This window comes from Nocardia sp. NPDC004151, assembly GCF_042874235.1.
Classification (GTDB): domain Bacteria; phylum Actinomycetota; class Actinomycetes; order Mycobacteriales; family Mycobacteriaceae; genus Nocardia.
Genome location: NZ_JBIAMR010000013.1, coordinates 1 through 57,671 on the forward strand (window position 1 = coordinate 1; position 57,671 = coordinate 57,671).

The 57,671-nt window shown below is 68.0% G+C and carries 43 protein-coding genes and 1 tRNA gene (1 of these 44 running past the window's edge); 19 read left to right on the forward strand and 25 right to left on the reverse strand.

From position 1 onward, the window contains the following. Positions 1 to 209: 209 nt before the first annotated feature. A complete protein-coding gene (locus tag ACFYTS_RS25990) occupies positions 210 to 608 on the reverse strand; it encodes a hypothetical protein (RefSeq protein ID WP_387307800.1) in 399 nt (132 codons plus the stop codon). A gap of 219 nt (positions 609 to 827) precedes the next feature. On the opposite strand from ACFYTS_RS25990, the gene ACFYTS_RS25995 reads away from it, so the two are divergent. From ACFYTS_RS25995 to ACFYTS_RS26005, 3 genes are read left to right on the forward strand one after another with little or no spacing between them, the layout of a single operon-like run. Then, a complete protein-coding gene (locus ACFYTS_RS25995; RefSeq protein ID WP_387307802.1) occupies positions 828 to 1,163 on the forward strand; it encodes a hypothetical protein in 336 nt (111 codons plus the stop codon). Next, the gene (locus ACFYTS_RS26000; RefSeq protein ID WP_387307804.1) at positions 1,141 to 1,659 is read left to right on the forward strand and encodes a DUF6879 family protein; all 519 of its coding nucleotides are present in this window, start codon (positions 1,141 to 1,143) and stop codon (positions 1,657 to 1,659) included. Before ACFYTS_RS25995 ends, ACFYTS_RS26000 begins: the two co-directional genes overlap by 23 nt. Continuing rightward, positions 1,656 to 2,492: a helix-turn-helix domain-containing protein gene (locus tag ACFYTS_RS26005; protein ID WP_387307806.1), complete on the forward strand. Its 837-nt coding sequence runs from the start codon at positions 1,656 to 1,658 to the stop codon at positions 2,490 to 2,492. The genes ACFYTS_RS26000 and ACFYTS_RS26005 overlap by 4 nt, the downstream gene beginning before the upstream one ends. A 17-nt stretch (positions 2,493 to 2,509) precedes the next feature. On the opposite strand, the gene ACFYTS_RS26010 is transcribed toward ACFYTS_RS26005, so the two are convergent. The 5 genes from ACFYTS_RS26010 to ACFYTS_RS26030 all read right to left on the reverse strand — a co-directional run bounded on the left by ACFYTS_RS26010 (position 2,510) and on the right by ACFYTS_RS26030 (position 7,899). After that, on the reverse strand, positions 2,510 to 3,139 hold the full coding sequence (locus ACFYTS_RS26010; protein WP_387307808.1) for a hypothetical protein: 630 nt from the start codon (positions 3,137 to 3,139) through the stop codon (positions 2,510 to 2,512). Positions 3,140 to 3,595: 456 nt separating this feature from the next. Next, on the reverse strand, positions 3,596 to 4,369 hold the full coding sequence (locus ACFYTS_RS26015; protein WP_387307810.1) for a hypothetical protein: 774 nt from the start codon (positions 4,367 to 4,369) through the stop codon (positions 3,596 to 3,598). Positions 4,370 to 4,592: 223 nt separating this feature from the next. Next, positions 4,593 to 4,853: a hypothetical protein gene (locus ACFYTS_RS26020; RefSeq protein ID WP_387307812.1), complete on the reverse strand. Its 261-nt coding sequence runs from the start codon at positions 4,851 to 4,853 to the stop codon at positions 4,593 to 4,595. After that, the gene (locus ACFYTS_RS26025) at positions 4,853 to 6,361 is read right to left on the reverse strand and encodes a recombinase family protein (protein ID WP_387307814.1); all 1,509 of its coding nucleotides are present in this window, start codon (positions 6,359 to 6,361) and stop codon (positions 4,853 to 4,855) included. Before ACFYTS_RS26025 ends, ACFYTS_RS26020 begins: the two co-directional genes overlap by 1 nt. 254 nt (positions 6,362 to 6,615) lie before the next feature. Then, positions 6,616 to 7,899 carry a hypothetical protein gene (locus tag ACFYTS_RS26030; protein ID WP_387307816.1) on the reverse strand — a complete coding sequence of 428 codons (1,284 nt, stop codon included), beginning with the start codon at positions 7,897 to 7,899 and terminating at the stop codon, positions 6,616 to 6,618. Between the two features lie 337 nt (positions 7,900 to 8,236). Between ACFYTS_RS26030 and ACFYTS_RS26035 the strand changes: the two genes are divergently transcribed. Beyond that, the gene (locus ACFYTS_RS26035; RefSeq protein ID WP_357284577.1) at positions 8,237 to 8,875 is read left to right on the forward strand and encodes a TetR/AcrR family transcriptional regulator; all 639 of its coding nucleotides are present in this window, start codon (positions 8,237 to 8,239) and stop codon (positions 8,873 to 8,875) included. Between the two features lie 19 nt (positions 8,876 to 8,894). On the opposite strand, the gene ACFYTS_RS26040 is transcribed toward ACFYTS_RS26035, so the two are convergent. Next, the gene (locus ACFYTS_RS26040; protein ID WP_357284227.1) at positions 8,895 to 9,317 is read right to left on the reverse strand and encodes a holo-ACP synthase; all 423 of its coding nucleotides are present in this window, start codon (positions 9,315 to 9,317) and stop codon (positions 8,895 to 8,897) included. 200 nt (positions 9,318 to 9,517) lie between these two features. Beyond that, positions 9,518 to 18,856 (reverse strand): fatty acid synthase subunit beta domain-containing protein, encoded by a 9,339-nt coding sequence (locus ACFYTS_RS26045; RefSeq protein WP_387307819.1) that lies wholly within the window; start codon positions 18,854 to 18,856, stop codon positions 9,518 to 9,520. Between the two features lie 390 nt (positions 18,857 to 19,246). Between ACFYTS_RS26045 and ACFYTS_RS26050 the strand changes: the two genes are divergently transcribed. Together ACFYTS_RS26050 and ACFYTS_RS26055 are read left to right on the forward strand one after the other, a co-directional pair. After that, positions 19,247 to 19,328, forward strand: a tRNA-Leu gene (locus ACFYTS_RS26050). Between the two features lie 439 nt (positions 19,329 to 19,767). After that, on the forward strand, positions 19,768 to 20,721 hold the full coding sequence (locus ACFYTS_RS26055) for a LysR family transcriptional regulator (protein WP_387307821.1): 954 nt from the start codon (positions 19,768 to 19,770) through the stop codon (positions 20,719 to 20,721). A 356-nt stretch (positions 20,722 to 21,077) separates the two neighbouring features. On the opposite strand, the gene ACFYTS_RS26060 is transcribed toward ACFYTS_RS26055, so the two are convergent. From ACFYTS_RS26060 to ACFYTS_RS26075, 4 genes are all read right to left on the reverse strand, one after another. Beyond that, positions 21,078 to 21,719 carry a hypothetical protein gene (locus ACFYTS_RS26060; RefSeq protein ID WP_387307823.1) on the reverse strand — a complete coding sequence of 214 codons (642 nt, stop codon included), beginning with the start codon at positions 21,717 to 21,719 and terminating at the stop codon, positions 21,078 to 21,080. A 15-nt stretch (positions 21,720 to 21,734) separates the two neighbouring features. Beyond that, positions 21,735 to 23,237, reverse strand: coding sequence for a cellulase family glycosylhydrolase (locus tag ACFYTS_RS26065; protein ID WP_387307825.1), 1,503 nt, complete (start codon positions 23,235 to 23,237; stop codon positions 21,735 to 21,737). An 80-nt stretch (positions 23,238 to 23,317) separates the two neighbouring features. Continuing rightward, positions 23,318 to 24,328, reverse strand: a complete 1,011-nt coding sequence (locus ACFYTS_RS26070) for an alpha/beta hydrolase family protein (RefSeq protein ID WP_357288064.1) — start codon at positions 24,326 to 24,328, stop codon at positions 23,318 to 23,320. Positions 24,329 to 24,414: 86 nt separating this feature from the next. Next, positions 24,415 to 25,128, reverse strand: coding sequence for a hypothetical protein (locus ACFYTS_RS26075; RefSeq protein WP_387307827.1), 714 nt, complete (start codon positions 25,126 to 25,128; stop codon positions 24,415 to 24,417). 248 nt (positions 25,129 to 25,376) lie between these two features. Between ACFYTS_RS26075 and ACFYTS_RS26080 the strand changes: the two genes are divergently transcribed. Then, positions 25,377 to 26,312 carry a tyrosine-protein phosphatase gene (locus ACFYTS_RS26080; protein ID WP_357288058.1) on the forward strand — a complete coding sequence of 312 codons (936 nt, stop codon included), beginning with the start codon at positions 25,377 to 25,379 and terminating at the stop codon, positions 26,310 to 26,312. 28 nt (positions 26,313 to 26,340) lie between these two features. Here the strand turns inward: ACFYTS_RS26080 and ACFYTS_RS26085 are convergent, their stop codons facing one another. Then, positions 26,341 to 26,880 (reverse strand): hypothetical protein, encoded by a 540-nt coding sequence (locus ACFYTS_RS26085; RefSeq protein WP_387307829.1) that lies wholly within the window; start codon positions 26,878 to 26,880, stop codon positions 26,341 to 26,343. Positions 26,881 to 27,056: 176 nt separating this feature from the next. Here ACFYTS_RS26085 and ACFYTS_RS26090 point away from each other — a divergent pair, with 176 nt between their 5' ends. After that, a complete protein-coding gene (locus ACFYTS_RS26090; protein ID WP_387307831.1) occupies positions 27,057 to 28,007 on the forward strand; it encodes a LysR family transcriptional regulator in 951 nt (316 codons plus the stop codon). A 243-nt stretch (positions 28,008 to 28,250) separates the two neighbouring features. Here ACFYTS_RS26090 and ACFYTS_RS26095 read toward each other — a convergent pair whose 3' ends face one another. The 3 genes from ACFYTS_RS26095 to ACFYTS_RS26105 form a co-directional block, all read right to left on the reverse strand. Continuing rightward, positions 28,251 to 29,039 (reverse strand): spermidine synthase, encoded by a 789-nt coding sequence (locus ACFYTS_RS26095; protein ID WP_387307833.1) that lies wholly within the window; start codon positions 29,037 to 29,039, stop codon positions 28,251 to 28,253. Positions 29,040 to 29,073: 34 nt separating this feature from the next. Beyond that, positions 29,074 to 29,538 carry a hypothetical protein gene (locus tag ACFYTS_RS26100; RefSeq protein WP_387307835.1) on the reverse strand — a complete coding sequence of 155 codons (465 nt, stop codon included), beginning with the start codon at positions 29,536 to 29,538 and terminating at the stop codon, positions 29,074 to 29,076. 308 nt (positions 29,539 to 29,846) lie between these two features. Beyond that, positions 29,847 to 30,752, reverse strand: a complete 906-nt coding sequence (locus ACFYTS_RS26105; RefSeq protein WP_387307837.1) for a tyrosine-protein phosphatase — start codon at positions 30,750 to 30,752, stop codon at positions 29,847 to 29,849. A 188-nt stretch (positions 30,753 to 30,940) separates the two neighbouring features. Between ACFYTS_RS26105 and ACFYTS_RS26110 the strand changes: the two genes are divergently transcribed. The 4 genes from ACFYTS_RS26110 to ACFYTS_RS26125 all read left to right on the forward strand — a co-directional run bounded on the left by ACFYTS_RS26110 (position 30,941) and on the right by ACFYTS_RS26125 (position 35,336). Beyond that, on the forward strand, positions 30,941 to 32,407 hold the full coding sequence (locus ACFYTS_RS26110; protein ID WP_357288041.1) for a cellulase family glycosylhydrolase: 1,467 nt from the start codon (positions 30,941 to 30,943) through the stop codon (positions 32,405 to 32,407). 44 nt (positions 32,408 to 32,451) lie between these two features. Continuing rightward, the gene (locus ACFYTS_RS26115) at positions 32,452 to 33,387 is read left to right on the forward strand and encodes a tyrosine-protein phosphatase (protein ID WP_387307839.1); all 936 of its coding nucleotides are present in this window, start codon (positions 32,452 to 32,454) and stop codon (positions 33,385 to 33,387) included. A gap of 92 nt (positions 33,388 to 33,479) precedes the next feature. Further along, positions 33,480 to 34,934 carry an NAD(P)/FAD-dependent oxidoreductase gene (locus ACFYTS_RS26120; RefSeq protein ID WP_357288036.1) on the forward strand — a complete coding sequence of 485 codons (1,455 nt, stop codon included), beginning with the start codon at positions 33,480 to 33,482 and terminating at the stop codon, positions 34,932 to 34,934. A 69-nt stretch (positions 34,935 to 35,003) separates the two neighbouring features. Then, on the forward strand, positions 35,004 to 35,336 hold the full coding sequence (locus ACFYTS_RS26125; RefSeq protein ID WP_387307841.1) for a transglycosylase family protein: 333 nt from the start codon (positions 35,004 to 35,006) through the stop codon (positions 35,334 to 35,336). A 4-nt stretch (positions 35,337 to 35,340) separates the two neighbouring features. Here the strand turns inward: ACFYTS_RS26125 and ACFYTS_RS26130 are convergent, their stop codons facing one another. Continuing rightward, complete coding sequence (locus ACFYTS_RS26130) at positions 35,341 to 35,814, reverse strand: GtrA family protein (protein ID WP_387308047.1); 474 nt, start codon at positions 35,812 to 35,814, stop codon at positions 35,341 to 35,343. A 322-nt stretch (positions 35,815 to 36,136) separates the two neighbouring features. Between ACFYTS_RS26130 and ACFYTS_RS26135 the strand changes: the two genes are divergently transcribed. Further along, on the forward strand, positions 36,137 to 38,341 hold the full coding sequence (locus tag ACFYTS_RS26135) for a phosphocholine-specific phospholipase C (RefSeq protein WP_387308049.1): 2,205 nt from the start codon (positions 36,137 to 36,139) through the stop codon (positions 38,339 to 38,341). Between the two features lie 14 nt (positions 38,342 to 38,355). On the opposite strand, the gene ACFYTS_RS26140 is transcribed toward ACFYTS_RS26135, so the two are convergent. Beyond that, positions 38,356 to 40,872 (reverse strand): arylsulfatase, encoded by a 2,517-nt coding sequence (locus ACFYTS_RS26140; protein WP_387307843.1) that lies wholly within the window; start codon positions 40,870 to 40,872, stop codon positions 38,356 to 38,358. A gap of 140 nt (positions 40,873 to 41,012) precedes the next feature. Here ACFYTS_RS26140 and ACFYTS_RS26145 point away from each other — a divergent pair, with 140 nt between their 5' ends. Then, positions 41,013 to 42,152 (forward strand): TfoX/Sxy family DNA transformation protein, encoded by a 1,140-nt coding sequence (locus ACFYTS_RS26145; RefSeq protein WP_387307844.1) that lies wholly within the window; start codon positions 41,013 to 41,015, stop codon positions 42,150 to 42,152. On the opposite strand, the gene ACFYTS_RS26150 is transcribed toward ACFYTS_RS26145, so the two are convergent. Further along, positions 42,073 to 43,488 (reverse strand): lipase maturation factor family protein, encoded by a 1,416-nt coding sequence (locus tag ACFYTS_RS26150; RefSeq protein WP_357288025.1) that lies wholly within the window; start codon positions 43,486 to 43,488, stop codon positions 42,073 to 42,075. The two genes, ACFYTS_RS26145 and ACFYTS_RS26150, sit on opposite strands and share 80 nt — an antisense overlap. Before the next feature lie 37 nt (positions 43,489 to 43,525). Further along, positions 43,526 to 44,827: a transposase gene (locus ACFYTS_RS26155; protein ID WP_357288023.1), complete on the reverse strand. Its 1,302-nt coding sequence runs from the start codon at positions 44,825 to 44,827 to the stop codon at positions 43,526 to 43,528. A gap of 67 nt (positions 44,828 to 44,894) precedes the next feature. Between ACFYTS_RS26155 and tnpA the strand changes: the two genes are divergently transcribed. Continuing rightward, positions 44,895 to 45,344, forward strand: a complete 450-nt coding sequence (tnpA, locus tag ACFYTS_RS26160; RefSeq protein ID WP_387307847.1) for an IS200/IS605 family transposase — start codon at positions 44,895 to 44,897, stop codon at positions 45,342 to 45,344. Here tnpA and ACFYTS_RS26165 read toward each other — a convergent pair. After that, positions 45,341 to 45,721, reverse strand: a complete 381-nt coding sequence (locus ACFYTS_RS26165) for a LysR substrate-binding domain-containing protein (protein ID WP_357288018.1) — start codon at positions 45,719 to 45,721, stop codon at positions 45,341 to 45,343. The two genes, tnpA and ACFYTS_RS26165, sit on opposite strands and share 4 nt — an antisense overlap. A 336-nt stretch (positions 45,722 to 46,057) precedes the next feature. Between ACFYTS_RS26165 and ACFYTS_RS26170 the strand changes: the two genes are divergently transcribed. Both ACFYTS_RS26170 and ACFYTS_RS26175 read left to right on the forward strand, forming a co-directional pair. Further along, on the forward strand, positions 46,058 to 48,331 hold the full coding sequence (locus ACFYTS_RS26170) for a sensor histidine kinase (RefSeq protein ID WP_387307849.1): 2,274 nt from the start codon (positions 46,058 to 46,060) through the stop codon (positions 48,329 to 48,331). Then, positions 48,328 to 48,975 (forward strand): response regulator, encoded by a 648-nt coding sequence (locus tag ACFYTS_RS26175; protein ID WP_387307851.1) that lies wholly within the window; start codon positions 48,328 to 48,330, stop codon positions 48,973 to 48,975. The genes ACFYTS_RS26170 and ACFYTS_RS26175 overlap by 4 nt, the downstream gene beginning before the upstream one ends. Here ACFYTS_RS26175 and ligD read toward each other — a convergent pair. Then, positions 48,972 to 49,937, reverse strand: coding sequence for a non-homologous end-joining DNA ligase (gene ligD, locus ACFYTS_RS26180; RefSeq protein ID WP_357288010.1), 966 nt, complete (start codon positions 49,935 to 49,937; stop codon positions 48,972 to 48,974). The genes ACFYTS_RS26175 and ligD overlap by 4 nt on opposite strands. A 112-nt stretch (positions 49,938 to 50,049) precedes the next feature. Here ligD and ACFYTS_RS26185 point away from each other — a divergent pair, with 112 nt between their 5' ends. Beyond that, positions 50,050 to 51,666 (forward strand): FAD-binding protein, encoded by a 1,617-nt coding sequence (locus tag ACFYTS_RS26185; protein WP_387307853.1) that lies wholly within the window; start codon positions 50,050 to 50,052, stop codon positions 51,664 to 51,666. Between the two features lie 294 nt (positions 51,667 to 51,960). On the opposite strand, the gene xdhC is transcribed toward ACFYTS_RS26185, so the two are convergent. Genes xdhC through ACFYTS_RS26200 form a run of 3 tightly spaced genes read right to left on the reverse strand, consistent with a single transcriptional unit; the run spans position 51,961 to position 56,592 of the window. After that, positions 51,961 to 52,782 carry a xanthine dehydrogenase accessory protein XdhC gene (gene xdhC / locus ACFYTS_RS26190; protein ID WP_387307855.1) on the reverse strand — a complete coding sequence of 274 codons (822 nt, stop codon included), beginning with the start codon at positions 52,780 to 52,782 and terminating at the stop codon, positions 51,961 to 51,963. After that, positions 52,775 to 55,129: a xanthine dehydrogenase molybdopterin binding subunit gene (xdhB, locus tag ACFYTS_RS26195; protein WP_387307857.1), complete on the reverse strand. Its 2,355-nt coding sequence runs from the start codon at positions 55,127 to 55,129 to the stop codon at positions 52,775 to 52,777. The genes xdhC and xdhB overlap by 8 nt, the downstream gene beginning before the upstream one ends. 32 nt (positions 55,130 to 55,161) lie before the next feature. Further along, positions 55,162 to 56,592 (reverse strand): xanthine dehydrogenase small subunit, encoded by a 1,431-nt coding sequence (locus ACFYTS_RS26200; RefSeq protein ID WP_387307859.1) that lies wholly within the window; start codon positions 56,590 to 56,592, stop codon positions 55,162 to 55,164. A 408-nt stretch (positions 56,593 to 57,000) separates the two neighbouring features. On the opposite strand from ACFYTS_RS26200, the gene ACFYTS_RS26205 reads away from it, so the two are divergent. After that, positions 57,001 to 57,671 carry the start of a nucleobase:cation symporter-2 family protein gene (locus tag ACFYTS_RS26205; RefSeq protein WP_357287996.1) on the forward strand. The gene runs 745 nt beyond the window's last position, so 671 of the gene's 1,416 nt are visible here — the first part of the coding sequence; the start codon lies at positions 57,001 to 57,003; its stop codon lies off the right edge, out of view.

Genomic DNA, 57,671 nt, shown 5'->3' on the forward strand with positions numbered 1-57,671 from the left:
ATTCGACAAACTCGCCGTCCGCTACCTGGCCACGATCCACATCGCCGCCATCAACCAATGGCTACGGTGACCCGACTTTCAAAACACGGCCTAGTTCGTACAACGAAGAACCCCTGAACATCTCCGGTGTTCAGGGGTTCCCCAAAGGTGGCTTGAAGACCCTGGCGCGGTTGCGGTCGCTGGGTCTTCCGCGAAGTGTGTTCAGCGGTCTATTGGTTCACCTCCTCCCTCGGCTCCCGAGCATCGGAATGGTCTTCGGGTGCCAGCGCTGCGGACAGCTCATACGCCGACCGCAGAGTCCGCCAGGGATGGCACTCGGCAGGGTTCACAGTCTGGAGTTCCGCGAAAGCCGTTACACGCCGGTGGTTTCCACCCACGTGCGCCAACGACGGCGTGATGACCACGGCACAGTCGATCTCGCGGAGTAGCCGGTACAGCGTCCCCATTCGATCGGGGTTCGTGTCGTCCACGGTCAGCACCGCTGACACTCGCAAACCCAGCTTCCCGGCTCGCTGACGGGCGTAGAACTCCGCCCAGTCCAGATCCGCCTTGGTGGTGAGCAGCGGCCGGTAGATGTAGATCACGGCCTTGTCCTGGTCGTCGGCCACGGTGCCCCCTTGGGTCGCTGGAATGGCACCCAGGGCCGGGCCTCTCGCACCGGCCGTGGACGCCTAGACCCAAGCTACGAACTGTTCTCCACCGAGATCGACCAACTTGACAGAACTTGGCAAAACTCGCCCCTACCGGCCACAGAGAGCGCCCTTCTGCGGGACGATTGATGAGGCGCATGTCAAGGTGTGCCAAGTCGCTAGACGGGAGTTGCAGCGATGAACTTAAAGTTCCTCGGCAAGGGTGGATCGGACTCCGGAGGCTGCCCCAGCTTGTTTGCCACTGACCAGAGCACATACATAGTCCAGGGTTGGGGGACAGCCCAACTCGGGACCGTGGAGATTCCGCACCTACTGACCGGGTTCGCGGAGCCAGATACGTTCATCGGCTCCACGATGACCGACACCGGCCGGGGTACCTTCACGGTGTCCGGTAGGCCGGTCACCGAGCCGGGGGTGCTGGGCAAGTTGACCTTGGCGGAGGACGAATCCGCTATTGAGGTACCGAAGCTGGGAAGGATGTTCTACGGCAATGCTGCTGCGGCCCAACGATGAACCGGACCTTTGGCCGTCGCTGTTCCGTGAGCTGAAACGGGGCGCGTTTCACCTGGAGGTCAGGGACGAATACCACGTAGCCGACGAAGACACCCGGATACGCGCGTTCCTCGCAGGTGAGCCAGCGCCCTACATCCAAACGCCCTGGCAAGACCTCATGAGGGAGACTGCCGGCCGCGGAGTACTCGTAACCCGTGTCCGGGTGGTCTCCGAACCGTTGTCCGACTACCAGCGGTGGCTGCTGTCGGTCACCGGGTACAACGTTGAAGCCGGGGAAGACATCCGCTATGTACCAAGGGATCTCGCCGGAACGGTGCCCCCTGATGACTGGTGGCTGATGGATGACGAGACGGTTGCGTACAACCTCGTTGATCCGGCCGGTGCCCCCGCCGGACTGGCGGTGACCACAGATCCGGGAATCGTCGCGTACTGCCAAGAGGTACGCGAACGACTTTGGAAGATCGCTATCCCCTACTCGGAGTATGCCAAACGGTGACAAGCTCCATCCAAGAAGCGCGGCGAGCCCTCGGACAAACCCTCCGGGGGCTCCGTCGTGATGCCGGGCTCTCCGGCCGTCAGCTTGCCTCCCTCTCCGGTTGGCATGAGTCGGTGGTCTCGAAGATCGAAACCGGGGACCGAAGCCCTACAGAGGCGCATCTCCGGGCGTATTGCGTCCACACCGGCCACGAGGCTCAGTTGCCGGACTTGATAGCAACCCTTCGGAACGTTCAGGCTGCGTACCTGGAGTGGCGGAAAGTGCTTGGTACCGGCACCAAACGACGCCAGCACCAGGCAGTAAAGCTGGCCGAAGACTCCAAGCTGATGCGGATCTATCAGCCGAACATCATCCCAGGCATCCTCCAGACAGCCGAGTACGCGTCAGCGGTACTGCGGCGCTACATCGACTTCTACCGGGTTCCAGACGACTTGGACGAAGGCGTAGCGAAACGGCTTGAACGACAACAACTCCTCTACAAAGGTGACCACCGATTTCACATCCTGGTAGCGGAGCAAGCTCTACGCACCACGGTCGGCACCGACGCTGTGATGACCGGTCAACTCGACCGGTTGTTGGCAGTGATCGGACTGCCCCGGGTGCTCCTCGGTGTCATCCCGGCCCAGGCTGGCCTACCGATGCAGGTAACCAACTTCGTGATGTTCGACGAACGGCTTGTACTCGTCGAGGCGGTGACAGCAGAGTTGACCGTCACCCAGCCTCGAGAGATCGCGACCTACGGAAGGTTATTCACTGAGCTGTCCGAGCTGTCGGTAACCGGCGAACCTGCCCGGCGGTTGATCCGCCAGGCACTCGAAACACGGTCGCAGTAGAGATAGGTAGACACTTCTCACGGAAGGTTGTCGGTTCTATCACTAAGGAACACGCCAGTCTGCGTCACTAGTTCTTCGACAAGATCACTTAGCGGGCGTGGAAATAGAACAAAGTCCGTGATTTGCCCATCAAGGCTCTCAGACTGATCGCTGTCAAGAATTTCGTTCATACGCTTATCGGTGCTCTTTATTGTGTCCAAGATCTTCGTCAAGGTAGCTTTCATGCCTTCGTCGGAAACTGCCAAAGATGCAGCAATAGTCGCGCGTTTCAGGTCCGAGCTCTTTCCCTCAAACGCAGTGGCCGATTCGCGAACCTTCTCCAGAGACTTTGAAGAGTCTCCCTTCGCTCGCCAATCACGATCCGCAACGACAAGGGCATCAATAAGCTCAGCAATCAATGGTTCCCATATTAGAGACTGGTGCACGACGTCGACTATTGCAGTTCGTATGGTATCCGCATATTTGTCTTGCCGATCCGCGCGGTGGCGCGAATCGGCTCGTTCCAAGGTTCGACGATTCCAGATCGAGGTAACAACGGCGGTTACGGCTATGCCCGTAATCGCGACCGCGATGGTTCCGACACCCTGCTCGGTAGGTGTTAGTCGAAAACCCTCGGCCAACACCGATGCTCCTTGTGCTACCAACATGAGCCAAATATAGACGACTTGACCGGTTCTGGTGTTTCAAACAGACCCCCCACCCCCCATTGCCCGTGATTTTGACCCGTATGCCTTGAGCTGGGCCGCGGAGCCCAGGGGAAGGGTCGATCCCCCAGGGTCCTATTGGTCAGACTTCACCGGTAGCCGAGACAAGATCTCTTCGAGCATGCGAGTGTGTTCATCCATGGTCCGCTGGATTCCAGCAGCAGACCCGTTGATACGTTCGAGAGTCCCTCGGATACCGGTAAGAGAATCGCTGATATTGGATACTTCTTCACGGATGTGATTCACTCCCGATCGCATAACGCTTAATTCTTGAGTCAGAGGCTTATCCATGTGGACAATCTACCGCCTCGTATTGGCGCCCAGGATGGCCGTAGACGCAAGAAAACCGCCATAGGGTATCGGAGTACCCAATGACGGTTCCGACTGCCTAGCGTGACGCTATTCCTTGACCAACGTTAGGTGCTCGGATAGGTCGCTAATGTTCGACTTGCTGAGCATTTCGAAGGATTGGCGGAGTTGGGTCTCAGTGTCGTATGCATCTAAGCCTTGACACTCGTCTAGCACGTGCCGGACAAGGTGTGCGATCTTCTCCTGTCTGGTGTTGTACGGGTTCCAGTCTGCTCCGTTGGTGTCCGGCAAGGTTGGGGCATCGGATCTTTTGATCCAGCGGTAGTTCGCTGCACCTGCGGTGACGGTTGAGGTTGCCAAGACATCTGCTGCTGAGTTGCGGTTCAAGCCGTGTCCGGCAATAGGGGTGCTCACGCCCCCATCTATCTCTCTATCTAAATCAATCTCTGTAGGAGATTGATTATCTCTATATAGGGGGGTGTCTACACCCCCAACTTGGGGGGTTACAGTACCCCAATTGGGGGGTTGTACACCTCCATCTCGCTCGGAGAGGCGTTCACGGTTCTGGGTGCATCTCGACCAGTCAAAGCCCTCTGGCACCGCGAGTCGGTACTTGGTCTTGCGGCCTCGGCCACCACGTTGCACCACTTTGAGCCAGCCAGTCGCCACCAGCTTCTTCACCTGGTTCTCCATTGCTTCGTCCTTATAGCCGGAGGCGTGTGCCATATCGCCGTAACTCACGGCCCATTCGAGCGTCTCAGAATTGGCATGGTGCCAGATCACCACGACGGCCGCTGCGGGCATCTTCTGCCCGTTGTAGGCAAACGCCTTCATCCAAGAGAACTTATTTAGAGATTCGGTCAACGTCGGTATCCTTCAGGGTGGAATTTAGCCCTTGCTGTAGCTGACGGATTCCCGCCTTGTCTGTGTGAATCTTGTGTTTGAGTCCAGGCACGCCAAGCCAGTAAAGCGTCTTGCCGTGCGTCTGAGACCAACGCATTTCTACCCGGATAGGGTTCATGGTGTATCCTTTACGTGCCCTTGCCCCGGGGTGTTTCGACCACCCCGGGTCTTGGGTTTTCTTATTTCAGTCGTCCAGCCTGTACAGCCGGATGATTGCCTTATATCCCATCATCATCACGTCTCTGACTTCGTCCTCATACACTACGGTGTGAGGATTCTCCGCCAGGTATTCCGCTAGCGGTGCGTACACCGGCTGGTTCGGCTTTACCCGGGGTGACCGGTATTCGGCGATATACTCGCCTCCGTCGATTTCCAGGGTTTGAGCCCGGAGCAGGCACGGGCTATCCACCAACACGGCACCCGCGGATTCAATAACCGAGGTCATCACTTCTCCTGATCGGAATTCGAGTTATGGTCTATGTCCAGATCATTTGGCCACGAATCCGGGATACGAATCCGAACTGTGTTGCCGTTCAGGCCGACAATGAATCCGGCTTCTCTGAGCACCTTGCGCCGGTCGGTCTCTGGATCACTCCAAAGTTCGCCGTACGTCTTGCCCGTGCCCACGGTCTTCCACTGCGCCGGAATGATCGGCTCGGACTTCAGCTCTTTGACCTTGGCCGACAGCGAGGCCATACGACTCATCCATGCGTCTTCATCCTCGACCAGACCATTGTCCGATTCCCAGCGCAAGCGGGTAAGTGCCTGCTCCGCAATCTCCAGATCTCGTGTGCGGTCCGCACCAGGAACGAAGATCTCCCGCGTTACCTCTAGGTCCGAGTAGTCCTCGATGATCTCATCGATACGCCGGTTGATCTCGGAGAGCTTCACCGAGCCAAGACACTTTTGACCGCACCGGATGTACACGTGAACGTTCTCGGTGCCGTCCTTCCTCTTCACGGTCCGGCGGTGCTGGGACAGCGCATACCCGCACTGGAGGCACCGCCCTAGCCCGGCCAGCGGATTGTCCGTCATCTGCCGGGACTTCCCGCGCATGGTCCGAGCAGCTAGAGCGTTCTGGATCTGCTGCCACTCGTCTGCACTGAACGTCGGCTCAGCCATCCGTATAACAGAGCCCTCGGTGTCCAACACGGGATGCTCGGCACCGCCTTTGCGGGTCACCTTCAGACCTTGTGTGCGTTCTGAAGCCAGAACCCGCCGAACTGTCATCACCGACCACGAACCTTGGCCACGGGCGCGAGCGACCGAGGTCTTGACCCCCTCGTTGTTCAGCCACTCAACCAACGCGGTCAGGGACCACTGCTCATCCACGAGCAAGCGCTTCATCTCGTGCAGGGCTGCATACGCCTCAGGATCACGCTCAAGCCCTTTACCTTTGCCGGACGGGTGAGGTATCGACCGGAACCCGAACGGGGCTACACCGTGCGACACCCGGTCGGTCATCTGTAGCTGACTCATCCGGTCTTGTGCGCGGGACTTGAAGCGGTTCAGTTCGATCTGCGCGAAGAACGAACCAATGTAGATGAAGAACTCCGCCATCTGCGACTCGAACGAGTTCGACCCGCCATCGCGGTAATTCAGAACGATCCCATCGCCGGAGAACGCCAGGATCTTGCTGTGAGACTCGATGAACTTCGCGAAGTCCACACAGTCACGAGTCGACCGAAACGCTCGGTCGATCTTCGAGAACACGATTACGTCCCACTCGTGGAACCGGGTCGGGCTAAGCCACTGCCCTAGGTCCGGTCGTTCGAACGGCGTGGTCTTGCCAGCGGATACCCCCAGGTCCTCGAAGGTATCCACCACCTTGTAGCCCTTGTTCTCAGCCCACCGAACCCCCTCTTCCTTCTGCGCAAGGTGCGAGACCTTCTCGGGGCCTTGCATCTTCGATACCCGAGCGCCGACTACCGCCCGGAGTTGATGTTGTTCCATGTGGAGCACAGTACAACGTGAGGGCCACCGGCCACGTGGCCAAGCTGCGCCGCGACCTGAATCTCGGCTCCCCCGAGACCTCAGCGGGCGCCTGAGAGCCGTCGACCCGTTTCGGTACTCGGGTGCCGAACGATCGTGGACGTACCCGGGGAGTTACCCGGATCGGCACGAAATCGGTTGTCACCCCGGCCACCGAAAGCACAGAACCCCGGCCCATTCCGGAGCCGGGGTTCTCGTCGCCTTGGGGGCGGATGTCAGACCTTGGGCATCATCTGGGCAGCCCACTTCAACATCATGCGCCAGTGGTTGTCCCACCAGGAGGAGAACTGCTCGGTGCCGTACGCCGGCGGCGCGAGTTCGCCCGGGAACAAGCCGGATTCGCTCGGGGATCCCGCCGTGCGGGTCGGCGCGGGGATGATCGACTCCGGGCTCGAGGCCATCGTGGGCTCCGGCTCGGCCTTGATCAGCGGCCGCGGCTTCCCGCCGGAACGTACGGGACCCCAGTTCAGGGTGGCCGGGTCGACGGTCACCCAATCGCCGGGCTGCAATTCGATCCCGGGCTGTGGGTCCGCGTTCGGGACCACACCGTCCTCCCCCGCCACCGGACCGATGGGCAGGCCGTCGACTCCGAGCACGGAACCCGAGTCGGGGCCGGGGACGGCGGCGTCATTCATCGGATGCTCGCCGTTGTGCCCGTCGGCGGCGACCCGGGAATCGGTGAGGACGGGCTCGGGCACATTCTTGGAATCGCTGCCCGAGGCGAGCACGCCGCCCACCACCAGACCGCCCGCCAGCACGCTGGCCGCCGCGAACAGCGCCGCGGAACCACGGGCCCGGCGGATGCGCTCGGCCGCCTCACCCGCGAACTCGGCCTCGGGCAGAGCGGTCAGGGCCGCGCCCAGGGCCGGGGCGGCCGCCGCCACCTGGCACGGGATCACGGGCGCTCCGAAGCCGGACTCCAGCGCCGCCACCACCGCGGATTCGGTTGCGGCGGAACCGATCAACACCACCGCGTCCGGCTTCACCCCGGCCGCGTCGAACTGGTCCCAGGCGGCGGTCACCGCGGAACGCATGGCGTCGTCGGTGGCCGCGCCGCCGGTCAGGGTCACCGCGGCGAGCACCCGGGCGCGGTCCGGCGAGATGAGGGAGAACGCCTGGAAGCCGGGCACCACCTCGCAGATGACGAGGTCCTCGAATTCGTCCACCCAGGTCATGGCGCGCGCCACCGCCAGGTGCGAGGCCTTGGCGGACACCAGCGAGGCGTCGTGCCAGGGACCGGCGGCCAGCTTGGTGACGATGGCGCGGCGCTCGGCGGCGTCGCGGTAGGTGACGGCCGCGCCGATGATCTCCCGATCCGCGCCGATCTTGTCGGCGATGTCCTCGAGCGCCGTCTCCACCGCGACCGCCAAGTCGGCCTTCGCATCTCCGCCGATCGGCAGGACACGCTCGAGCAGCACGCGCTCGGTCAGCTTGTCGCCCGTGTCGGCGAGGGCCACGGCGCGCACCGTGCCGCGCTCGGTGGCGACGCCGAGCGTCACCGCGGTACGAACAGAGGTAGGAGCAACCACAATCAGCCTTCCAACGTCGACGTACAGGCGAGAATCACGCGGTCGAGAGAGGAGAACCGAGGACGAACCGGGTTCGAAAGAGGCCGGGCCCCTTTCAACGGAGAACCGCAGCTGAGAGGCAGCTGCGATGGTTCTTCGGAGCCGACGACGGCTCGGATGGGTCGGATTCGGTGACACACGAACTACCGCAGCGTGTCATGCGCGTGTCGTAACCCGTAGGCTGTTGAGCGTGGAAGCACGCACGGGAACCAGGTCGGCGCGACGACCGGACCCTGCGTTGGAGCTGCAGGACGACCCACAGGAGCTGATGCCCCGTCGCCGCCCGACGCAGGAACGATCGAAGCGCAAGTTCGACGCCCTGTTGCAGGCCTCCCGCGAATTACTGGTCGAGGTCGGCTTCGAATCGTTCACCTGCGAAGAGGTCGCGGCCCGCGCGGAGGTGCCGATCGGCACGCTCTACCAGTTCTTCGCCAACAAGTACGTCATCGTCTGCGAGCTGAATCGTCAAGACCTGGTGGCGGTTTCCCAGGAGCTGGCCGACTTCCACGGCGAGATCCCGTCCATGGACTGGCTGCGGCACATGACCCAGCTCGTCGACCACCTGGCCGACCTGTGGATGACCGACCCCTCCCGGCGCGAGGTATGGCTGGCCATGCAGTCCACCCCGTCCACCCGGGCCACCGGCGCGATCCACGAAAAGGAGTTCGCGGAGGCGGTTTCGCAGATGCTGCGCCCGCTGATGCCGCGCACCCCGCGCGGCCGCCGCTCCATGATGGCGCAGGTGCTGGTGCACGTCGTGTACTCGATGCTGAACTTCTCCGTCCAGGACGGGCTGGCCCACGAGGACGCCGTCGCCGAACTCAAGCGCCTCATGGTGGCGTATCTGCTGATCGCGGAGAAGGAATCGCGATCCGGCGGGCAGCGCACCACCTTCGATCCGGAGTAGCGCGCACCCGCGAACCGCGTCAGTCGCGGATCAGATCGGCGATCTCGCCCGGATCCTCGAGCACCACCATGGCGGCGGCGGTGTCGCCATCGTGGGTGAGCGACAGGTGAACTCGCACCCGCGGCAGGAATTCCGCTGCCAGCCCGTGCAATTTGATGCTGGGCCGTCCCCAGGCGTCGTTGACGACCTCGATCAGCGGGTACGGGTTGTCGCCGATCTGCGGGCTGCGGGCGAAGCGGGATGACGCCCACGCCTTGATGACCGCCTCCTTCGCGGCCCAGCGGATGGCATAGCTGCGTGCCGGGTCGGTGCCCTTGCTTTGGCAATAGCGCCGCTCCCCAGCGGTGAAACTCTCCCGGAGCATGGTGGTTCCGGTGCGTTCCATTTGCTCGGCGAACTCGGAGATGGTGACCAAGTCCAGGCCGATACCCAGGATCGTCACAGTGCGGGACTCCTAGATTCCTCGTTAGTGCAGTCGAATTGGCTGCGAACATACCAGCGGACCTACGGCACCGTAGGCTCGCGCGTTCCATTGACATGGAACGGCGGGCTCGCGTCCTGTGTCGCGCGGAGCACAGGACACGAACCCGCCGTGTCAGACCTGCCGGGAGCTACATGGCCGGCAGGCCGGTCTTTCTCGGGTTACCGGCAGGCCGGTCCCTTCGGCACCGTCACGTAGACGGCGTCGGAGCCCAGCCGCGCCTGCTGCGAGAGCAGCATGTCGGCCTCGAGCTGCCGCGACTGCTTGGCCGGGGTGCCGTCGCCGCCCAGGCGGCGGTCGGCGGGCCGCTCGTACATCGGCGCGCCACCGCACATCGCCTCGGCGAAGCGCTGACGGCCCGCGAGCTGCCGCTCTTCGGCCTTGCGCTGGTACGCCTCTCGCGCCTCGGCGTCGGCGATGGCCTCCACGAAGGCCTGCGGGTGCACGATGGCGACCAGGCCGGAGACGTGGCCGAAGCCGAGCGAGGTGACCAGACCGGCCTTGAGCGGGAAGCGATCTCCCACGGTCAGCGCCTCGCGCAGCCACACCAGGTGCGGGTACTGGGCCATCTTCTCGTCCACGCAGTCGAGGCTGCGGTTGGGCGGGATGACGCCCTGCTCGAGCACCTGGCACAGGCCGATCATCTGGAACGCCGCCGCGCCGCCCTTCGCGTGACCGGTGAGGGTCTTCTGCGAGATGACGAACAGCGGAGCGCCTTCCGAGCGCCCGATCGCCGAGGCCAGCCGCTCGTGCAGCTCGGACTCGTTGGGATCGTTTGCGGCGGTGGAGGTGTCGTGCTTGGAGATGACCGCGATCTCGTCGGCGCCGACGCCCAGCTTGCCGAGTTCCTTGGCCAGCTTGGACTCCGGGCCACCGCGGCCCGCGCCCAGGGCGCCCAGGCCCGGAGCCGGGATCGAGGTGTGCACGCCGTCGGCGAAGGACTGCGCGAACGCGACCACACCCAGCACCGGCAGACCCATTTCCAGCGCCACCGAACCGCGGGCCAGCAACACCGTGCCACCACCCTGCGATTCCACGAACCCGCCGCGGCGACGGTCGTTGGCGCGGGAGAAGTAGCGGTCACTGATGCCCTTGGCGGACATGGCGGCCGAGTCGGCGGTGGCGGACATGTCGCCGAAGCCGACGATGCCCTCGATGCCGAGATCGTCGTAGCCGCCGGCCACGACCAGGTCGGCCTTACCGAGCTTGATCTTGTCCACACCCTCCTCGACGGAGACCGCCGCGGTCGCGCAGGCCGCGACCGGGTGGATCATGCCGCCGTAGGAGCCGACGTAGCTCTGCACCACGTGCGCCAGGGCGACGTTGGGCAGGGCCTCCTGCAGGATGTCGTTGGCGTGCGGCTCACCGAGCAGGTTGTCGATGTAGAGCGAGCGCATCGACGACATGCCGCCCATACCGGTGCCCTGGGTGTTGGCCACCATGGCCGGGTGCACCCAGCTCATCAGTTCGGCGGGGCTGAAGCCGGAGCTCAGGAACGCGTCCACGGTGCAGACGATGTTCCACAGCGCCACCCGGTCGACCGAGCTCACCATGTCGGCGGAGATGCCCCACTTGGTGGGGTCCCAGCCGGTGGGGATCTGGCCGCCGACGGTGCGGGTCAGCTTGGCCTTGCGGGGCACGCGAATCTCGGTGCCCGCCTTGCGCGTCACCTGCCAGTCGCCGGTACCCGCGACCGGGGTGACGACCGTCTGCTCCGGGTTGGCGGCGAAGAAGGCGCGGGCCTCGGCCTCGGTATTGACCACGAAGGACAGGTCCTTGTCCAGGAACACCGAGGTGAGCAGCGGGGCCGCGTTCTCGATCATGGCCCCGTCGTCGCCGTAGCGGCGCACGCCGCAGCGCTCCACCACGGTGTCGTGGTAGCGGTCGGCCAGCTCGGATTCCTCGACGTACTCACCGGATTCGGTGTCGTACCAGCCCGGCTTGGGGTCGTTCTCCCAGGTGACCAGGCCGGTGGTCCAGGCCAGCTCCAGCACGCCCGCGGCGGAGAGCTGGTCGGAGACCTCCATCTCGAAGCGGGTGCGCGCCGAACCGTAGGGGCCGAGCTCGCCCGCGCCGACGATGACGACCATGTCGTCGAGATCGGCGGTGACCGAACCCCATTCGGGGGTGATCAGCTTGGAGCTCAGGGTCGGCGGGGCGGGCAGGGCCGAAATGGTCGAGCCGTCAACGCCTTCCGACTCCGCGGCCGCGGCCTCGGCCTGCTCGCGCGCCTCCTTGGCGAGGGCGGGCAGATCCAGCTTGGCCCCGGCCAGACCACCGGTGAGGTCGATCTGCTGCGGTCCGGACGCGGTCACCACGCGGGCCCGCGAGGTGCACCACTTGAGCAGCTCGTCGGCCATCTGGATGGTGGACCAGGTCTGCACGCCGGCCTTCTCGACGGCCTCGACCAGTGGGTCGTTGCCGCCCATCAGGCCGGTGCCGCGCACCCAGCCGATCAGCGCGTGCACCAGGGTGACCCGCTCCGACCAGGAGGTCTCGGCGCGCCACTTGGCGACGATGGCGTCCAGGGCGGCCTTGGACTCGCCGTAGGCGCCGTCCCCGCCGAACATGCCGCGGTTGGGCGAACCCGGCAGCACCACATGCAGTTTCGCGTCCACGTCGTGGTCGGCGCCGATGGCGGACAGGCCGCCGATCAGGCGCTCCACCGACCACAGCAGCACCCGCATCTCCATCTCGGCGCGAGCGCCGGCGTCGGAGAGGTCGCCGGCCACGCGGGGCGCGGCGAACGGCAGCAGCAGGGTGGGGGTCATCGCCTCCTTGACCAGGATCTTGGCTCCACCGGCGTTGTCGACCTGCTCGGTGCCGACCCAGTCGATGAGCGCGTCGATGTCGGTGTAGGAGGCCATGTTCGCCGGAACCACCCACAGCGCCGCGCCCTTGCGGGCGTTGTCGCGGTAGAGCTGCTTGTAGAAGCTCAGGCGGTCGTCGTCCAGCTTGGAGGTGGTGACCACGACGGTCGCGCCACCCGCGAGCAGCCGGCCGGTGGCCGCCGCCGCGATGGAACCCTTGCTGGCGCCGGTGATCACGGCGATGTCGGAGGACCAGATGCCCGGCTCGTCCGAGCTGAGCGCGGCCTCGGCGATGGCGCCGTAGACGCCCGCCAGCACCGAGCGGGCCTCCTTCATGGCGCGGTTGCGCCACCAGATAGCCTGCGCCGCAACGGCTTCACCGGCGCCGAGGTAGCCCTCGACCGCGGGTTCGGCGGGCAGCGAGCCGTCGTTGCCGAACCACAGACGGGCCAGATCCTCACGGGCCGAGGCCCACCGGTCGTCGATCAGGACGGCCTTCTTGGCGTCGAACGCGGGCGCGACCAGACGCGGCCAGTCCGAACCCAGTTCGGCCGACACCAGATCCACCAGGGTGTCCTCGGTGATCTCCGGCGCGGACGCCTGCTCGGCGTGGCCGAGGGACTCCAGGATCACCCGGGCGGCCTGCGCCAGCACGCCGTCGCGGCCGGTGATCTGCTCGGTGAACTCACCCAGCGCGGCGGCGTCGACGGTCGCGCCACCCGCACCGCCACCGGCGGACGGCATGGAGACCGCGACTCCGCGGCGCGCGGCCACGGACTGCACGGCGGCGTCGATCGCGGCGTCCACGGACGCGGCGTCCGACAGTCCGCCCGCCACCAGGCCACCCAGGTCGCCACCGCGGACCGACTGGCCCTCACGGGTGCCGAGGGAGACCTCGGCGGTGACGTGGCTGGCCCAGCCGTCGCCCAGACCCCAGGTCTTCTTGACCCGGTCGGTGATGGCCGCCGGGCGCTTGCCGGACGGGCCGAACACCTTGCGCAGGTGGTCGCCGATGGAGTCGGACAGCACCGAACCGAACGGCTTGTAGGTGCGGGCCAGACGGTCGACGGTGTTGGACAGCGCGCCCATGTCGGCGTCGGCGGCGCCGTCGATGGCGCCGAGCGACAGCTCCGCGCCGAGGTCCACGAGCAGCTGGTTGCGGCGCGAGGACACGCCGTCACACAGGCCCTCGATGGTGTCCACCGGGCCGATCTGGTCCATCCGCAGCTTGGTCCACAGCGCGATGAGCACGCGGGTGGCGTCGGCGGCGGAGAACGCGATGTCGTCCGGGGTCGGGCCGCCGGTCGGCACGGCCACGGGGGCCGGGGCGGCGGCAGCGGCGGGAGCCGGTGCGGCGGAAGCGGTCTCGGCCGGGGTCTCCTCCGGCTCCTCCACGGGGGCCGGGTCGTTGTCGGTCGAGTAGACGATGCCGCGCTCGCGCTCGATATTGAGCACCTCGACGACGGCATTGCCGAACTGCGGCAGCTTCAGCGTGTTCGAGGCCAGGTTCGCCACGGTCGGCGTCGCGGCAAGACCGATCTCGACGAATCGCTCGACGCCCACGCCGCCGTGTTCCACATCGGTGAACAGCAGGTCCTGGGTCTCGATCCAGCGGACCGGGCTGGCGAACTGCCAGGCCAGCAGCTCGACCAGGACCACGCGGCACAGCTCGACGCGCTTGGCCTCGGAAGACCAGTCGGACCAGTGCGCCAGCACCTCGGCCAGCGGCTCCGACGGCACCAGATCCGCGATCTCCTGGACGAATTCACGCTCCAGGTTGAACGGCTTGGGCACCAGGTTCGGGATGTAGCGGCCGATCAGCAGCTCCGGCTGCAGATCCGCGGGCAGCAGGTCCAGCAGCTTGGTGCGGAACTCCGGCACGCCGGCGCGCAGCACGGTCGAGTGGAACGGCACGTCGATGCCCGGGATGAGCACGAACGCGCGCTTGCCACCGGTCTCGGCGCGCAGGCGCTCGATCTCGTCCTCGAGCGCCTCCATGCCCTTCACCGTGCCCGCGATGGCGTACTGCGCGCCCCGCAGGTTCAGGTTCACGACCTCGAGGAACTCGCCGGCCTGCTCGCCCAGACCCTTGACCCAGCCGATGACCTCGTCGTCGGCGATGCCGATCTGCGAGGGGCGGATGGCGGCCATGCGGTAGTCGCTGCGGCCCTGGGCATCCCGGGGCACCAGCTCGTGCATGGCCGAACCGCGCTGGAACACGACCTCCAGCACCGCGTTCAGCGGCAGCACGCCCGCCGCGGCCGCCAGGGCGTTGTACTCACCGACGGAGTGGCCCGCCAGCATCGCGCCCTCGATGAAGGCGCCCGCCTCGCGCAGCTCGGCGACCTGAGCCACACCGAGGGTGGCCATGGCCACCTGGGTGAACTGGGTCAGGTGCAGCACGCCCTGCGGGTGGCGGTATTCCACGCCCCGCGCCTTGAGGTAGGTCGGGTTGTCGCGCACGACCGCCAGGATCGAGAAGCCGAGGGCCTCGCGGGTGTGCTTGTCGGCGCGGTCCCAGATCTCCTTGGCGGCCTTGGACCGGGTGCGTGCTTCCAGGCCCATCCCCTTGGCCTGAATGCCCTGTCCCGGGAAGGCGTAGACCGTCTTCGGCGGCGCGATGCGGCCGGTGGCGGTCATCACCAGGTTGCCGTCGATGCGGCAGGAGACCTCGACGACCTCCGAACCACGGTCCACCGCAACGCGTTCCACGCGCACGTCGATCTGCGCGCCGAGGCGGACCATGCCGAGGAAGCGGGTGGTCCAGGCGGTGATGGTGCGCGGCGGCACCTTGTCGCCCAGGTCGATCGCCGAGACGGCGTGCTGGGCGGCGGCCGAGAGCCACATGCCGTGCACGATCGGGGTGCCCAGACCGGCCAGGCGAGCGGCGTTCTCGGAGGTGTGGATCGGGTTGAAGTCACCCGACACGTGCGCGAAAGCGCCCATGGCGCGCGGGGCGACCAGGGCCACGTCGCGGCGGCGGCGGCGCGGGGTGTCGGTGGCCTCGTCGGACAGCGAGCCGGCGGCGCGCGGCGGGTCGGACAGCTCGGCCTGGCCGGTGCGGCCGCGAATGGCGAAGCGCTCCACCAGTGTCGCGACGGCCGGGGTCTCCAGGCCGTGGTCGCGCATGACGCCGACGGTGACCTTGACCTCGACGACGCGGCCCAGGTCGGTGTCGAGCACCTCGGCGGACTCGGCGCGGACCGCGAGCACGGCGTGCTCGGCGGGCAGCGCGCCCAGCAGCTCGATCTGGTGGTCGAGGTGGACCAGGTCCAGCATGCCCTCGATGACGGAGTGCGAGTCCGCGGTGCGGGTCGCGCCCAGGACCGCGAAAACGGCGGGCCAGCAAGCGCCCACGAGCACGTCGGGGGCGGTGCGGCCGAGGGTGGACAGGCTGTCCGGCAGGCCCGCGCCGGTGACACCGGCGTGGTCGGCGATCAGGTCCGGGCTCCAGGCCAGGTTGACGTGCGCGACCTGCGCGCCGTCGACCGTCTTCACCTCGGGCAGCGACTGACCCGCGGCGACCGCGAGCAGCGCCGACATGGCGGCCTCGGCGTCATCCTCGGTGATGACCGGCGCGCCACCGTTGTACACGGAGACCGGGACGGTCATGCGGATGCGGACGGCGTCCTTGCCCAGCAGCGGGACCGCCAATTCCACGTAGGCGCAATCACTCTCGGGGCCATCGGTGGCCGAGAGGGTGGCGCCGGTCGGCGGGTGCTTGGCGCCCTTGCCGTTCATGACCCACTCGTCCAGATCGCCGAGGCGGTGGACGGGGTTGACGGTGGTGCGGCCGGCCCACTGCACGTCCGGTGCGGCCAGCACGATGTCGAGCAGTCCGCCCGCGACCTCGGTGCGGCGGCGGCCGTCCACAGCGGCCGGGACCACGCCCGCACGCACCAGGGCGAAAGCGGCGTCCTGCTCGAAGCGGTCGAGGAGTTCACCGACCGGCTCGTCCACGCGGGTGATGCCCGCGACGGCGACGGTGCCGGGGATGATGCAGACCTGGTCGGCGGTGTAGCGGGCATCGTGGGCCTGCCACAGCGAATCCGAACGCCACCAGCGGCGCACGTCCTGGTCCACGACCGGGACGAAGTTGACCGGCTTGCCCGGAATCTTGCACAGCGACACGAAGAACGGCACGTCGGCCGGGTGCAGCACGGTGTCGGCGGCGGCCGGATATTCGGCCTTCAGGGTGCAGATGGCCTGCACCGGGGCCTCGAAGGCGGCGTCGTCGGCGAACAGGGTGGCGATCTCGCCGCGGTCGGCCGGGTTCAGGCGGGATTCGGTGCGGCGCACCATCTCCGCGAACCGGTCGCGCCAGGTGATGTCGAGCCAGACCGAGCGGGTGGCGTCGGCGATGGCGTCGGCGAAGTCGGCGCCGCAGTCGAAGTCCTTGCGGCGGTCCAGGCCCACGGCCAGTTCGACGTAGCGCTCCAGCCACTCCAGGTAGGTCATGGTGGCGACGTCGCCGAAGTACGGCTTGGCGGTGCCGTCGAGCGCCTCGATGATCTCGGCGCGGCGCGCGGCCACGGCGTCGGCGTCACCGGCGACCTCGTCCAGCAGGCGGCCGGTGCGGGAGGCGGCGTTGTCGATCTCGTGGATGTCCGCGCCCAATTGGCTACGGCCGGAAGCCATCCCACCGACCGCCGTACCCGCGCCGACCCAGTCCGGGGTGCCGGGGGTGTCGACCAGCAGCTGCTTGACCTCGGGGGCGGTGGTGGCCTCGAGGGTCGCCATGGCGGCGGTGCCGACCAGGACGCCGTCCAGCGGCATGGCCGGGTAGCCGTGCTGCTGGGCCCAGGCGCCGGTGAGGTATTCGGTGGCGCGCTCGGGCGTGCCGATGCCGCCGCCGACGCAGACCACGACATTGTCGCGGCCGCGCAGCTCGGCGTAGGTGTCGAGGAGCAGGTCGTCGAGGTCTTCCCAGGAGTGGTGACCGCCGGCCTTGCCGCCCTCGATGTGCATGATCACCGGATAGCCGGGGACCGCGTCGGCGATGCGCAGCACGGCGCGGATCTGCGCCACGGTGCCGGGCTTGAACGCCACGTGGGTGATGCCGACCTCGGACAGTTCCTCGATGAGGGCAACTGCCTCTTCGAGTTCCGGGATGCCGGCGGTGACGATGACGCCGTCCAGGGGCGCGCCCGCGGTGCGGGCCTTCTGCACGATGCGCTTGCCGCCCAGCTGCAGCTTCCACAGGTAGGGGTCCAGGAACAGCGAGTTGAACTGCACCGCGCGACCCGGCTGCAGCAGGCTCTTCAGCTCCTCGACGCGGTCGGCGAAAATCTGCTCGGTGACCTGACCGCCACCGGCCAGCTCGGCCCAGTGGCCCGCATTGGCCGCGGCCGCAACGATTTTCGCGTCGACCGTGGTGGGGGTCATGCCCGCCAGCAGGATCGGGGAACGACCGGTCAGGCGGGTGAAGGAGGTCTCCACCACGACGCGGCCGTTGGGCAGGCGGACCGGCTTGGGCGCGAATTCGCTCCAGGCCGAGGCGACTTCGGGGGCCGCGCCGGGGGTGAACAGGCTGCGCTGGCCCGGGCGGGTGGAGGCGGCGAGCACGCCGACGCCGGTGCCCTTGAGCGAGCCCGCGGTGAGGCGGGTCAGCAGGTCGCCGGGGCCGAGGTCCAGGATCCACTGCGTGCCCTTGGCGACGGTGTCGTCCACGATGGCGACCCAGTCGATCGGGTCGACCAGTACTTCCTGGGTGAGGGTGGCGGCCAGTTCGGCGTCCAGCCCGCACTGCTGGGCCCAGCCCTTGACCAGGTCGACGGTCTCCGCCAGCGCCGGGTGGTGGAAGGCGACCTCGACGGGGATGTCCTCGAAGACGGGGGCGAACACCGCGCCGCCGCGCTTCTTGGCGTCGCGCTCGGCGGCCTGCTCGGCATTGATCTCGGCGGCCCGCTGACGAACGCGGTCGAGCTGGGCGACCGGGCCGCTGAGCACGGCGCGGCGGCGGCCGTTGCGGATGGACAGCACGGCGGCCTTCTCCAGCGCGACACCGGACATGAACTCGACGACAACGGCTTTCAGGGCCTCGGGGTCGACGTTGGAGACGGCGACCATCGGGGACTTCTCACCGATCGGCAGCAGACCGCGGCGGCGCGCGACCAGACCGGCGGCGGCGCCGATCAACTGGGCGATGGCCAGCAGTTCGGCGTCCCGCTGCCCGTGAGCCTCGGCGGCGGTCGCGGCGATGCGGCCCTGGGAGTGGCCGACGATGGCGGCGGGCGCGTGCGCGGCGATGTCGAGGCCCTGCAGGCGCAGCGCGCGCAGCGCGGCGATCTGGGTCAGGAACACGCCCGGCATGGAGACGGCGGCGGAGCGCAACACCTGCGCTGACGGCGCTCCCGAGACCTCCCCCTGCTCCGGATCGGCGATCTCTTCTTCCAGCATCCATGCGATGGGGTCGAACCCGACCGGCCGGACCACGAGCAGCTGCGCCGCAATCGGTTCCAGCGCGGCGGCGGCCTCGTTGACCAGCGCGGTCAGTTCGGGCTCGAGCGCGGAGTCGCGCCCGATCTCCTCCAGCTCGGTGAGCCACTGCGCGCCCTGGCCGCCGAAGGCGAGCGCGTACGGCGCGCCCCCCAGCAACCGGTCCAGCAGCGACGACCTGATCCCGCTCTCCCGTGACTTCCCCGCCGCCCTGGACTTCGATCCGGTCCCGGTGCTCTCGTTGATCGTCAAGACGTTCGACTTCCTTCTCCTGGCGGCCCGTCTCCACAGGACTGGACCGCGCTCACGGTGCGCAGGTATCCCTCCGGCCCGCAGGCCCTGGTAGATGCCGAGGATGGCACAAAATCATGAGGATCTCCTCATGTTTGACCCGCCGACCAGGCGTTTACCGCCGAGTATTTCCGTACGTACGTACCAGAATAATCAGAAACATGACTCTCCCTCATGTTTGAAGCCGCTGGTGGGCTCGGTTACGCCGATGTAGGAAACGTGAGTCTCCCTCACATTGGTGGTTATCAAATCGTTATAATCGCAGGTGAGGTTACCGACCAGTACGCCACGCGTCCCCGATGCTTCGCGATCCCCGTGGGACCCGGTAAAGTTTGGACGGTCGTACCGTTAGCGCGAGTGGCGAAATTGGCATACGCGCCAGATTTAGGTTCTGGTGTCCTAGGACGTGCGGGTTCAAGTCCCGCCTCGCGCACACATTCCGCAGTCCCGGCCGACCCCGGCCAGGACGTACGCTTTGCCCGATTCCCGAGGTCAGCAGCCGATCTCGTCAGACCGCACAGCAACCATCGAGCAATCGTGCGATAACCGGCGTACTTCCCCGCCCGGTCCCGCTCCCCCTCGGCCGGAAGAGGCCTCCCGCCGCGAACGTTCCACGAGTGGAACACCGGCGTACCGAACAGCCTCAGCCGCACCCGGATTCGCAACCGAATGACCGTTCCCGCAAGTTCTATCCCGCACCCTCGATGCGGCCACACGCGGCGCACGGCGGCCCAGTCCGGCCGCAGCATCGTTCGGCACGGGACTCGCGCCCGCGAGCGCGGATCCGCAAGGCTGCCGCAGAATTGCTACTGGTTGGTACAGTTTCCGAAAAAGTCACACTTCAGATGCCTGACCAGCCTAGACTGCGGCGCATGGAAGTCCATACTCGGCAGTTGCAGTACTTCATTGCCGTGGCGGAGGAATTGAGCTTCACTCGAGCCGCGCAGCGACTGCACGTTTCACAGCAGGGGCTGAGCACCCAGATCAAACAGCTCGAACACGAGATGGATGTCACGCTGTTCACCCGGACCACCCGCCAGGTGCAGCTGACCGCGGCCGGCGCCGCGTTCCTGCGACATGTGCGAGATTCTCTGGCCAGCTTGAGTTTCGGAGCCGAGGAGGCCCGGGCGGTGCAACGCGGTGAGCACGATCGCCTGGTGCTGGGCTGCCTCGAGGGCGCCGCGCTGACGCTCACCGAGCCGATCCTGGCCGCGTTCCGCGAGCGCCATCCCGACGTGACCGTGGAATTGAGTCACTTCACCTACGACACGCCCTCCGCCGGGCTGGCGAACGGGCTGGTGGACGTGGCCATCGTGCGCCGGCCGTTCGTGGACGCCGGGCTGCAGTTCGAACCGCTGTTCTCCCAGCCGCTGGTGGCGCTGCTGCCGGCGCATCATCGCCTCGCCGACCGCGCCGAGGTCTCGGCCGCGGAGCTGCTGGACGACCCGATCCTCGCGTCGGGGCCCGCCGACCCGGTGTGGAATGCGTTCTGGCGGCTGGAATCTCATCGCGACGGGCATGCGGCCCCGACCGTCCTCCCGGTGAAGACCCTGCTCGAGGAGCTGCATCAGGTCGCGACCGGCGCGGGCATCGCGATGACGGTGCCCTGCGCGGGCTGGATCCGATTCCCCGGCGTCCGCGTCATTCCGGTGAGCGACGCACCCCGCAACGAGGTCGCCGTCTGCTGGCGCACCACGCACCAGACCCCGCTGGTCCGGTCCTTCATCGACGTGGCCCGGCGGGTTCGCGCCGCCAATCCGGATCTCATCGCCCGCCTGGAGACGCCGCACCGCCGGGGCGCCCCCGTCGCCGCGTTGTCCTCCTGAATCCACAATTTCGAGTTGTCGATCATCCCCAACAATTGATTTCTGTTCTTTTCCTTTGTGCCATAGCGTTTTCCGGGTGAGCGGAAGCTCATTCGGAAGAATCTGAAGGAGAAGGACAACATGGGTTCCCTGGCCAATTATCTTGTGGACGCGCTCGTTTCGGAGCTGATCAAGAAGCTGCTCAGCGGTTCCGCCGGGAGCCTGTCGTAATCCACGCCGTTCCCCGGGCGCGATAGCCAGAAGCGGCGCCGAGTCGACAACGACTCGGCGCCGCTTTTTCGCGTGCGGTCACGACGGCAACGCACACAGGCCCGGAACCTGATGGTTCCGGGCCTGCGCCAAGAGAACTCGCGGTGTTAGCGGCTGGAGCCGAACCCGCTCAGGAGCGAGCCGAGGCCGCCGGGCAGCGCGTCGGCGCTGCCGGTGCCGCCGGGGCCGCCGCCGGGGGTGCCGCCGACGGTGATCGAGGGCCCCTGGGTCTTGAAGTCGGCGTGGTGGCCGAGGTTGGACAGGTATTCGACGCCGGTGGTCATCGCGGCGCCCTTGGCGCAGTCGGCTCCCACGGTGTACTGAGCACTGAAGGTAGCGGGCTGCACGTCACCCAGGCGCTTCTTGATGATCACCTTGTAGCTGGTGGCGGTGAAGTCGCCGGCGATGAAATCGGGCCGGATCTCCAGGTACGGCTCCACGCCGTGGGTTCCGGCGGAGTCGATGACTTTGGCGGAATCGGTGACGTAGGTCAGGCAGGTGGGGTGCCAGTCCTTGAGCCAGTTGATCTGCTCGTCGGTAGCGTTGGTGCGCTCGAATTTCGTGGTGATCGTGATCTTCTCACCCACCGACGGCGTGGTGTTGCTGACCGTGCGGTTGTAGACGGTGCCGTTGTCGGTCCAGGTGACCGTGCCGGGGGCGGCCATGGCGGACCCGGCGCCGAACAGGGTCAGGGCTCCGAGCCCCAGAGCCGTGGCGGCGGTGGCCCCTGCGGTGAATCGAAGTGTCATGGTGGATTCCTTTCTCTAAGAGCCCGAGCCGGAGGCCGAGCCCGACCCGCCCGAACCGCTGGCCGAGCCCGAGGCCGAGCCGGACGCCGAGCCGGTCCCGACCGGACCGTCGGGCACGGACGCGCCCTTGGAGCCGGGCCGATTGATGTACACCGACACCGGTGTCGAGGCGTTCGCCTCGACGGTCACCACGCGCGCCCCGGGCGCCGAGGTCACCGTGCCGCCGTCGACTCGCACCTGATAACCGTTGGGGTAGTGCAGATCCGAGACGTAGATCTCGGTCGGCTTGCCGGTGGAGCGCGGGGTGTAGCGGTAGGCGAAGTCGCCGGAACCGGTGTCGAAGATCATGCGGCCGGGGGTGCCGGAAGTGGCCTGCGGATAGGTGCGGACCAACTGGCTGCCGATGTCGCCGGAGAACGGGTCGCCACCGTTGTAGTGCCAGTACTGCCAGCCGATGAACCGATCGTCGGCGTTGATCAGGGTGTTGCCCAGCACCGACGCGTCGCCGTCTCCGAATTCGGTGACCAGCGAGGGGATTCCGGTGCGATGGGTGAAGGCGTCGATATTGCCCCAGGTCTTGCCCTGCTGCAGCGGGCACAGACCGCGCAGGAAGGTGGGGAGGCCGCTGTAGGTGGCCAGCTGGCTGGGGATGCAGTAGTCGTGCGGAGCGAAGGCGATGCCGGGGCCGCTGATCGGCGGGTTCTTGCCCAGGTTGGTGGGCATGGTCTCGTTCCAGGTGACGTTGGGCTCCCAGAACACCGTGATGTCGCCGTTGCGGCCGCGTACCGCGTCGGTCAGCTTCTGCATGACGCCCTGGTACTTGGCGTCGAATCCGGAGCAGCCGTTGGGGAAACACGACAGGAACGCCGAACCCGGCCACGGCTCGTTGAGCAGCTCGATGCCCATCGCGCCCGGGTGGCCGTTCATCTTCTCCGCGAGCGCGCCGAGCGCCTGACCGAGGTAGTCGACGACACCGTAGGTGTTGTTCCAGACCTCGTCCCAGCCCGCGTTCATGCTGGGCATCAGATAGAACATCGGGAATCCGGGATTGTTCTCACCGGCGGCGGGCCGGGCGTGGATCGCCCATTCGGGGAAGCCGTTGCCGTCCCAGATCCTCGACAATCCGTCCTGGTGGTTGTCGAGCACGGTGTGAATCCCGTACTGCGCCAGGGTGTCCACGACCCCGGCGACCCGATCCAGATACGCGGTGTCGACCACGCCCTTGGTCGGCATGAGCCCGTCGAAGTTGACGCCGAGCCGCACCGTGTTGAATCCGTGCCGGGACAACACCTCCGCGTCGCCGGCGTCCAGGACGGTTCCCGGCGTGAAGTAGGGCGGTTCCTTGTCGACGTTGTTGACGCCGTGCAGCAGCATCACCCGCCCGGAGGAGTCCACGAACTGTGAACCGTCCACGTGCACCGGCGAAAGGGCGACGGGCGCGGCGATGGCCGGAGGGGCCGTGGTGCCCAGCGTGCATCCTGCCACCACGGCGGCCGCCGCGGCCACAGATCGGGCCATCCACCCGATCCGGCCGTTCCTGTGTCTCACTGTCGTTTCCATGCTCTCTTGCTCGACGTGCTTCTGGGCACGGCCCCTGGCTATTCCGTGCCGAGCGCGGAAGCGAGGAGGGGCCAGGATTTGTGCAGGTCGTCCTGCCAGTAGTGCCAGGTGTGGGTGCCGACGGGCCGGAGGTCGACCTGGGCGGGAATATCCAGTTCGCGCAGCCGATCGGCGAGGCGGTGGGTGCACGAGTTGGTGGCGGCCTCGATCATTCCGCCCACCACCATCTGTCCCGCTTTGGTGGCGATCTCGTCCGGGGCGGAATGCCCGGCGAGCTCCTCGGCCGGGCCGGACAGCCCGGTGCCGCTGGAGAGGTAGATCGCCTTGCCGCGCAGGGTGTCCGCGTTGAGGATCATGTCGTGGGCGCGCCAGGCCGGATCGTCGTCGGTCCCCCACATGTTCGCGGGGTTGCCGTCGCCGCGGCCCAGCACCAGCCGGATGTAGGCGCGACCGGCCGGGTCGGAGGTGGAGGCGCAGCCGCTGTAGGCCGCGACCGCGGAGTACACCGTCGGCGCGGCGGATACGAGATCCAGCGCCGAGGTGGCCGACATGGACACGCCCGCGATCGCATTGACGCCCGAGGTGTGCAGCGTGGCGTCGATGATCGGCGGCAGCTCCCGGGTCAGGAAGGTCTCCCAGCGGTTGCGGCCCAGGGCGGGATCGTCGCGCTGCCAGTCGGTGTAATAGGAGAACTCGCCGCCGACCGGTGTCACCACGTTCACACGCTTGTTCCAGAAGAACGAGACGATGTCGGTCCGGCTGTACCAGTTGGTGACGTCGGTGCCGCCACTGGCGCCGTTGAGCAGGTACAGCGTCGGGCTGGGGGTGGTCGCGTCGGCGGCGGCCAGTACCTGCAGCGGGATAACCCGTTGCATGGCAGCCGAATACACGTAGACCATCTGCTGGCGTTGCCCCGCGCGATCGATGTGATCCAGATGGGCTCCGGTCTCGGCCCGGGAGACCTGCAGCGCGCCGGGCGCGACCTGGAACAGGGCCGCGGCCACACCGCACGACACGATCAGCGACGCCAAACTCCGCCTGGGCGACACGACTTGCTCCTTGGAACGATGGTGAAGGTCCTGGGCCGTGGCGGCCGCGCGCGCACCACGGCCCAGGAGAATCGGACCGATGCCGATCAGCTGCCGATCAGGCGGCGGATCACATTGGTGATGGTGTCGGTCACCGAACCGGTCGAGCTGAGCTGGTTCTGCGAGGAGCCCAGGCCGCCCTGGTCGAGGCTGCCGAGCAGCGCCTCACCGGGATTCGCGCCGCGGCCGGTGAAGCAGACGCTCATGTTCGGCTGGTCGGAACCGGAGCCGACGGTGCCGCCGACGCTGATGCCGCCGCTCATCACCTGCTGGCCGTCGGTGATGGACGCGGGCACCTTGTAGGTGAATTCGGCGGTGACCGGGTTGCCGGAGTTGACGAACCAGCCGGTGCTGTTGACGCTCCAGCCGCCGTTGTTCGGCTCCGGCGTCACCTCGGCGGGCTGCTCGCCCTGACCGAAGTGGTAGGCGGTGACGACGGCCTTGACCGGCTTGTCGAAGCCCGGCGGCGGATAGTCGGTGATCGAGTTGATGTAGGGATTGCCGATGCTGGTGGTCCCGACCACGACCTTGTAGGTCACCAGGGTGCCGACCGCCGCGGAGGTGACGCTGATGGACTTGTCATAGGTGTGGGTGATCCAGACGCTGCTGATACCCGGGTTGTGGTCCACGTGCTGGTGCTGGACGCAGCCCGACGCGGTGGCATCGGCGGCGGCGGTCGCGGAACCGAGGGCGATTCCCGCTCCGGATATCACCAGTGCGGTCGCCGCGATTCCGGCGGCAATATTCGATGTTTTACGCATGATTCCTTCCAACAGTTCCGGAGAAACACGGAACCGATTACCGGTGAGCCCGTGAAGAATTCGAGCTTCCGCTCACGCCGGGAAACGCTAGAGCACAATGGCGGAGAACTTAAATCCTAATTTCGGAGTCATTGACAACCCCGCCTTGTCAATGACTCCGGAACTTCTGTTTCCGCCCGGATCGTTTGTCCCGCTAGGTTTCTCGTGAGAAACAGTCGTCTCCGAATTCCCACAGTAAGTAGGTAGACATGTCCCCACGTCGGGCCCGCCGGGCCGACATCACGACCATCGCCCTCGCCGGCCTGATCGCGCTCGGCCCCGCCCTCGGCGCGGCCGCCGCCACGGCGCAGCCCGCGGATGTCGCCTCCGGATCCGGCTCCGGCTCCGGCAGTTTCGGGTCGTCGGGGTCGGCGGGGTCCGGCTCCGCGGCGGCGGACGACCCGGTGTCCACCCTGCCGGCGCCCGCCACGACGGCGATCCGGCTCGACGGCGCCACCAACTTCCGCGATATCGGCGGCTATCGCACCGCGGATGGACGCACAGTCCGCACGGGCCTGGTCTACCGGTCAAACGGCCTGGACAAGCTCACCGACGCCGATCTGGCCAAGCTCAACACGGCGGGCGTGACGCTGGATGTGGATCTGCGCAACGGTTCCGAGCGCAGCGGCGCGCCGGACCGGGTGCCGACGGGGGCCCAGTACAAGGTCGCCGACGTGGTCAGCTTCGACAGTGGCATCTCGTTCCACGAGTTCCCGGTGATCACGCTGGGGCGCGCCGTGATCGACGGCTTGATCAACGGCTCGTCCGATCTCAAGATGTCGATCCAGTACCCGTTCATGGTCGATTTCCACGGCTCGGACGTCGCTTTCGGCACCCTGCTGCGCTCGATCGCCGGAAACAGCGGCGGCGCGACGGTGTACCACTGCACCTCCGGCAAGGACCGCACCGGCTGGGCCACCGCCGTCCTGCTCACCGTGCTAGGCGTGCCCCGCGATGTGGTGAACGCCGACTTCCTGGCCAGCAACAAGCAGCTCGGCGACGCGAAGGCGGTCGAATTGTCGTGGCTGGAGGCGGCTTTCGACGAGGTCGACCGGCTCTACGGCAGCGTCGACAAGTACGTGCGCGACGGGCTGGGCCTGGATCAGGCCACCATCGACGCGCTGCGCGCCAAACTGCTGGCCTGATCCGCGAAACGGCCGCTGCCCGCGCCGCTCACCGCGGGCAGCTGCGGTCCGCGATCTCCTCGCCCAGGGCGTAGGAGATCGCGGACGCCTCGAGCTTGGCCCACACCCCGAAGCTCGGGTAGCGGAGGTCGATGCCGGCCATGCAGTCCCAGCAGGCGGCCGGTCCGATGCCCGGTCCGGTCGGGAACAGCATCACGATGAACCGCTGGGCCGCGAGGGTCTTGCCGACCAGGACCCGGCGATACCCTTCGGGCACGATGAGCGTGCCCGACGCCCCGGTATCGAAGTACTGCTGCGCACAGGCCGAATCCCGCCGCCATTTCTCCCCGGCGGCGAAATCACCGACACCGAAGAGCTGAACCGTCCCGTAGCGCGACCACCCGTCACAGGTCAGCAGAAACTGGCGGAACTCGGCGTCGAACCACACCCCGAGGCGCCGCTCGGCGGCCGCGACTGCCTCCACGGACGCGGGCGGATTGGGAGGCATCGACAATCCGGGTTCCGCGAGGCGCTCCGAGGCGGTGTACTGCGCCGAATAGAGAGAACCCACCAGGGCAGTCCAATTCATCATCGTTTCCTGTCGCCGCGCTCGCCCGAGCTAAAAGCCCATCGAAAACGCTAGAACACCCAGGAAGCGAAGAGAAATCATTGTTCATGAGCAATTCACAAGGCCGATTTGTCAATGCGCGGTCGGTTCCGCGATAGAGTTCGGTTCGCATCGCCCATCGACCTAGACTGCGCCTCATGGAAGTCCACACCCGCCAGTTGCAATACTTCATCGCGGTAGCGGAGGAGCTGAGCTTCACCCGCGCCGCGCAGCGACTGCATGTCTCTCAGCAGGGCTTGAGCACTCAGATCAAGCAACTCGAGCATGCGATGGACGTGGTGTTGTTCTCCCGGACCACCCGCAATGTAGAGCTGACCGCCGCCGGCGCGGTCTTTCTACAAGATGTCCGCAGCGCGCTGACCGGCCTGGACGTCGCGATCGAGCGGGCGCGGTCGGTGCACCGCGGTGAGCAGGACCGACTGGTCCTGGGCGCGCTGGAGGGCGCGGCCCTGACCCTGACCGAGCCGATCCTGTCGGCCTTCCGTCACCGCCACCCGGGGATCACCGTGGAGTTGCGGCATTTCACCTACGAGGACCCCTCGGCGGGACTCGCCACGGGCTCGGTGGACGTGGCCTTCGCGCGCCGCCCGTTCGTCGACGCGGGGGTCGACTTCGAGCCGCTGTTCGCCGAACCGCTGATGGTCATGGTGCCCACGGGGCATCGGCTGGCCGGTCGCGCCGAGGTCTTCGCACACGAGTTGCTCGACGAGCCTCTCCTCGGAGCCGCCACCACCGATCCGGTGTGGAATGCGTTCTGGGAGTTGGACGCCTTTCGCGGCGGCGCTCCGGCCCCGGTGATATCGCGCTCGAACTCGCTGCTCGAGGAGCTGCACAAGGTCGCCACCGGGGTCGGTGTCGTCCTCACCGTGGCCTGCGCGCGCTGGATCCCGTTCCCCGGCGTGCATCTGCTTCCGGTCGCGGACGTCCCGCCCAATGAGGTGGCGGTCGGCTGGCGCGGCGCCCAGGAGTCCGCGCTGGTGCGGTCGTTCGTCGAGGTGGCTCGCGGCATCCGCGACACCCACCCGGAGCTGGTCAAGCTCTTGCAGGAACCCGATTTCGCGGACTGCACGGTGCCGCCCCACCTCTGATCGGCTGGTCCCGGGCAATCACAACTCGAGGTTGTGACTACACCCGAAAGATTGATTTCACTTCAGATGCCTTGCCTCCTAGCGTTTTCGGCGCGGGCGTAATGCTCGACAGCGGCGGGCTCCGCACCGGACTGTGACCCGGGACGGAGTCCGCCTTCCAGTCGGCACCGTCGATACCGGACTGAGCCCCCGGCGATCGACGGTGCCGACACTGATCCCTGCTCGTCTCGCCACCCAGCGCCGCTAGGGACGGGTTTCGGGGCCTTCGGCCACGACACGAAACGGCGGGAAGGCCCGTTCCGCTTGGCGGTACAGCGCTTCGAGGGGCAGCGGCGCTGGGCTCGCGGCCAGGACGCGGTTGCCCTGGTAGCCCGCGAAGACGTCCCCGTCGAGCAGCGCACGGTAGGGGAAGGTCGAGCGGATGTCGTCCAGCTGGATTCGAGCACCCACCAGATTCAGCAGATAGACCCCGTCCGGCCGCAGGACCCGGGCCACCTCGGAGGTGAACGCGGAGCCGGTGATGCCCGCCGCCATCCGCAGGCCCTCGAAGGCATCGGCAACCACCAGCTGTGCGGAATCCGCTGGCAGAGTGGCGATCTCGGTCGATCCATCACCGATGCGCAGTTCCACGCCGGGGACCGAGCGCAGGCCCAGGCGTTCGTCGACGAAGCGGGCCAGCGCCTCGTCGGCTTCGATGACCAGGTGCCGGGAACCGGGGCGGACCGCCGAGAGGTAGCGCGGGAAGGTGCCGCCTCCGCCGCCGATGTGCACCGTGTCCAGCGGGGCGTCGGCGGGTTCCAGGGAATCGACCACATAGCCCATGTAGCGCATGTATTCGAGCTCGAGGTAGGTCGGATCGTCGAGATCGACGTAGGACTGGGCGATGCCGTTGACGCTCAGCAGCCACCCGCCCGGCCGCTCGTCGTCGGCGCGCAGCTCGGCGAGGCCGAAGCGCACTTCACGCACGCCAGGTACCGGTTGGGCGAGGGGGCGGGCGGTGTCGCCGCCGGACGTCTCCAGCCAGTTACTCATGGGTACATGATCGCAGGACGCCCGGCGCGGGCGGTCAGGCCGGCAGGCGGTCGGGGCGCTCCAGGATGGACAGCCGGAGGGCGGCCAGCATCATGGCGCGGTGGGGCAGGCGCAACCGGCCCGGTTCGGGTTCGTTCGCCCAGTGCCAGCCGCAAGGCCGATCGTCGGCGGGCAACAGGATCCGGCTGCCGCACTCGGGAACAGTCACCGCGTGGGACTGGAGGAAGAGGCGGAGTCGCTGGGGCACAGGGTGATTGGGCAGTGGCGGGGTCACCAGGAAGGTCCAGCGCCGGTCGCGCGGGTCGGCGATGACGGGAGCCGACGGCAGCCAGTCCAGGCGCGCGAGCACCCGGCGGCCCAGGGGTTCGGGCACCGTCAGGGCCTCGACCGCGGCGCCCACGGTGATCAGCGGACGGTCGGCGTAGAGCTGCACCGGTAGGCCGTAGCGGGCGCGCAGCAAGTGCGCCGATTCGTGAGGGGAACAGCACGATTCGAACATCGGGACCTCCGGACGCGCGGTGGGGGCGCACCCGGCGCCGAGGTGTCCGCGGTCCGTGGCCGACGCGAGGGCATGAACGGAGGGTCGCGTCGAGAGCGGACACCGGGCGAAGTGGAGGCTCGACGACCGGCGCCGGGTGCGAAGAACAGTCTTCGCGCCGGTGGTGCCGGGGCGGTGTCGGGCCGATGGCATTCCGATGACCGGCTGTAAAGCTGTGTCCTCCGAGGGCGAACCGTTCACCGTGAGGAAGCTCACGGTCGAAAGCCGCTGCCTCGGAGGACCTTTCAGAACCAACCGGAAGGAATGGGCTACTTCTGGATCAGCTTGTGCTTCAGCTGCTCGATGGTCTGACCCTTCAGGCCCAAGCCGTCCTTCAGGTACTTGTCGACCGAGCCGTAGTCGGCCACGAGCTGATCGATGCCGGCCTGCAGGAAGCTCGCCTCCACACCCAGCAACGGCTGGTAGATGGCGGCCGCGGCGGCACCCTTGGCGGCGGTGATCTGCGCGAGCGTGGCGGCGATGGACTTGGCCGAGTACTCGTTGGTGAGCAGGTAATCGTTCATGATGGTCTGCTGGTCGACGCCCGCGAGGCTGAGCAGCAGGTAGGACGTCCAGCCGGTGCGATCCTTGCCCGCGGTGCAATGGAATACGGCCGGGCCCTGCTGATCGGCGAGCTGGGTCAGCAGCTCCGCGAAGCGGGCGCGTTCGAAGGCCCCGGTGACGAACTGGCGGTTGAGGGCTCGCATGGCTTCGCGGGCGGCCTCGGGGCTGGTGAGGTTCCCCATGCCGCCGGAGACGTCGCCGCTCAGGATGGAGATATTGGTGTAGGAGGCGCCGGCCGGAACGCGATCCGGCTTGGTGGCGATCTCGCCACTGGTGCGCAGGTCGTACACGGCCGTCAGGTGCAGGCCATTCAGGGTGGCGAGGTCGGCGTCATTCGCGGCGAGCGCGTTCGAACGGTAGAAGACGCCCTTGTTGACGTGGTGGCTGCCCTGCGCGTCGTAGCCCGCGCCGGTTCCGGCGACATCGCGGAAATTGTCGACGCTGCCCAGGTGCGGCGCGTCGGCGACGGCGGTGCTGGGCTTGGCGGCGGCGACGGGCAGCGCCGACAGCTCACCGCCGGCGATGTTTCCGAGCAGCGGGCTCGCGAACAGCCCGGCGCTGAGCGCGACGACGACGGCGGTACGACGCCATGAAACTGACAACTGACTCACTCCTAATCGCGTGTTGATCGCCGACAGATCTACGCGGGGCGAATGAACCGGCGGGAACCGAACAGGAAACAGTCCAATGGGTCTCGTTCAGCGGGACAGGGACTGGACGAACATTCACAAGCTGATCAAGTGAATCGGCCGCGAACAGGTGTTTCCGTGGCCGCCGCGGGAGCCGTTAGGTTTTCCGCATGTTGAATCGAGGTCGGATCCTGGCCGTCGCGACGGCGCTCGTGTGCACCGCTCTCGGGGCCCAGCCCGCGGCGGCCGAACCGGGCGGCTGGACCCTGCCCCAGCTCACCGTCTCGAACGGGGCCATCACCGATGTCACCGGCCGCACGGTGCTGCTGCGCGGCGCGAATGTCAACCAGCTCAACGACTATGCGCAGAACGACCAGCCGCTGCCGACCGTCGCGCCGCTGGATCGCACCGACTTCGAACAGATGGCGGCGCTCGGTTTCAATGTGGTTCGGCTGAACCTGGCCTGGTCCGCGCTCGAGCCCACGCCCGGCGCGTTCGACCAGGCCTACCTGGCCCGCATCCACACCGCCGTCGACGACGCCAAGGCCAACGGCATCTACACCGTGCTGGACATGCACCAGGACGCGTGGGGCAAAGCGGTGGGCTCACCCCAGGGGCAGGGGTGCCCGATCTTCATGAAGCCCGGCATTGGCTGGGACGGCGCGCCCGCCTGGGCGACCCTCACCGACGGCTGGACCACCTGCAATTTCGGCGGGGTCCGCGAGACCGCGCCCGCGGTGGCCCGCGCCTTCCAGAACTTCTACGACGACACCCAGGGCATCCAAGGGCATCTGGTGAACACCTGGGCCAAGCTGGCCGCGGAGTTCAAGGACGAACCCGCCATCGCCGGGTACGACCTGCTGAACGAGCCCAATCCCGGTCTGCGCGACCCGTTCTCGGCCGCGGATCAGCTCGGCAAGTACTACCAGCGGGTCATCGCCGCCATCCGGCAGGCCGAACGCGGCAGCGCGCCGCACCTGGCCATCTTCGAGCCCAGCGCGATCTGGTCGGCCCTCGGCATCGACGCCACGCCGCCCGCGCACTACATCACCGATCCGCTGGCGGTGTTCTCGCCGCACCTGTACAGCGAGTCCATCAATGTCGTGAACGCCTTCCCGAGCATCGAGCTGGGCTTCAAGATCGGGCTCGACGCCGCCGCCAAATACCGTGCGCCGCTGTGGACCGGCGAATGGGGCTGGTTCGGCGACCCGGGTTCCGATGCGCCCAAGGTGGATCGGTTCCTCGATCAGCTCGACGCCAACCGGATGGGCGGCACCTGGTGGTCCTGGAAGCAGGCGTGCGGGGATCCGCACGCGGTGCGCGACGGCAATACCGGCAAGCCGCAAGGCAATCTCAACCGGATCGCCTGCCCCTCGGGCGCGTCGCAGGGCCAGGCGGCCGGGTACGCCCGGCCGTTGTCGCGCGCGTACCCGCGCGCCGTGCCCGGCGCCCTGTCGAGCGTCACCGCCGCCGGTTTCAGTGGCACGGGAACCGGCCGTGTGGAAGCCTGGTACCCCGGTACCGCGCGCCCGAACCTCCAGTCCGCCAATGTTTCCGGCCTCACCCTCACCCAGGTGCCGGGTGGCTGGCAGCTGACCGGGACCGCGACCGGCTCGTACTCGATCAAACAGTCCTGACGGACCCGGATCCCCGTTCTCCCCGCACCGCAAGCAGGTCCCCCATGTCTTCTCGCACCCAGCCCCGTCTCGACGTCGCGGCGGTCGCGCTCGCCGGCCTGATCACCCTCGGCGCGACTCTGGGCGCGTCTCCCGCGACGGCGCAGCCCAGCGATATCGCCTCCGGATCCGGTTCCGGCGCGGGCGGTCTCGGCTCCTCGGGCTCGGCAGGGTCGGGCTCGGCCGCGGTCGACGACCCGGTCTCGGCCCTGCCCGCGCCCGCCTCCACCGCCATCCGGCTCGCGGGCGCGCGCAACTTCCGTGATATCGGCGGCTACCGCACCGCCGACGGCCACACGGTCCGCACGGGCGTGGCCTTCCGCTCCAACCGGCTGTCCGGGCTCACCGACGCCGACCTGGTCACGCTGGCCACCGCCGGGGTGACGCTGGATGTGGATCTGCGCAACGGTTCCGAGCGCGGCAGCGCGCCCGACCGGGTGCCGACAGGCGCGCAGTACAAGGTGGCCGACGTGGTCAGCTTCGACAGCGGCATCGCCTTCCACGAGTTCCCGCCGATCACCCTGACCCGCGCCGTGATCGACGGCCTACTGCACGGCTCCTCCGATATGGGCCAGTCGATCGGGTACCCGTTCATGGTCAACTTCCACGGCTCCGATGTCGCCTTCGCGACCCTGTTCCGGTCGATCGCCGCGAACACCGGTGGTGCGACGGTGTACCACTGCACCGCGGGCAAGGACCGCACCGGCTGGGCCACCGCGGTGCTGCTCACCCTCCTCGGCGTGCCCCGGGACGTGGTGAACGCCGACTATCTGGCCACCAACACGGTGACCGGCGATCCGACCTCGGTGGAACTGTCGTGGCTGGAGGCGGCCTTCGCCGAGGTGGACCGCCTCTACGGCAGCGTCGACCGCTACGTCCGCGAGGGCCTGGGCCTCGATCAGGCCACCATCGACGCGCTACGCGCCAGACTGCTGGCCTGACCCAGGGCGCCCGTCCCGCCGATTGACTTACCCGGCGATTCCAAATACCGTCAGTATTTGAGTTCTTCGGGTATCCAACAAGGAGGTTGGGGATGGGCGCGCCGCGGCAGCCTCGGATCGTGATCATCGGCGCCGGCGTGTCCGGAATCGCCACCGCTATCACCCTGCAGCGCAAGGGTTTCCACGACTTCACGATCCTCGAGAAGGGCTCCGACGTCGGCGGGGTGTGGCATTGGAACCGCTATCCGGGCCTGACCTGCGACGTGCCCTCGCAGCTGTACCAGTTCGGGTTCGCGCCGAAGCCGGACTGGTCGCACATCTTCGCGCCGGGCCCGGAGATTCAGGGGTACCTCGCCGACGTGGTGGAGCAGTACGGTCTGCGGCCGCACCTGCGGGTGAATGCGGAGGTGGTCGCCGCGACGTTCTCCGGCTCCGCCTGGCGGGTCGAGACGGCCGACGGCAGCAGCCACACCGCCGATTTCGTCATCGCCGCCACCGGTGTGCTGCATCATCCCGCCGTGCCCGACATCCCGGGCCTGTCCGAGTTCACCGGCCCCATCGTGCACACCGCGCGCTGGGACGACACCGTGGAGACCGACGGCAAGCGGATCGCGGTGCTCGGCACGGGATCGACCGGCGTCCAGGTGGTTTCGGCGCTGCAGCCGAGGGCCGCGAGCATCACCCACTTCGTGCGCAGCCCGCAGTGGGTGATCTGGGCCCCCATGCAGATCCCGCAGCCCGCACTGGTCGGCGCGGCGCTCAAGCGGCTGCCACAGGTGAATCGCGCGCTCTACCGAGCGGGGATGACCGGCGCGCGGCTGTTCACCGACGTGGTCACCCGCCCGAGCTGGCGGCGGCGCGCGGTGCAGGAGTACGCCCGCCTGAGCCTGCGCACCCAGGTCCTGGAACCGGGTCTGCGCGAGCGGCTCACTCCCGATTACGAGCCGCTGTGCAAGCGCCAGGTGCTGTCGGGGACCTATTACCGGGCCCTGCGCGCCCGCAATGCCGAGCTGGTCACCACCGGCATCGACGCCGTGACCCCGACCGGCATCCGCACCGCCGACGGCCGCCACCACGATGTCGACATGATCGTGCTGGCCACCGGCTTCCGCGCCCACGACTACATGCGGCCGATGAATCTGACCGGCCGCGACGGCGTCTCGATCGACGACGCCTGGGCGAAGGGACCGCGCGCCTACCGCATGACCGCGATCCCGGGCTTCCCCAACCTGTTCACCGTGCTGGGCCCGCACTCCCCCACCGGCTCGATCCCGCTGCACCACGCCGCCGAGGTGACCGCGCGCTACATCACCCGCTGGATCCAGCGGTGGAGCGCGGGCGAATTCGACACCGTGGAGGTCACTGAGGAGGCGACCGACCGTTTCGAGTCCGAGGTGGCCGAAGCCATGGGCCCGACGGTGTGGAACACCGGCTGCAACTCCTGGTACTTCACCGAGGGCGGCAGTATCGACCTGCTGCCGTTCGACCGCGCCACCATGGAGTCGATGCTGGCCGAACCGGATCCTGCGGACTTCAAATTCCAATAATGAGCGAATATTCAGTTACCATCGTCTGATTGTTGCCCGCGCGTTCGTCTACCAGGGCGGAGATACGCCATGATCGGACAGCGCGAGTTTCGAAGACCCACCCGCACCCTCGCTCTCGCACTTGGTTTCACAGCATTGACCTGCGCAGTATCCGCCACCGCGGAGGCCCGGCCCCGGCACGACTGGGACGCCGTGGTCGAGTGCGAGGCGGGCGGGGACTGGACCGCCGACACCGGAAACGGGTACTACGGCGGCCTGCAATTCAGCCCCAGCACATGGCGGGCATACGGCGGCAGGGGGAATCCGGCCGATGCCACCCGGGAGGAGCAGATCCGCGTCGCCGAACGCGTCCTCGCCCGGCAGGGTCCGGGCGCCTGGCCCACCTGCGGCACCTTCCTCTGAACCGCTACGGTGCGGTCTTGGTCCGGAAGACGATCCAGCGCATGGACGCGTACATGAACAGCCCCTCGCCGAGACCGCCCACGACGCGGGCGATCCGGTAGTCGACGCCCAGCGCCGCGACGCCGCTCGTCACGCCGAGGATGAACGCGAGGTAGTTCACGACCACCACCACGATGTAGCGGGCCAGCTGTGGGCCGACCGAGGCATGCGATTCGAAGTTCAGGACCCGGTTCAGCAGGTAGCTCAATCCGAAAGCGGTGCAATAGGCGACGGTCACCGCGACCGGTAGCGGCGCCACCGCGTGCAGCGCGGTGAGCAGCAGCAGGTCCACGCCGAAGGTGAAGGCGCTCACCAGTAGATAGCCGACGAAGGTGGGAGCCACGAAGCCGCGCAGCCGCCCCGGCAGTAGCGCGACCAACCCGTCACACAGTGCATGGAACGAGCGCACCACCCGCACCGGCCGCGGCTGTGTCTGCATACCCACCCGGCCACCCTGACACCCCCGCATGACCCGAAGATGATCAGCCGGCCAACTTCTGCGGGCCGATTCGCCATCGACAACCAGCACTTGTCAATTACCCCGAAATCAGTGTTTCCGCCCGATCGCGGCGGTGCCATAGCATCCTTCGGCGCGTCCCCGAGACCTCGACGGGACGTGAGTCGGAAGTGTTGACCGACATGCTGAATGGAGATTCCTGATGGGGCGTGGATTCGGAACGGCGAATCGGCGGAAGGTGCTGGGCGGCATGCTCGCCGCCGGCGCGGCGGGCGCGGCGGGGGTGGCCGGGCTGCCGGAGGGCATGGCGGAGGCGCTGGCGGAACCGGGCCGCTCGGGCAGCCTCGATCAGGTACAGCACGTGGTGATCCTGATGCAGGAGAACCGGTCCTTCGACCACTACTTCGGAACCATGAGCGGCGTTCGGGGTTTCGGTGACAAGCGCGCCGTGCGCCTGCCCGCGGGCGGCTACAACCCGGTGTTGCAGGCCGCCATGGACGCGGTGCTGGCCGGCGGGCCCGGCACCGACCTGGGCAGTGGGTCGGCGGGCACCGGCAGCGCCAGCGGTTCGGCCAGCGGCAGCGGCAGCGGGTCCGGCACCGGGAGCGGCAGCGGGAGCGGCAGCGGGTCGGGCGGTGGCGGGCAACGGAACGCCTTCCAGCAGCCGGACGCGTTCAGCAGCACCGGATTCCTGCTGCCCTGGCATGTGGACACCACCCGCGTGGACGGCCAGGACATGGGCGATCTCGCGCACGACTGGAACACCACCCACGTGGCGTGGGCCGACGGCGCGTACCACTCGTGGATCGCGGCCAAGTCCAAGATGACGATGGGCTATTTCACCGAGGCCGACATCCCGTTCCATCGCGCGCTGGCATCCGCGTTCACCATCTGCGACCACTACTTCTGCTCGATCCAGGGCCCGACCACCCCGAACCGGCTCTACCACTGGACCGGCACCATCGACCCGGGCGGGCGCGCGGGCGGACCCGCGGTGGCCAATCCGCCGGACTATCGGCCCGCCTTCCACTGGACCACCTACCCGGAACGCCTGCAACAGGCCGGGATTTCGTGGCAGGTGTACGCCGACTCGCACAGCGGCGGCCCATTCCTCGCGGACTACGGCGACAACCCGCTGTGGCTGTTCCAGAACTACCACAATGCCGCGAAATCCACTGATCCCGCCGTCCGGCAGCTGGCCGACCGCGCCATGGTGACCGCGGGCGGCATGACGCCCCCGCCGGCCGGCGTCGACGGCAGCAATATCGATTACGTTCTGCAGCAGTTCATCTCGGACTGCGCCAGCGGAAACCTGCCCCAGGTGTCCTGGGTCGTCGCGCCCGCCGGCTACTCCGAGCACCCGGCCTACCGCCCGGCCGACGGCGCCGCCTACATCCAGCGTGTCCTGAAAGCGTTGTGGGACAACCCGAAACTGTGGGAGTCCACCGTCCTGCTGGTCAACTACGACGAGAACGACGGCTTCTTCGACCACATGGTGCCCCCGACCGCGCCGCCCGGCACCCTCGACGAGATCCTGCCCGCGGCGGGCGATATCGGCGGCGACCTGAGCTCCGGCTCGGCGACGCTGGGCTCGAGCTCGGGTTCGGCGAGCATCGGCAACCTGATCACCAAGGCGGCCTCGGGGCTGAGCGGCAACGCCCCCATCGGCCTCGGCCCGCGCGTCCCCATGCTGGTCATCTCCCCGTGGAGCCGCGGCGGATACGTGAATTCCCAGGTGTTCGACCACACGTCGGTGCTGCGCTTCCTCGAGGCCTGGACCGGCGTCGCCGAACCCAATATCTCCGCCTGGCGGCGCGACGTCTGCGGTGACCTCACCAGCTGCTTCGATTTCAGCCGCCGCGATACCAGCATCCCGACGCTGCCCGACGCCAATGCCGAGCGCGCTCGCGCCGCCGGGCAGAAGAACCTGCCCAAGCCGGTCCCGCCGTCGCCGGCGGGTCAGCAGATGCCCGTCCAGGAGCCCGGCCGCGCCAAGGCCCGGCCACTCCCCTACCAGCCCCTGGCCTGGATCGAGGTCTCCGGCGCGAACGCGTCCATCCGCCTCGGCAATCAGGGCTCGGTCCCCATGCCCTTCCAAACCTTTGCCTACCAGAGCAATTCGATCCGGCAGACGGTCGTCGCGCCCGGCGCGACCGCCGAGGAGCGCTTCCCGGTGAACGGCTCCTACGACTTCGCCGTCCACGCGCCCAACGGCTTCGTCGCCGAGGCCTCGGGCGACGGCGACGCCGGACTGACCGCCACGGCGGCCATCGGCGGCACCGCGTCCAGTCCGACTTTCGTTGTCACCGTGCGCAATTCCGGTTCCGCTGCGGCGACGATCGATGTCGGCGGCTCCCGCAGCACCGTCGACGCGGGAGCCACCCGCGACTTCGCCGCCCCGCTCGACCAGGGCTGGTACGACCTGGCCCTGACCGCGTCCGGAAACGGCAACTGGCGCAGGCACTTCGCCGGTCACCTGGAGAACGGCAGCGCCGGCGTCACCGCCTGACCGGTTGGGGGCGGCTAGTTGCGCTCGAGCGCCGCTGCTGCCTCCTTCTGCAGGTCGGTGTAGGACTCCTTGCCCACGTCGACGGTGACGTTCTCGATGGTTCCGCCGGTGAAGGTTCCGGGGGTCCGATACTGGAGGGACACACTGTCTCCGCTGTCGTAACCCACACACAGTCCGTCACCGGCGAGGCTGAACTTGCCGGTCTGGGCACGCATCGGACCCTTGTTGACGGGCTGACCGTCAACGTAGAGCGTTGTGGCGCCGAGGGATTCGCCGTTCGGGCCCGCGCCCTCCCGGGCGAATTCCATGCCGAGGGTGTGTTTGCCCGGGGTCAGTGGCGCCGCGGCGACGAAGTCCTGTTCGGGCGCGATGCCGAGGAAGTTGTAGACGTAATGCAGGGTGCCGTCCTTGATGAACAGGGCGTGCCCGCCGAAACGCGAACCGTGCGCGAAGATGACCCCTTGCGCGTCCGGTGCGAGGTCGACGGCGGCGAGGATCTTGTAGGACTTGCCGCGAATATTGACCGCGACGCCCTCGGGAACCGGTGAGGTGCCGGGGTAGTAGACGTATCGGTCGCGCGGCGGTTCGGCCTGGGGACGTTCGACACCGAGTTGCTGGACGGCGGTGCGATCGTCGAGCGGCAGGACATAGTTGTCCTTCGCCTCCTCGTTCCACGCGTTGATCAGCTCTTTCAGCTTGTCCGGGTGCTGGTCGGCCAGGTTCTTGGATTCGGAGCGGTCCTCGTCGACGTGGTAGAGCTCCCACTTGTCCTGATCGAACTGGCCCTTCCCGCTGATCGCGGCGTGCACCGCCGAGGCCTTCCAGCCGTTCTCCCAGATGCCGCGGGTGCCGAGCATCGCGTAGTACTGGCGCTGCTTCTTCGTCGCGGCGTCGGCGTCGTCGAACGTGTATCGCATGGATACGCCGGTGATCGGGTACTGCTTGACGCCACGGTACTGCTCGGGCATCGAGACACCGGTGACGTCGAGGATGGTGGGCACGATGTCGACGCAGTGGTGGTACTGGTGTCGGATCTGCCCCTTGGCCTTGATTCCCTTGGGCCAGTGGATGATCAGCGGATCGCAGGTGCCGCCGGAGTACTGTGCGTAGCGTTTGAACATCTGGAATGGGGTGGAGAAGGCCACGGCCCAGCCGGTCGGATAGTGGTTGTAGGTGTCGGGGGTGCCGAGCCGGTCTATGTACCGCATGTTCTCGGCGAGGTCGTCGGGGTAGCCGTTGAAGAATTTGTTCTCATTGACCGAGCCGTTCGGGGAGCCTTCCCCGGAGGCGCCATTGTCGGCGCAGTAGAAGATGACCGTGTTGTCCATCTGGCCGGTCTGTTCGAGGTATTCGACGATCCTCCCGACCTGGGCGTCGGTGTACTCGGAGAACCCGGCGAACACCTCGGCCATGCGGGAGAACAGCCGCTTCTCGTCGGCATTGAGCGACTCCCACGGCCGCACCGCGTCCGCGTCCACCGCGACGTCTTTCGGCAGCGGATTGAGCGGGGTCAGCGCGGTGCCCTTGGGCATGATGCCCTTGTCGATCATGCGGGCGAGAACCCATCCGCGATAGGCCTCGTAGCCGTCGTCGAACTTGCCCCTGTACTTCTCGGCGTATTCGGTGGGGCTGTGGTGCGGCGCGTGATTGGCGCCCGGGCAGAACCACAGATACCAGGGCTTGGACGGGTTGCTCGAGCGCTGGTCACGCAGCATCTTGATGGCGTTGTCGGCCAGATCCTTGGACAGGTGGTAGCCCTGCTCGGGACCGTAGGGCTGCTCGATGAACCGGTTGTCCTCCACCAGGTCCGGATACCAGTTGTTGGTCTCGCCGCCGAGGAATCCGTAGAAGCGGTCGAAGCCCATCTGGGTCGGCCACTCGGATTTGTTGCCGCCCGGGGAGATGTCCTCCTCGGGCACGTTGTGGTCCTTGCCGACCCAGAAGGTGCTGTAGCCGTTGTCCTGCAGCACTTGACCGACCGTCGCGCACTGCGCGGGCAGACGACCCGCCGCGCCGGGGAATCCATTGGCGGCCTCGGTGATCGACGCGAAACGGTTCACGTGGTGATTGCGCCCGGTCAGCATGGTGGAGCGGGTGGGCGAGCACAGGGCGGTGGTGTGCCACTGGGTGTAGGTGAGCCCGTTGTCGGCCAGCTTCTGCAGGGTCGGCATATTGATGCGACCGCCGTAGGGGGACCACGAGGCCAGCCCGGTGTCGTCGTACAACACCACCAGCACATTGGGCGCGCCGTCGGGGGCCTTCTTCAGCTCGAACGGCTTCCAATCCGGTGTGGAATCACGGACGTCGAGCTCGATCGTGCCGTCGAACCCCTCGTTGATGCCGGTCCCGTAGCCGGGAGGGCCGTCACCGGAGGACTTGTCGCACCCGGCGAGGAACGGGACCGCGGCGGCGCCGACGCCCGCGGCCGCGAAGCCACCCAGGATAGAGCGCCTGGAGAGTTTGCCACGGGTGGTCCGGGGATCGGAACCACGATCGTCGGAGGGCGACTGCTCGTTATTCGACGGCGTCATATCAAGCACGCTAGGCAGCGCTCCATGAAATTCGCTGAATAGTTGCCGACGTGAACCCACACGGTGGCCGAAGCGCAACAAACCGACCCCGTCGAAATCCGGTTGATCCGGGGCGCACCGCTATGGCGTCATAGAACCCGATGAAGCAGCAGCGCACGAGTACGGCCCGTTCCATCACCGACGGCCTCAAACTGCACCGGCACCTGGTGCGGTCGCCCGGTCGTACCCACACGGTGATCACATTGCGGCCCGGGACGCGGGCGCGGTTCAGCACCAACCGGTTTCACGAGACCTGGCACGTGCTGTCGGACGATCACGGTTCGCGGCTGCTGGGCCGGTTGCTGTGGGGGTTGTCGTATCAGGCTCGCCCGGGGACGGTCGTGCTCATCGATCGGGCCTTCCTCACCCCGAATCCATTCGATGCCGAGCCGCCCGATCCGATCCTCGTGGTGCCGGGCTGGTGCACGCCGTTCGATGATCGGACCGCGGGGCAGCTGAAGCGGCGGTTGCCGTTGTCGAAGCCGGAGGGCACCGTGCGGTGGCAGACCTTCGGGCTGGACCGGACGTTGGAACCGGCTGCCCTGGAGGGCTGGTGGAGCCGGTACCATCACCGGCGGCATCGCGGCCGCGTCACCCGCAGTCACGGGCTGGTCGTGCTCACCCCGTCGAGTCCCGACGAAGCCCGCGCCTGGGCGCTGAGCGCCACCGGGCTGGACGCGTCCGGCCCGTACGGCACCGACTACACCTACCTCGGCCCGTACGACGGGGGCTACGACGGTGAGATCCAGATCTTCCGCCGCTTCCGGCCGATGGTGACCGTGGCCGGTCGGGCTCGCGCGCACGTGCTTTCGCGGCAGGAAGGCCCGGTCGACCCCGACGTGCTGCGCCCGGCCATCTGGCGGGAAGCCGAAACAGTCCGCGGCGAAGCCCATCTGAGGATTCGCGTGTGGCGCGACCGCGGCTACGAGCTCGGGGCCGCGGCGGCCGCCATGCTGGCCCACGCGGACGTGACCACGCTCGACGACCTCGCCGCCATCGGTCCCGTCGAGGCCTACCGCCGCATGCGCGCGGCCAAGGTGCAGGGCCTCGACCTGGAGATGCTCTGGGCGATGGAAGGCGCGATCACCTATCGCGATCGCCGCGGTGTCGGCACGGACCGTCGCCGCGAACTGCGCGCCCAGCTGGGTGAGGAGCCCGTGGTCACAGCGGCGGCACGTACGAGCCGACTACGTCGCGGACCCACCAGGCCCGGGTTTCGAGCAGTTCCCGTGGGCCGGTGAAGCGGTACTCGTAGAGCAGCGCCCGGACGTGCCGGGGAGGGTCGTCCGGGAACGGGTTGCGGCGCACCAGGCGCAGCGTGTCGCGGTCGTTGCGCAGCAGGCGGCGCAGGAAGCCCTCGAACCACGGTCGCGCGTAGGCGGAGGAGTGGGCCGCGAACCACAGCAGCCAGTCCAGGCGCAGGTGGTACGGGGCGAACTGGCGGGGCATGCGGCGCGGATCGCCGGGCTGGCCCTTGAATTCGTATTCACGCCACCGGGTATGGCGGGTGAGGAACGCCTCGTCGGTGCCCTCGATGACCACCTCGTAGCGGATGCGGTCGATGACGCCGAACGCGCCGAAGGTGTTGATCAGGTGGAATGGGTTGTAGGACTCGTTCATTCGCTGCCGATGCGACAGCATATTGCGGACCGGCAGGTAGCTGAGCGTCAGCGTGACGCCGGTGAACGCGAACACCAGCACCGTGAACCAGAGTGGGGACTCCGCGAGATCGGTCGGCGTCGACACCGGGAACACCAGTGCAGCGGCGGAATTCGAGATCGCCGACCACGCCAGGATGATGGTCAGCCAGTTGAGCCACGCGAAGTTCCCGGACAACACCAGCCAGGTCTGGGTGACGATGATGATCGTCGCCGCGATGCTCGCCACCGGCTGCGGCGCGAAAAGCCCGAACGGCACCACCAATTGGGCCACGTGATTGGCCGCCACCTCGACCCGGTGCAGCGGCCGGGGCAGATTGTGGAAGAACCAGCTCAGCGGACCGGGCATCGGCTGGGTCTCGTGGTGGTAGTACAGGCAGGTCAGATCCCGCCAGCACCGATCGCCGCGCATCTTGATCAGCCCGGCGCCGAATTCCACCCGGAACACCAGCCAGCGCGCCAGCCACAGCACGAGCACCGGCGGCGCGACCCGGTCGTTGCCGAGGAACACGGCCAGGAATCCGGCCTCCAGCAGCAGTGACTCCCAGCCGAACGAGTACCAGACCTGCCCCACGTTCACGATCGACAGGTAGAGGACCCACAGCAGCAGCCACACCAGCATGGCCGCCCACAGCGGCAGCAGATCCGCGGCCCCGCACACCAGCGCCGCCGCCACCGCCGCGCCACCCCAGGCCACAGCCGCGAAGAACCGGTCGGAGTAATAGAGGTGGAAGATGCTCGGCGTCGCCCGGAACGACCGCCGCGCGACCCAGCGCGGGATCGGCAGCATGCCGTGTTCCCCGAGCAACGCCCGGAACTGCCGGGCCGCCGACACGAAGGCGATCACATAGACGAAGGCCACCCCGCGCGTCACCACCTGTCGCGCGAGCCAGTATTCCGGTGCGCTGAACCACTCCATCCCGCGCCTCCTGCGCCGGTGTGTCGCCTCAGCTCGGCTACTCCGCTTCCCCGCTCCTACTGAGAAGCGTATTGACATCCTCCCGGCTTTGAAAGGCCGGGATTCCCTCTCGAGCAAGAGGGAGTGGGGTGTTTCTTGCGATTAACCCACTGGTTGGTGCTGCTCCCGTGGAGGAGACTTCCACACCCGATCCCCCGATGTCCTCGGGTTCTGAGAATGCTCGATCTCGGATATTGATTGCCGCGTTGGTATCGGCATGCGCTTCATGGCCGCAGTTCTCACACCGGAATACCGCTTGGCTCTGACGGTTTCCGGCCGAAATATGGCCGCACGGCACACATGTGCGGGAAGTGTTCGCCGCGGGCACGAACACCACGGTTGATTTATCACCCAGCCTGCGCGCGAACTCGCCCCAGCACGAGGACATGATCCCCCGCGCCAGACCACGCTTGGCCGCACGACCGTTGGACAAATACCCGCCCGGTTGATCAGGGTCCGGCTTGGGCGCGGGCTTTTTGACCATGTTCTTGATCGGCAGCTTCTCCAGGGCGAACCCGTCGTAGGTGCGAACGAGCCGCGTGGTGGTCTGCTCCACCCAATCGGTCTTGCGACGACGATCGACCAGACGCAGCCTGCCCAGCTGACGCTTGGTTTCCTCCCGAGCCCGCGAGCCGCGTTGCTGGCGCGCCAGCTTGCGCTGCAGCGATTTCGCGCGGCGCTGCTGGGCTTCCGATAATCCAGGCGCGGTGGAGAATTCACCATCGCTGGTGGCGATGGAGTTGGCCACGCCCCGATCGACACCCAGGACGGCGTCGTTCCCCGCAACGTTTTTCCCCGATGGGACCGTTACGAACGACACGTGCCAGACTCCGTTGCCGAACGTGACTCGCGCCGATTTAGCGGCGGCGATCCGATCCCAGGCGACCGTGACCCGGAACCGCAGCCGGATCGCCGATTTCGGAATCGCTATCTCGCCCCAGCGCCTGTTCAACCGACGCACGACCACATCGCGCACCACGAAACTCTCGCGCCCACGATGGCGTTTCTTGAAATTCGGGTATCCGGCACGACGGTCGAAAAAGTTCCTGAACGCGCGATCCAGATCGCGGAGAGCGGCCTGCTGAACCGAGGACGAACCCGCTCGCAGCCACTCGAATTCCTTGCGGGCATCGGCCAATTCGCGTTGCTGCTGGGCGGCGTTCAGCCCGAACGCCTGGCCTTTGACATGGTAGCCGCGCTGTTCCAGCCCGAGGTTGTAGAGGTAGCGCGCGTGCCCCAAATGCATGTCCAGCACCTCCACCAGATCCGCGGACGGATAGGCACGTTGCACGATCGACACGGCGATTCACCTCCCTCGAGTAGGTCGTGAAGCATTCAGGCCAACTCGCCCAGCATATCATTGGCCTATGATTTCCGAACCCGAATACAGGCGTGGCAGATCAGTAGTATCCGCGCTCCACGTCCACTTGGTCTTTGTTACCAGGTACCGTCGCGGAGTCCTCGACGACGCCATGCTGACCAGGTGTGAACAGGTGATGCGGGGGGTCTGCACCGACTTCGAAGCCGAGCTGATCGAGTTCAACGGCGAGGACGACCACCTCCACCTCTTGATCGAATACCCGCCCAAAGTCCCGATCAGCAAACTCGTGAACAGCCTCAAAGGCGTCTCCGCCCGCCGCTTGCACTACGAATTCACCGGCCGTGCGAATCGCCACCACCTGAACGGACACCTCTGGAGCCCCAGCTACCTCGCCGCATCCTGCGGCGGCGCACCACTATCGATCATCAAGCAATACATCGAGCAGCAACGCCGCCCACCCCGCAACCCTGGCCGCCCCAAAACCTCGATGCGCTAACCCGGCCTTGAAAGAGCGGGCTTGCGCGCATCGCACCGGCCACCGGACGCCCGCCCTTGGGAAGCAAGGTTGAGGAAGGCTGTCGCCGCGGGCGTGCTGCCAGCGCGGTTCCAGATGACGTACTCGACGCGGGGCGGCGCGTCGGCGACCTCCACGGTGACTACACCGCTCAGTTGCGGCGCATAGGCGGCGGGCAGCATCGCGACGGCGAGGCCCGGTCCGACGAGCCGGGTGATGTAGTCGGCCGTGGTCACCTCGAAAGCGACGTCACGATCGTGACCCGCGGCGGCGAAGGCTTGGTCGGATTGGATGCGTCCCGCCGTGCCGGCCGGCAAGTCCACGAACACTTCCGTGGACAGGGTGCGCAGGTCGACCACCGATCAACCCGCGAGCCGATGATCGGGCGCGACCACCGCCACCAGACGATCGCGAGCGAGCGCCCGGGCCGCGCGCGCCGCGCTCTGCGCTCCGCGCGCGCTCCTACCCTGAAGCGTAGTCACCTTCCGCGCGCGCCGGCCCGGGTGACCCGGCGGCCGTTGACTCCCCGCCCGCCAACGGCCGCGGCCGCGGCAGCGGTACGGACCCTCGCACCCCTTGCCGCGCCCTCCACGATTCCGTAGTCGGACGGGTCTGTCTGTCGGGTGTTCGACGGACACCCGTGCCCCCGGAAGGGATGGGATGCTGGGCCGAATCCGGTTCGGTACCGTGGCCGGGTGCTGCGCGAAGCCGACCCGACCCACGCCGCGGTCGCGCAGGAGGCGACGTGGCTGGCCATCCGGTTCCGGCACGCCGCTTGCCTGCTGTTGACGGTGGTGCATCTGGCGAGTGGGGCGGTCGAGCCGGGGCTGGGGCAGGCGGTCACGCTGGGGCTGGCGGTGTGGTCCGCGAGCCGGCTGTGGGGGCGCCGGCTCGGGCCCGGGTGGACCGCGGCCGATGTCGCGGTGGTGGCCATCTACCTTCTCGGAACGACCAGCGTGGCCGCCTCCGGGATCGGGACCGGAGACCTCATCGACGTGAAGGTCGTGGCGGCAACGGTGATCTCGGTCGGAATCGCGGAGCGGGTGCGGGTGTCGGCGGCGGTGACCGGTCTGGTCCTGCTGCTGCTCTACTACGCCAATCGCGCCACGCCGGGGCTCACCCCGTGGAACTTCCTGTCCGATCTGACCGTCGCCTACTTGCTGGTGGAGTGGCTGCTGGCGGTGGGCGTGCGCCGGGTGGTGCTGGGCGCGGCCACCGTGCACGACCAGACCGTGACCGCCGCCGCCGACGCCCGGATCGCGAGCGAGGTGGCAGCCGCGCGCCGCCGGTACGAGCATGAGCAGTGGGCCGTCATGCACGACACCGCGGCGGCCACGCTGTTGATGGTCGGTCAGGGCGCGGCCGGGGATCGGGACCGCATCGCCCGGCAGGCCGCCCGCGATCTGGCCGTGCTGGATTCGGGGATTCCGCTGCCCGGCGACGACACCCGGGCCGACCTGTCGGTCCTGCTGCGGGAGGTGAGCAACGGCTGTTCGACGCCCCTCACCCTGCGCACCCCGGGCCCGCTGCCCGTGCGCGGCGCCCTCGCGTGGACGGTGACCGCCGCCGTCCGGGAGGCGCTCACCAATGTCGATCGCCACGCCCGCGCCTCGACCGTCGACATCAGCGCCGGGCCGGGCGCGCTGGTGATCACCGATGACGGCGCCGGCTTCGACGGCGTCCCCGGCGAGGACCGATACGGCATCCGCCATTCGATCGTCGAACGCATGCGGGCCGTCGGCGGCGACGCCGAGGTCACCAGCCGCCCCGGCCACGGGACACGGGTGCGGCTGAGCTGGCCGACCACCGAACCCGGTGCCGCCGAGGAGCACTCGTTCGACGCCCCGGCCGCGGGCATCGAACGGCTGGGCCGCAGTTTCGGCTACGGCATCGTCGGCGTCGCGGTCGCCGACACCCTGCTGCAGTCCGCCCTCACCGATGCGGCGGCGACGCCCTCGGCGGCGGTCGATGCGATGCTGGTGGCGGTGAACGTGGGATGCGCGCTGGCCGCGCTGATCCCGCGCCGCCGGGAATCGGTGACGCTCGCGCTCATGGCGCTCGCGATCGCAACCTCGCTGACCCTGATCGCCCTGCTGCCCGCGGATGCCGTCCTGGCGGGCGCGAACTGGTCGATCGGCGCGTCCGGCTGGGCCGTGGTGGCACTCGGTTTCCGGCTGTCGCCGCGACTGTCGCTGACCGCGCTGACCGCCTGGTGGGTGCTGGTGTGCGCACTCGTCCTGGTCCGGGCGCCGGGCCTGGACAGCCTGCGGGTGCTGGGCTATCACACCGCGGCCATCTTCTTCCTCCAGTTCCTCACCGCCCGCTTCGCCGCGACCCTGGACCGTGTGGCCCGCGACGCCGCCGCCCTGCACCGGGAACGCCTGCGCCACCGCACCGCCGACGCGGTCGGCCACATGACCGAACAGGAATGCCTGCGCCGCTACCGCGAACTGCTGAGCGAATTCACGCCGCTGCTGCGGGGTTTGGCCGATGGCACCCTCGACCCCGCCGAGCCCGCGGTGCAGGCGGCCGCGCGCACCGAGTATGCGCGCCTGCGCCGCCTGTTCACCCAGCAGGACGGCCTGGGCCATCCGCTGCTGGCCGACCTGCGCGGCGGCATCGACGCGGCGGAGCGGCGCGGGGTCGCGGTCACCGTCGAAGCCGAGGCCGACGCCCGTCCCGAAGCAGGCCGTGAGCTGCCGGACCCGGTGCGTGGGCACCTGGTGGCCGCGGCCCGGATCATGCTGGACGCCAGTCGTTCCCGGGCTCGGGTGGTGGTGACCACCGACGCGACCGGCTGCACGGTCAGTGCGCTCGGCGACTGCCCCGCCGATACCGTCGACCGCCTGTCCGCCCTGTCCACCGCGGCCGCCGACCCCACCGGCGCCGTGCACACCGAGGTCGTCACCGCGGGCGAATTGCTGTGGGCGCGATTGCATCACCGCTTCGAACTGGAGACCGCCCGATGATCCGCATCGCCATCGTCGACGACCACCCGCTGATCCGCGACGGCGTGCGCGGCTGGTGCGCCGCCGCCGAGCCCCGCCTCGAGGTGACCGCGGACCACGCCGACCCGGCGGCCTTCCTGGCCGCCACCGGCCCCGATCGCGGCGACCTGGACGCCATCGTCCTGGATCTCCAATTCGACCAGCGCGCACCGGATCTGAACACACTGGCCACCATCTGCGCGCGCGGCCACCGCGTGGTCGTCTACTCGCAGCACACCGAACCCCACCTGGTCCGCGACTGCCTGGATCTGGGCGCGGTCACCTACCTGTCGAAAACCGAAGGCCGCGAACACCTGATCGCCGCCCTGCACGCCGCCGCCGAGGTGCGCCCCTACCTCAGCCCGACCATGGCCCGGGCCATGAGCACCGACGGCGACGACCGCCCGAAACTGTCCCAGCGTGAACGCGAGGTCCTGCTCGCCTGGTTCCAGACCGAATCCAAAGCCCTGGTGGCCCAACAGCTCTACATTACGCCGGGCACGGTCAACACCCACCTGGAACGCATACGCGCCAAGTACGCCGCGGTGGGCCGCTCCGCCCCGACCAAGGCCGCTTTGGTCGCACGCGCCATCCGCGACGGGCTGATCAGCACCGACGAGCTCTAGTCGCCGGCGTCCTCGTCGAGGTCGACGTCGATCTTGTCGCGGTCGGCCCACTCCAGCAGCGGCGCGAGGTCGAAGACCGCCTCGTCGATGCCGGCGTGCAGATCGCCGAGGTCGGCGTAGCGGGCGGGGACGGTCTTCATGGTGAAGTCGCCGGGGTGGATGTCGGGAATCTCGTTCCAGCGCACGGGGGTCGAGACCGTCGCCTCGGGGACGCCGCGCACCGAGTAGGCGGCGGCGATGGTGTGGTCGCGGGCGTTCTGGTTGTAGTCGACGAACAGGTGTGCCGGATCGCGGTCCTTGCGCCACCACGCGGTGGTGACGTCGGCGGGCGCGCGGCGCTCCACCTCGCGGGCGAAGGCCAACGCGGCGCGGCGCACGTCCTGGAAGCCGTACTCGGGCGCGATCCGGACGTAGACGTGTAATCCCTTGCCGCCGGAGGTCTTCGGCCAGCCGACCGCGCCGAGCTCGTCGAGCACCTCGTGCACCACCCCGGCCACCCGCCGCACGCGCGACCACGGGCAGTCGGGCATGGGGTCCAGGTCGATGCGCCACTCGTCGGGGAGTTCGGTGTCGAAGCGCCGGGAGTTCCAGGGGTGGAACTCGACGGTCGACATCTGCACCGCCCAGATCACGTCGGCGAGTTTCTCCACGCAGAGTTCGTCGGCCGTGCGTCCGTAGCGGGGGAAATAGAGCTGAACGGTGGGGATCCAGTCGGGCGCGCCGCCGGGCAGCCGCTTCTGGTGGACCTTGCCGCCGGGCAGGCCCTTGGGGAAGCGGTGCAGCATGCAGGGCCGGTCGCGCAGCGCGTTGACGATGCCGTCGCCGACGCTGAGGTAGTACCGGACCAGATCCAGTTTGGTGGCTCCGGTCTCGGGGAAGTAGACCCGATCCGGATTGGACACGCGCACCGTGTGTTCGCCGACCGGCAGCTCGATCGCCGGGGCGGCTGACTTGCCGGCCATCCGTCCGACGGTAACCGGCATTTCGGTCAGCCGCGACCGGCTCGCCGCGAACCACCCACCTAACTAGAACAAGTTATAGTTCTCGGCGCTGGGTATTTCTTCGCTCGGGAAGGTGGTCGCAACGGTGCGGACCTGGGACTCTTCGGCCGATGTGGTGGTCGTCGGATACGGCGGCGCGGGTGTCGCGGCGGCGCTGGCCGCGCGGGAGTCCGGGGCGGAGGTGCTGGCGCTGGACCGCTACCTGGGCGGCGGCGCGACCGCGCTCTCCGGTGGCATCGTGTACGCGGGCGGCGGGACCTGGGTGCAGCGGGCCGCGGGCGTCGAGGACGATGTCGAGAACATGCTCGCCTACCTGCGGGCCGAGGTCGGCGACACGGTGAGCGAGCAGACGCTGCGCCGGTTCTGCGAGGAATCGCCCGCCCTCATCGATTGGCTGACCGGACACGGGGTTCCGTTCGAGGCGTCACTGTGCCCGTTCAAGACCTCCTACCCCACCGACGACTACTACCTGTACTACTCGGGCAGCGAGAACTCCGGCGGCTTCCGGGAATTGGCGAAGCCGCGGCAGCGCGGGCATCGCGCGCACGGGCGCGGGGTGTCGGGCAAGAAGCTGTTCGGGCCGCTCGCCGAGTCGGCCGCGAAGCACGGGGTCCGGGTCCAGACCGGTACCAGGGCAACGAGTCTCGTGATCGAGGACGGCCGGGTGGTCGGCGTCGAGGCCACCACGATCGCCGGCGCCCCACCGGCCGTGCGACGCCGGTTCGCGGCGCTGGCCAAGATCTCGGCGAAACCCGGTGTGTACCACCAGGGTCTGCGCACGGCGGTGCAGGCGCTGCTGGCCCGGATCGAGCGGCGTTACGGTGTGCCCGTGCGCATTCGGGCGCGCTCGGGTGTCATTCTGACCACCGGCGGCTTCATCGCCAATGGCGAGATGGTCGAGCGGCACGCCCCCGACTACCCCTGGGCCGAGGGCCTGCCGCTGGGCACCGCGGGTGACGACGGCAGCGGTATCGCCATGGCCCAGGCCGCGGGCGCGGCCACCGATCGCATGAACGTGCTGTCGACCTGGCGGTTCATCGCCCCGTCGAGCGCCTTCTTCGGTGCGATCGCCGTGGATGCCAACGGGCAGCGCATGATCGACGAATCCCGCTACGGCGCGGCATTGGGCGCGGCCATCGCGACCAGTCCCGGGAACAAGGCCTGGCTGCTGGCCGATGCCCGGCTGCTCACCGAGGCGCGCCGTCAGCTGCCCGAGCAGTCGGTGTGGTTCCAGCGCATGCAGGCCGAGCGGCTGCTGCGGGTCGGCAGCGTGAGCGGCCGGACCGTGGAGGAGGTCGCCGCCCGCGCCGGGATCGAACCGGCGGCGCTGCGCAAGACCGTGGACGCGCACAATCGCGCCATCGAGCAGTCGCTGCCCGACCCGATGGGCAAGCCCGACGAGCTGCGCCGCCCGCTGCACTCGGGACCCTTCACGCTGCTGGACATCTCGTTCAAGGCGCGGCTCACCTATCCGATGCCGATGCTGACCCTCGGCGGCCTGGTGGTGGACGAGGAGACCGGTGCGGTCCGCACCGAATCCGGCGCGGCGATCCCGGGTCTGTTCGCGGCGGGGCGGGCGGCGGTCGGCGTGTGCTCGAACTCGTACGTGAGCGGCCTGTCGCTGGCCGACTGTGTCTTCTCCGGCCGTCGCGCGGGCACCCACAGCGTGGAGCTCGCCGCCACCCATTGACGGGCGCGGGCGGGTCCCGGAATTTCCCGGGACACCGCTGACGCCGCGAGAACGCCCGATGACGACACCACCGCCCTGGGCCCCTCACCCCGGGATCGCGCTTGCCGGATTCGGCCGAGGAGCAGTCCCATCAGCGTCGGGTGCGGGTGTTGGTGACGGCGGGCCTCACACCGGGCGATCTGGTGGGCTCATGATCGCGGTGGGTGGGGCACCCGCGGCGGCCCGCGCACGCTGGGCTCGTCGATAGACCCCGGCCGGGGAGATCCGCGCCCCCGCCGGTGACCGCCTCCGGGGTCAGTCGGCCGCGCCGGATTCGAAGGCGCGCAGCAGATCCGCCGCGACACTGACGGCGATGACCGCGGGCTCCTTGCCGGTGATGTCGGCCAGCCCGATCGGAGTCTTGATGCGCGCCAACACTTCCGGCGGGTGCCCACCCTCGGCGGTGAGCCGTTTGGTGAAGCGCGCCCATTTGGCCGGGGACCCGATCAGCCCGATGGTGCCCAGCCCCTCGGTGCGCAGGGCGGCGTCACAGAGCGCGGCGTCCTCCGCGTGATCGTGGGTCATGATCAGGACGTGGGTACCGGGCGGCAGGTGGCCCAGCACCTCCTCGGGCAGCAGCGCGACGCGGTGGGTGTGGATCATGGCGATGGCGTCGTCCAGGGCCGCGAGCCGCCCGGCGGCGAGCATGTCCGGCCGGGTATCGATCAGGTGCAGATCCAGTTCGTGGCGGGCCAGGATGCGGGCCAGTTCCAGCCCCACGTGGCCGACCCCGAAGATCGCGACGGCCGGGGGTACCGGCAGCGGTTCCAGCAGGACGGTGACCGTGCCGCCGCAACACTGCACGCCGTGCTGGTTGACGACCTTGTCGTTGAGGGCGAAGTCCATCAGCTCGGGTTCCGCGGGCGGGTGGGCGATCAGCTCACGGGCGCGTTCGACGGCGACGGCCTCGACATTGCCGCCGCCGATCGAACCCCAGGTATCGCTCTGCCCCACCACCATTTTCGCGCCCGCGCGGCGGGGCGCGTGACCGCGCACCGTCGCCACGGTGACCAGCACACCGGGTTCCCGGCGTTCGCGCAGTCGCGCGACGGCCGTGGCCCAGGTCAGGTCAGGCACCGGCGGGCACGCTTTCGCCGGCGGCGAATTCGCCTGTCTCCATGACGGATTCGCCGGTGCGACGGGCGGCGTCGAGTGCCCAGTACACGGCTTCCGGAGTGGCGGGCGCGGCGAGTTCCACGCTCACCCCCTCCGGTCCGAAGGCGGCGGCCGCCTGCCGCAGCGCCTCGCGTACCGAGAACGCCAGCATGAGCGGCGGCTCGCCCACCGCCTTGGACCCGTACACCACGCCCTCCTCGTGCGCGTGCGCCAGCAGGCTGACGTTGAACTCCTCGGGCATCTCCGAGAAGCTCGGCAGCTTGTAGGTGCTGGCGGCCTGGGTCAGCAGCCGGCCGCGCCCGGGTCCGTCGCCGGTGTCCCAGCGGATGTCCTCGAGGGTCAGCCAGCCCGCGCCCTGCACGAAACCCCCCTCGATCTGGCCGATGTCGACGAGCGGGGACAGACTGTCGCCGACGTCGTGAACGATGTCGACCCGGCGGACCCGGTACGCGCCGGTGAACCCGTCCACCTCCACCTCGGTGGCCGCGGCCCCGTAGGCGAAGTACTTGAACGGCGACCCGTGCATGGTCTCGGCATCCCAGTGCAGGCCCTCGGTGCGGTAGAAACCGGCCGCCGACAACTGGACCCGCTGCAGGTAGGCGGTGCGCACCAGGTCGTCCCACGGAACCGCCTCGGCACCGGCTCCGAGGGCGCGGGCGACGCCGTCGGCGATGCGAATATCGGAGGCGTTGACGCCCAGCCGCGTCGCCGCCACCCGGATCAGGCGTTCCCGCAGCTGTTCGCAGGCGTTCTTCACCGCCGCGCCGTTGAGGTCGGCGCCGGAACTGGCGGCAGTCGCGGAGGTGTTGGGCACCTTGTCCGTTCGCGTCGGCGCCAGCCGCACCTTGCGCAGCGGGATGCCCAGCGTGGTGGCGGCCACCTGCAGCATCTTGGTGTGCAGGCCCTGCCCCATCTCGGTGCCGCCGTGGTTGATCAGCACCGACCCGTCCTTGTAGATCAGCACCAGTGCCCCGGCCTGGTTGAAGGCCGTCATGTTGAACGAGATGCCGAATTTGACGCCGGTGACCGCGAGCCCACGCTTGACGTGCCGATGCGACGCGTTGAAAGCGGCGATCTCCCTGGTGCGGGAGTCGATCTCACCGTTGGCCAGGACTTGATCCCAGGTCTCGGCGATTCTCTCGGCGTGACGCACTTCCTGCCCGTAGGGCGTGAATTGTCCGGGGCGATAGAAGTTGCGGCGGCGCAGTTCTCGCGGATCCAGGCCGAGCAGCGGCGCGCACCGCCCCAGCAGGTCCTCCATGACCAGCATCCCCTGCGGTCCGCCGAACCCTCGGAAGGCGGTATTGGACGGCTTGTTGGTCTTGGCGATGCGACCGCGGAAGCGCGCGTTGGGAATCGAGTACAGATTGTCGACGTGGCACAGCGCGCGGGCCAGGACCGGCTGCGACAGGTCCAGGCTCCAGCCGCCGTCCGAGGTCAGCGTGGCATCGAGGGCCAGCACGTGCCCGTCGGCGTCGAACCCGGCCCGCCAGCGCGCGTGGAAGCCGTGCCGCTTGCCGGACATGGTCAGATCCTGGGTCCGGTTGAGCCGCAACCGGACCGGGCGGCCGGTGAGGGTCGCGCCGAGCGCGGCGATGGCCGCGAAACCGTGCGGCTGCATCTCCTTGCCGCCGAATCCGCCGCCCATACGCAGGCATTGGACGGTCACCTCGTGATTGTGCAGCCCGAGCACGTGGGCCACGATCTCCTGGGTCTCGGAGGGATGCTGGGTGCTCGACTGCACGAACACCTGCCCGGCCTCGTCGACCTGTGCCAGGGCGGCGTGGGTTTCGAGGTAGAAGTGTTCCTGGTCGGAGAACGTGAGCTCCCCGGAGAAGATGTGCGCCGAGGCGGCGAACCCGGATTCCAGGTCGCCACACCGGACTTCGGGCTGCGCGCCCTGGAAGCTCCCGGCAGCCTCGGCCTCCGCGATGGTGATGATCGACGGCAGCGGTTCGACGTCGACCTCCACCGCGGCAGCCCCCAGCCGCGCGGCTTCCAGAGACTCCCCCAGCACCCAGCACACGGCGTGCCCATGGAAGCAGACCTCGTCGGGAAACAGGGGTTCGTCGTGCTTGACGCCCGCGTCGTTGACGCCGGGCACGTCGGCGGCGGTGAGCACCCGCACCACGCCGGGCACCCGCAGCGCGGGCTCGGTGCGCAGGGCGGTGATCCGCGCGTGCGCGTGCGGGACCTGCACCGGGTAGGCGTGCAGCACGTCCTTGGTGCGGTACACCAGGTCGTCGGTGTAGAGCGCGGTCCCGGTGACGTGCAGCGCGGCGCTCTCGTGCGGGAGCGCGATCCCCACGACGGGATTGTCGGGTCGGCGCGACAGGTGACTCATGACAGCACCCCCGCGGTCTCGGTGGTGTCGGAGAACAGTTTTCGCAGGCTCTCGCCCAGCATGGCGCTGCGATATCGCGCGCTGGCGCGATGATCGTCGAGCGGTGTGCCTTCGCCACGCAGGATGTCCGCGGCCGCGGCGATGACGACCTCCGTCCAGGGCCGCCCTTCGAGGGCCGCCTCGGTCGCGTAGGCGCGCACCGGTGTCGCGGCCACGCCGCCCAGTCCGATGCGGGCCCGCCGTACCACGCCGTCGTCGATATCGAGAGCGAAAGCCACTGCCACACTGGAGATGTCGTCGAACCGTCGCTTGGCGATCTTGTGGAAGGCGGCCACGGGCGCGAGCGGTAGCGGGACGCGCACGGAACGGATGAGCTCCCCGGGCCGCCGCATCGAACTCCGGTAGCCGGTGAAGTAGTCGGCCAGTGCGACCTCCCGCTCCCCGTCGGCATCCGCGAGCACCACCGACGCTTCCAGGGCCAGCAGTACCGGCGGCGCGTCGCCGATCGGCGATCCGGTGCCGAGGTTGCCGCCCAGCGTGGCGGCGTTGCGGATGAGACGAGAAGCGAACTGCGGGAACAACTCCGACAGCAGCGGCACCCGGCCGGCGAGCCCGCGTTCGAGCTCGGTGAGGGTCAGCGCCGCGCCGAGTTCGATCCGATCCGCGCCGATCACCAGCTCCCGCAGTTCGGGGAGCCGGTCGACGGCCAGTGTGTAATCCGTCCGCCGCCCACGGATATTCGCCTCCACGCCCAGGTCGGTATTGCCCGCGAGCACGGTGGCGTCCGGATGGTCGCGCAGCAGCCGCAGCGCCTCGGCCAGGGACGCGGGCCGCACGAATCGCCGCCCATCGGAACTGAAGTCGGTCGCCGCCGGTTCCGGCGCGTCGGCCTCGCGCCTCCGGGCCAGGGCGTCATCCTCGGCCGGTTCGCCGACCGCGTAGGCGGCGTCGCGGATCGGCCGGTAGCCGGTGCAGCGGCACAGATTCCCGCTCAGCGCGTGCAGATCGAAGCCATTGGGCCCGGTCTCGCCGTGCGCGCACACCTCGTCCGTGACCGTCCGATCCGGCCGGTAGTACTCGGCGGCCATGCTGCACACGAATCCCGGTGTGCAGTAACCGCATTGCGAGCCGCCGCGCACCGCCAGCTCCCGCTGCACCGGATGCGGCGCGGCCGCGGTGCCCAGCCCCTCCGCGGTGACGACCTCCTGTCCCTCCAGCGCGACGGCCGGGGTCAGGCAGGCATTGACCGCCACCCATTCGGTCGGCTCGATCCGGCCCGGCCGGGCCACCAGGACCGAGCACGCGCCGCATTCACCCTCCGCACAGCCTTCCTTGCATCCGGTGAGTCCGTGCTCCCGGAGAAAGTCCAGCAGGGTGGTGTGCGTCGCCGCGGGAGAAATCGGTGTCGATTTTCCGTTCACCGTCATGAAAATTGCCATTGCCGGCCGCTTTCGTCGTCGATTGCACTATCCAGTGTCGGCGGATCAATTCCGCTCGTCGAGAAAGCCGGCTCAGCAGCCGTGGGCGACGCGCCCGGGCACCCACACCGTGCGATGAGCCAGGCGACGCAGATCGGAGTTGGTGGACATCCGCTCGCCTCCTGTCTGTGACCACGGATTATGTGGCCTGAACCTACGTCCGGCGGGATATTCGGTCAACACGGGACGCCGCTGACCGTGTGATTCTGTAGGAAAATACGAAGGCGGCCGGGAGCCACGCCGAACCGGCTGGACAATCGAACAATCCGCTGCGGACCCGGTATTTCCTGCGCCATCATTCGGTTCGTGGTCACGGCCTCCCCCGGCCGGTGATCCACGTGTTCCAGGAGGCTTGTCATGCAAATGCGCTTTCTCGCAAAAGTGCGCCCCTCCCGTAAATCCGAAATCGATGCCGCCACCGGACTCGTCAAGGCCCGTCACCCGGTCGACGAGATACCACCGCCACCCAAGCTGTTCCTGCTGGGCCTGCAACATCTGGCGATCATGTACGCGGGCGCGGTCGCGGTGCCGCTGCTCGTCGGCGGGGCGCTGAAGCTGCCCGCCCACACCATCGCCCTGCTGGTCAATGCCGATCTGCTCGTGTCGGGCATCGTCACCATCATTCAGGCGGTCGGCATCGGCCGCATCCTGGGTGTACGACTGCCGGTGGTCGCGGGCGCGACCTTCACCGTGGTCTCGCCCATGATCCTGATCGCGCAGGAGTTCGGCGGCGGTGAGGCCGGGCTGCCGACCGTGTACGGCGCGATCCTGGTGTCGGGCGTGTTCGGTTTGATCATCGCCCGCTTCTTCGCCATGGTGGTGCGCTTCTTCCCGCCGCTGGTGTCGGGCTGCGTGATCTGCGTGATCGGGTTGTCGCTGATCGGCGCGGATGCCGGGCTGATCGCCGGGGACGACCCGAAAGCCGCCGACTACGGCCAGATCTCGCACATCGCGCTGGCCGGGCTGGTGATCGCGCTGATCGTGGTGATCCACCGGTTCGGCCGCGGTCTGATCAGTCAGCTGGCCGT

What these genes read in the sequence shown, in the direction of transcription:
- ACFYTS_RS25995 (WP_387307802.1), top strand. Translation starts at nt 828, where the DNA reads ATGAACTTAAAGTTCCTCGGCAAGGGTGGATCGGACTCCGGAGGCTGC.
- ACFYTS_RS26000 (WP_387307804.1), top strand. Translation starts at nt 1,141, where the DNA reads ATGCTGCTGCGGCCCAACGATGAACCGGACCTTTGGCCGTCGCTGTTC.
- ACFYTS_RS26010 (WP_387307808.1), bottom strand. Translation starts at nt 3,139, where the DNA reads ATGTTGGTAGCACAAGGAGCATCGGTGTTGGCCGAGGGTTTTCGACTA.
- ACFYTS_RS26020 (WP_387307812.1), bottom strand. Translation starts at nt 4,853, where the DNA reads ATGACCTCGGTTATTGAATCCGCGGGTGCCGTGTTGGTGGATAGCCCG.
- ACFYTS_RS26025 (WP_387307814.1), bottom strand. Translation starts at nt 6,361, where the DNA reads ATGGAACAACATCAACTCCGGGCGGTAGTCGGCGCTCGGGTATCGAAG.
- ACFYTS_RS26035 (WP_357284577.1), top strand. Translation starts at nt 8,237, where the DNA reads ATGCCCCGTCGCCGCCCGACGCAGGAACGATCGAAGCGCAAGTTCGAC.
- ACFYTS_RS26055 (WP_387307821.1), top strand. Translation starts at nt 19,768, where the DNA reads ATGGAAGTCCATACTCGGCAGTTGCAGTACTTCATTGCCGTGGCGGAG.
- ACFYTS_RS26060 (WP_387307823.1), bottom strand. Translation starts at nt 21,719, where the DNA reads ATGACACTTCGATTCACCGCAGGGGCCACCGCCGCCACGGCTCTGGGG.
- ACFYTS_RS26065 (WP_387307825.1), bottom strand. Translation starts at nt 23,237, where the DNA reads ATGGCCCGATCTGTGGCCGCGGCGGCCGCCGTGGTGGCAGGATGCACG.
- ACFYTS_RS26075 (WP_387307827.1), bottom strand. Translation starts at nt 25,128, where the DNA reads ATGCGTAAAACATCGAATATTGCCGCCGGAATCGCGGCGACCGCACTG.
- ACFYTS_RS26080 (WP_357288058.1), top strand. Translation starts at nt 25,377, where the DNA reads ATGTCCCCACGTCGGGCCCGCCGGGCCGACATCACGACCATCGCCCTC.
- ACFYTS_RS26085 (WP_387307829.1), bottom strand. Translation starts at nt 26,880, where the DNA reads ATGAATTGGACTGCCCTGGTGGGTTCTCTCTATTCGGCGCAGTACACC.
- ACFYTS_RS26090 (WP_387307831.1), top strand. Translation starts at nt 27,057, where the DNA reads ATGGAAGTCCACACCCGCCAGTTGCAATACTTCATCGCGGTAGCGGAG.
- ACFYTS_RS26095 (WP_387307833.1), bottom strand. Translation starts at nt 29,039, where the DNA reads ATGAGTAACTGGCTGGAGACGTCCGGCGGCGACACCGCCCGCCCCCTC.
- ACFYTS_RS26100 (WP_387307835.1), bottom strand. Translation starts at nt 29,538, where the DNA reads ATGTTCGAATCGTGCTGTTCCCCTCACGAATCGGCGCACTTGCTGCGC.
- ACFYTS_RS26110 (WP_357288041.1), top strand. Translation starts at nt 30,941, where the DNA reads ATGTTGAATCGAGGTCGGATCCTGGCCGTCGCGACGGCGCTCGTGTGC.
- ACFYTS_RS26115 (WP_387307839.1), top strand. Translation starts at nt 32,452, where the DNA reads ATGTCTTCTCGCACCCAGCCCCGTCTCGACGTCGCGGCGGTCGCGCTC.
- ACFYTS_RS26120 (WP_357288036.1), top strand. Translation starts at nt 33,480, where the DNA reads ATGGGCGCGCCGCGGCAGCCTCGGATCGTGATCATCGGCGCCGGCGTG.
- ACFYTS_RS26125 (WP_387307841.1), top strand. Translation starts at nt 35,004, where the DNA reads ATGATCGGACAGCGCGAGTTTCGAAGACCCACCCGCACCCTCGCTCTC.
- ACFYTS_RS26130 (WP_387308047.1), bottom strand. Translation starts at nt 35,814, where the DNA reads ATGCAGACACAGCCGCGGCCGGTGCGGGTGGTGCGCTCGTTCCATGCA.
- ACFYTS_RS26135 (WP_387308049.1), top strand. Translation starts at nt 36,137, where the DNA reads ATGGCGGAGGCGCTGGCGGAACCGGGCCGCTCGGGCAGCCTCGATCAG.
- ACFYTS_RS26140 (WP_387307843.1), bottom strand. Translation starts at nt 40,872, where the DNA reads ATGACGCCGTCGAATAACGAGCAGTCGCCCTCCGACGATCGTGGTTCC.
- ACFYTS_RS26145 (WP_387307844.1), top strand. Translation starts at nt 41,013, where the DNA reads ATGAAGCAGCAGCGCACGAGTACGGCCCGTTCCATCACCGACGGCCTC.
- ACFYTS_RS26150 (WP_357288025.1), bottom strand. Translation starts at nt 43,488, where the DNA reads ATGGAGTGGTTCAGCGCACCGGAATACTGGCTCGCGCGACAGGTGGTG.
- tnpA (WP_387307847.1), top strand. Translation starts at nt 44,895, where the DNA reads ATGATTTCCGAACCCGAATACAGGCGTGGCAGATCAGTAGTATCCGCG.
- ACFYTS_RS26175 (WP_387307851.1), top strand. Translation starts at nt 48,328, where the DNA reads ATGATCCGCATCGCCATCGTCGACGACCACCCGCTGATCCGCGACGGC.
- ligD (WP_357288010.1), bottom strand. Translation starts at nt 49,937, where the DNA reads ATGGCCGGCAAGTCAGCCGCCCCGGCGATCGAGCTGCCGGTCGGCGAA.
- ACFYTS_RS26200 (WP_387307859.1), bottom strand. Translation starts at nt 56,592, where the DNA reads ATGACGGTGAACGGAAAATCGACACCGATTTCTCCCGCGGCGACGCAC.